The sequence below is a fragment of the Thalassobaculum sp. genome, from assembly GCF_040219215.1.
Taxonomy (GTDB): domain Bacteria; phylum Pseudomonadota; class Alphaproteobacteria; order Thalassobaculales; family Thalassobaculaceae; genus Thalassobaculum_A.
In genome coordinates, this window is record NZ_JAVJSX010000031.1 from 1 (window position 1) to 56,956 (window position 56,956).

The window sequence follows — 56,956 nt, forward strand, 5'->3', positions numbered from 1 at the left end:
TCAAAGCCTCGGCCTGACTGTCGCGCCACGACAATCAACCCCCTTGCGCCCCGCCAAACCCGCGACGATCATCACGTCGCTGCGACCGGCAAATCACCATCCTGATTGTCGCGCACCTCTCACCCAGATTGTCGCGCTACACCAGAGCATCCGAGATCACCTCGGACAGCATCAAGTTGTCCTCAACGACCAGTACGCGCAAGCCACTGAGATAGCTTGATTCTCTTGCCACGGGAAACTCCAGTTCTAAGGTCTTCTGAAGCAGGGCAACTTTAAATAGTGAAATACTTTCTTGGGCATCTACCAATGCGACCTATGTGCGCACACTTGAACTCACGACTGCAAACTGTTGAGCGCAAAAACCGGAGTCGCAGAACCGAGGAGGCCCCAAAGCGTTGAAACCGTAAGCCCCTGCCATCGGTACCTAACCCTCTTGGCTGATCTCACTGTCGGAGATTCAACGATGGAAGAACAGTCGATCGTCTCACAACTGCCGGCATTGCTTCGCTACGCGCGCAGTCTGACCCGATCAAGGTATGAAGGTGAAGCGCTGGTCGAAACGGTGCTGACGTCATTGTTGGCCGGACAGACGGCGTTGGAGCCGTCGCTGTCCGTCCGCTCCGGGCTGCTGTCCCTGGTTCACCGGCACTGGATCCCGATGGACGTCGCGCCATCGAGCCCTGGCGATCTCGACAACCCCCTGTTCGCGGAACTGTCCCGCGCCGAGGCCGAGGACCGCGCCGTCCTTCTGCTCATTCGGTTCGAGGGCTTGTCGGTCGCCGAGGCCGCGCGGATACTCGGCAAGAGTCAGGCCGAGGTTGCACGGCGGCTGGTAGACGCTGAGCGCCGGCTGTTTCGGCAGGCGTATCCCCGGGTCCTCATTGTCGCCGATCAGCCGGAAGACGGCCTGGATCTGGACGAATTGCTGGCCAACCTCAGCTGCGAAGTCGTGGGGCCGGTCGACATTTCCGACGCAGCCGCAGCGGCGGCATTGGAACAACCGGACCTCATCCTCACCTTTGTCTCCCGGCAGAACATCGAAGCGAGCGTCGCCGCCACCGACGGGATCGACAGTCATCGCGGGATCCCGGTGGTCGTGCTGACAACCACCAACGGCGAAACCGCTGGCCGGCACACGGCTGCCTCCGACCCACTGGAGCGCACGGTGATCATGACCCTGATCAACCGGGCACTGGGCCGAACGTGACGCGGCACGCCTGCCTGACGGCCGTCAGGATTCCTTTGAACGGCCGTTGCGCGGCGCATCCAGCGTGTCGTCGCCGGCGGCAGGCTCACCGTCCAGCCGCTCATAGGCGTCACCGATGCGGCGGGCCAGCTCCTTCAGATGATCAGGAACTTCATCCTCGGCCGCGTACAATTCGTGAAGGTCGCGTAGTTTCGAGAGCAAGTCGTCGGACTCAAGCGGTTGCCTTGTCCATTCCGGTAATCGTTTCTCCCGTCGCTGGTCGGCCGGTTTGCCAACCGGAGGCTTACGCGGCGTTCTATCGACCATAACATTCACCTCGTCCCGGCGGCGATCTGAACGGCGCACCCTACAATAGCTGCCCAACGTCGTGAGAGCGTATTTAGTTCCAACGCCGATGTCACTCGTTCGAACAGGACCCAGACCCAGCGCCGAGATGGCCGCTGGACCTATTCGCCCGTCTGTCGGAAGCGCGCAATCATCCCGGAGAGCAACTCGGCGGCATCGACTGGTTTGGACAAGCACCGCTCCGCCTGGAATTTCCTCGGAATGATCGAACGATCGTCGTAGCCCGTCAGAAAGATGAACGGAATACCCCGTTCCCTCAGAACCTCTGCGATCGGGAAGCACCGGGCTCCCCGCAGGTTGATGTCCAGCAACGCGCCGTGCAGTTGCGCTTGTCGTGCCAATCGCAGGCCGACGTCGATATTGGGGGCCATGCCGGCGATCTCGCAGCCCCAGGCGTTCAACGAGTCGGCCGTGGCCTCGGCCAGCAGCAGGTCATCCTCGACGATCAGCACCTTCATCCCGACAAGACGGTCCGCACTGGATGCCACCGAATGCCTCCCGTTTTCAGCGATCGCCGACGTCCTGGATGTTCCCGTCGAGCGGAAACTCCAGATGGCAACGAACTCCCGCTGGGCGCGGGTCCAACTCCGCTTTCCCGTCGAGCTCGTACTCCACGCTTCTGCCGATGAAGCCGGCGCCGAAGCCTCCGGACAGCGGGCGGTTGACCGGCGGGCCGTCTTCCTCGATCCAGCTCAGGCGAAGGCGCCCGGCGTCACGGTCGCATTGCCAGGTGATTCGAATGCGCCCTGCGCGATCGGACAGGGCGCCGTACTTCACCGCGTTCGTCGCCAGTTCGTATATCACCATCCCCATGGTGGACGCGGTGTTTGGGGTCAGCGAGATATCCGGTCCGTCGATAGTGACGCGCCCTTCGTGCGCCCCGACCATCGAGAGCAGAATGGTCCGCACCAGGGTCTGCAGATCGGCGCCGACCCATTGCTCGGCCGACAGCAGTTCGTGCACGCCGGCTATCGCTTTCAGCCGGCCTTGGAACGCCGGGGTGAAATCCTCGAGGGATCTCGTGGTCTTGAGCATCCGGTGTGCCAGTGCCCCGATGTTGCTGACCACGTTCTTCACCCGGTGCTGCAGCTCATGCAGGAGAAATTCCTTATGCGATTCCGAGGACTTGCGAGCTGAAATGTCGACGATGGCGGCAATCGCGCCGCGGGTGGCGCCGTGTTGATCGAACAGCGGCGTCGCGGAAATCAGGACGTGGACGATGCTGCCGTCCGCACGCTCTAGTCGAGCTTCGAGGGCCGGTGTCACAACGCCCGATTGCACCGCGGTCTGCAGCGGCATCTGGTCCGATGCCAATTCGCGATCGTCTTGGTACAGCTTCCAGCCGGAGGCCACCGGCCGCAGGGCGATGCCCTCGTCGCCTTGGCCGAGGAGCCGCGCACCAGCCCGGTTCACCAGTACCTGGCCCTGATTCTCGGTGAACAGAACGCCGACCGGCAGAAGGGTAACCAGAGTCTCCAGGCTGTCGAGACGGTTGCGCAGGTCGACCGTCAACCGGTCGATCTGCGCTTCGGCATGGGTGATCCGGGTAATGTCGGTGAAGGTGATGACGACCCCGCCGATGACATTGTCGATCGTTCGGTAGGGCAGCACCCGCATGACATAGCGCGCCTCGCGGTCGATGCTCTCCACATGCCGTTCAATGGTCGACAAGGTCCGGAGAACCTTGCCGGCATCCTCCTGCACGGTGTCGGCGGAGAACCGGGCGCGGACGTGATCGATGCGCCGTCCGGCATCGCTTTCGACGAGATGGAACAGGTCTCTGGCCGCGGGCGTGAAACTCTGGATGGCCAGATCCCGGTTCAGGAACACGGTTGCGATCTGCGTGCTCTCCAGGAGGTTGGATATGTCGTTGTTGGCTTTGCTCAACTCGTCGACCCGAAGGCTCAACTCCGAGTTCACGGTCTGCAGTTCCTCGTTGGTCGACTGCAGCTCCTCCTTGGAGGTTTCCAGTTCCTCGTTGGCGGATTGAAGCTCCTCGTTGATCGAGGCCAACTCCTCGTTGCTGGACTTCAGCTCTTCATTCGAGGATTCCAGCTCCTCCGTGACGGACTGAAGCCGGTCCTTGGTTGCGCGCAGTTCGGCTTCCAGCTGCCACATGCCGTCGTGCTCGCGGTCCTCGACCGGATGCTCCGGCGCCGGGGCGCCATCGGGGCTGACTGCGCCGGCATCGCGGAAGACGATCATGTAGGCCGGATCGCTGGCGCCGCCGCTGCGAAGTGGCTGGACGAACAGATCGATCACATTCCGTCCGCCGCCGGTGCCAACGACGATGCCGCTATGAGCTGTGGGCTGGCCCGAGTTGATTGCCTTGTAAAGGGTCGCCCGGAGATCGAACCCCAGGCCACGCCGGGCCATGCTGAAGATGTTGATCTGCGGGGTGCCCGCCGGTAGTTCCAGGTACTTGCCGGTCCGGCCCGATGTGTGAAGCACTTCGCCCTCGGCGTTCACGATGACATAGGCCGGCACGAATTGTTCCAGCATCTGCCGCTCGGCCGACGATTGCAGTGATTCCGGCTGGTTCGCCGTACGCGCGCTCGCCGCCGGCGTTGGGCGCTTGCTGTCGAGGGTCGCCAGGGGAAACTCCGGAAGCCGGCGCTCGGACGGCTCGCGGCGCTGGAAGATGCGGTACGCCTTGTCGATCGTCGCAAAGAGCCGACTGTGCCGCGTAACATTCTCCGACGAACCCAGGAACAGAAACCCCTTCTCGTTCAGCGCGTAGTGAAACAACGGGATCAGCCGGTTCTGCAGGTCGGCGCTGAGGTAGATCAGCAGATTGCGGCAGACGATCAGATCGAGTTTCGAAAAAGGCGCGTCCCGCAGCAGGTTGTGCGACGAGAACAGGCAGATCTCGCGCAGGTCGCCGGCGATCCGGTAGGTTCCATCCTCCCGTACGAGATGCCGGCCGAGCAGATCCTTCGGAATGTCCCGTGCCATCGCCGCGGGGTAGCGGGCCGCGCGCGCGGTCTGCAACGCGCGTTCGTCAATGTCGCTGGCGAAGATCTGGGGTTTCGGTGGATCGGACAGCGTCAGCGCGTGTTCGCGCAGCAACATGGCAATAGAATACGCTTCCTCGCCGGTGGCGCATCCCGGAGACCACACCCGCACCGTGTCATTGGGGCCCTTGCCGTCAAACAGCCGGGGAATGACGTGCCGGCCGAGCGCGGAGAAGGCCTCCGCGTCCCGAAAGAAACCGGTCACGCCGATCAGGAGATCCTGCAGCAGAATGTCCACTTCAAGTGGCTCCTTGCGCAGGCGGCGTATGAACGACCCCATGTCGGTGATCTGCAGAACCTGCATCCGCCGCTGCACCCGCCGAGCGATCGTCTTGTCCTTATAGCCACTGAAATCGTGGCCCGTCCGGTTGCGCAGCAACGCGTAGATGTCCGACAACTGGCCCGGTGCGGCCGGCTCGTTCTCTATGCGCTTGCCGGAGCGCAGCGCCGCGTCGAGATGCTGGAAGTGGTCGCACAGCATCTTCGGAATTGCCTCGGCCGAGAGCGCATGGTCGACCATTCCGGAGCGGACCGCGCTGCGCATCATCCCGTCGTACTCAGCGTCGCTTTGAACAATTGTCAGTCCGCCATGCTCCTTCACGGCGCGCAGCCCGATGGTCCCGTCATTGCCGGTGCCTGACAGGATCACGCAGGCGCCACGCTCGCCTTTGTCACGCGCCAGCGAGAGCAGGAAGCTGTCGATCGGCGCGCGCAGACCGTGAGGCTCCGTAGGAGCACTCAGGCGAAGGCGATCGCCATCGACGGTGAGCGTCTTGTCGGCCGGAATGACGTAGACGCGGTTGGCCTCGACCAGCATGCCGTTCTCGGCCGGTACGACGGGCAAGCGGCTTGAGCGTTCCAGCACTTGGGGCAGCATGCTCTCGCGCTGCGGGTCCAGGTGCTGAACCACCACGAACGCAATCCCGCAGCCCGTATCGATGGCCGGAAGCAGTTTCTGCAGCGCGGCAATTCCCCCAGCGGAGGCGCCGATGCCGACCACACCAACTGTTCCGGAGCGTGGCGGTGAGCCGGAACCCGATCCGCCGTCTTCCGCCTCAGGGTTCTGCCCCTTGGCTGTCGCTGGCTTGCTTCTCGCCATTCGGCCGTGAACCCCGCTCTCTTCTCGACCCCAGCGAGCCGCTCCGGGTGTGCGCTTGGCCGAACGGTCGTTGAGGCAACGCTCAAGTACAATGCAGGTGTGCCCACCGTTGCGGCGTGTTTTCAGTTACGCCAGCGGGTCCCGGAACCCGGCCTTGGCGGCCAGTGGATGCCACGCACGGCACCGATTGCGGAGAATGCCATTGCCGTCCGGTTCCGACAACGATCCGTAGCATTTGGCCCGGGTGCGTCGTCCGGTGTGGAAACGGGACTTATCCGTACAGCGACAACGCGATAAACCGACCAGCGTTCCCGACGATCGGAGATTAACCTCGTAACTCACTATCACTAAAGATATCTTGGATATCCATGAAGCAGGTGCGAGGCTCAGGGGGAACTTCCCCGACGGGGAGTGTGTCAATCATCTTGGCGTCTGGCATTGAAGGGGGCCCTTCATGGGAGAGAAATTAACACCCATCAATCGTGAGATACTCGAACTGCTACCGTCACTGCGGGCGTTTGCCCGGTCTCTGACACGGAGTCCAGCGGACGCCGACGACCTGGTGCAGGAAACCTTGACCAGGGCACTGACCAACATCCGGCAGTTCACCCCCGGAACGAATCTTCGCGCATGGCTGTTCACGATACAGCGCAACCGCTTTTACGCCATCTGCTCCAAGCGTTCGCGCGAACCCGCCGTCATGGTGGATGATATTCAGTGGGCGCGCGAGGCTCCCAGTCAGCTCTGGTCCGTCATGCTCAGCGATGTCGACCGCGGATTCAATCGGCTCCCCAGCGAACAACGCGAGGCCCTGATGCTGGTCGGCGGGAACGGTCTCAGCTATGAGGAAGCGGCGGAGATCTGCGGTTGCGCTGTCGGCACCATCAAGAGCCGGGTCAGTCGAGCCCGATCCGCCTTGCTTCAGCTTCTCGAAAGCAGCGACCACATCGAGTTCCTGTCGGACGCAGAGGCCCCCGTCCTGCCGGAATACGGCCCTCCCGGTGGTCGCGGCTGACTCCAGGAATACGCGCCTGCATGCATCCGTCCCGGTCGCCCCTCATCCCTCCCAGGAGAGCAGGCGGAGGGGTTCCCGTTGGATTCCGGTGTGAATCAGTTGGATCCGGCATTTGATCGGCTGGTCGCCGATTACCGCAAAGGCGCGGATCGGAAGCAGTTCCGGCTCTTCGCGGGACAGGGTGCGGACGCTTGGGTGTAAGCGGATGGCGTCGTCCATGCCGGAGCGTCCGCCGGTCACGACCGGCAGCAGCCAGGCCGTGGCCTCCGAATTGGCGCATAAGATGCGATCCAAACTGGCCGACGCCAGCACAGTGGGATCGGGGAGATGTTCCATGAGCTGCGCGATCAGGTTGCGCATCCAACGGCGCGTCGCAATCTCGCGCCGCCTCGCGGCTCCCATGGGCCGGCCGATACGCCGCTCTGGGAATATCGGGGAGAAGTCGCAGTCCAGGCTCATGTGATCCTCCATTTGCCTCAAGCGCCCGTCGCAAGCGCCGGAAGCGGCTCCTGGCTGGTGTTGCAGATCTGCAGACGAAGCGGTGACCGGGCCCCGGGCAGACAGGTCGGTCGAGACGCGCACTGGCCGGGGTCGATCGCGGGGTACGCGGGCAATTGTTTCCGGCAGTGCTCCAGAACCTTGGCATCGGCGGCCCCAAGGGCCTGGCCGATCGACGGATCCGGGGAGTTGCCGTTCTGAGCGGTAGGCTTCATGGCGAAGGGGCCAGGCTGACCAGTGCGGTCTCCTCCGCCTCCGCTTCCGCCGAACAGGCTGGCCAGACCCATTGCCGAAGCGGCGGGTCCGCAGCCAGCGAGACCGGCTGCCATCAGGGCAACGGCCAGGTTTCGAGCGAGAGGGGGGAGGGCGCGCATGGAGGTTCTCCGCGCCCTACTGCCGAAACGCCGGTGTGCGCATCCCGCGTCGCACCATCCAGATCTGCGCAGCCTCGCCGGCCGTGCCCACCGCATCGCCGCCCAGCTTCTGGGCAAGTTCGTTCAGCACTTTCTGGATCGCGACTTTCGCTTCGCCGTTCGCTGTGCTGGCGGCGATCATCATCCATTTCAGGCCATCGACGGGATCCTGCGGCACGCCTTCGCCACGAACCTTCAGAATGCCAAGGCTGTACTGGGACCGGGAGTAGCCGGCGTCCGCCGCCTTCTGGAACAGCGCTGCCGCGCGCTCGACGTCCTTCCGGGTGTGCACGCCCTCAGCCAGAGCAACGGCCAGTTCATGAACACCGGCAGGATCTTCGGTCGCCGCTGCCTTCTCGAGCAGCCTGAGGCCCGTCACCGGATCCTTCGCGTGGCCGACGCCAGCGAGATAGAGCTGTCCAAGATTGGTTGTCGCGGCGGTCAACCCGGCGTCGCTGGCTCGTTGGAGCAGCGCGATGGCGCCCTTGAAGTCCTGAGCCGTTCCGTCGCCGCGTATCATGTGCAGCGCCAGAGCGTTCATCGCTTTCAGGTGGCCTTGCCGGGCCGCTTCGCGATACAGCGCAGTCGCGCGTTTCGCGTCGTGCTTCACGATCTTGCCTTGGGCATGCAACGCGCCGAGGGCGAAGAGGGCGTCCGGCTGGCGAAGTTCCGCGGCCGCTCCAAGCATCTGGACCGCCCGGCGGCGCTCCGCCTGTGAGGACTTGGTTGCAAGGAGCTGAATTGCCTGGCGGGTCATCTCCGCCGCCTGCGTCTCGCTTTGATCGGGGCGGGACGAACTGGTGGTTCCAGCGCTTTGGGCCAATCCGCCGCTAGGCTGCACCGCCAGCGCCAGTGTGATCGCGATCGGCAATGCATTGAGGAGCCGTATCGTCATTGTCGTCTTACCTCCGACCATCGGACATTCACGGGAAAGAAGAAGCGGCGCCCGGCGGACCGGTGCCGCCTTCAAGTCATTGGCGAACCATCGATTCCAGAGCCTCAACCAGAGCCCGCGCCTGCGCGGTTTGATTCAGGTTGTTGATGTCGGTCTGGGTCGTCGAGCCGGCCGTCTGGCTGCCGGGGCTCGTCTGGTCGCCGTTTGAGGAGATCGTTCCAGTGGAACCGTCGGACAGGTTCTGGGTGATCTCGTTGAGGTTGCCGATCGAGGTGGAGTTCGACGTGTAGGTGGTCACGAACTGCTGGATCAGGCCTTCGTTACCTTCGTTCTGAAGACGCTGCATCCGCTCCGAGAACTGGAATTGCGCCGCCAGCGACGGGGTCCGATCGGATCTGTAGGGCTGGTGGCCCATCTGCTGGGCCTCCGCGACACCATTGCCGGCGACCAGCAGAAGCCCGGCCATAACGATGATGTTTCGCATCAGTCTTCTCCTAGTTCAGGCATGCCGGTTGCGAGGGAGATAGCGGGGAAAGCCGAAGCTTTCCCCGCGCTCCAGCAATCGATCGTCAGTTGCCTCCGACGCCCGGGACGTTGACCGTGATCGACTTGTTGTTGCCAACCGCTGTTGCCACGGAGCTCACGATCGGACGATCCAGGGCGCCAAGGTTGGTGTAGTTGTTGAGCGTGACCCGACGGACGTCGGATACCGCACGCACATCGGCGAACGACCACTGCTGGGCGTCCATGATGAGCACTGCGTCGTCCGGGGTCGCCGCGTTCAGCTCGACCGTCAGGTTGTTCGCGACCGCAGTCGCCGAGCTGTCGACGGTGGCGTTCAGGATGTTCGAGACATCCGACAGCGCCGAGATGTTGGCCTTCTGCAGCCCACCGAGGCCGAGGAAGCTGTCGCCGCCGATCGGTCCGTCCGCGAAGCCGACCGCAACCTGGGCTTCGTGGATCTGGGTCGAAACGCCAGACGTGATGCTGGTGTTGTTGGCAACCGCGGTCGCCGCGGACACCACCGATGGCAGCTCGGTGAGCGCGTCATACGACCCGCTCGGCGGAACCACCACCGTGCCGAGATCCACGACACCGCTGACGATATTGCCGTTCTCGTCGATCGAGCCTGCGACGACCTCCACCTCGCCACCGTTGTCGGCGGTGAACAGGTTGGTGTTGCCGTCATAGATGAACGAGAAGGTCGCCTGGCCCAGATCAACTTCCCCGCCATCGGCGTTCGGCTGGTTGTTCTGGATGTTGGTCACCCGGGAGACCGCCCGGATGTCGCCGATCGAGATCTGAAGGTCCTCGACCATCACGATTCCCGAAGGATCGACGTTCACATCGATGTCCGCGTCGAAGTCGACGTCGGTGTGGACCCTGGCATCCCAGCGCCACTGAACCCTTTCGAAGGCATCGGCCTGCATCGGCAGGATCGCGAGGCCAAACGCCAGGGCCGATACGCCGGCCAACAGTCCGGCTTTGTAACTGCGCTCCATGATCATTCTCCCTTGGTGCGCCCGAGGTGTGCTTGTTGAAATTCGACCTGCTCGACGCCACACCCTTCAACGGCGGGCAAGCCTAGAAAGTCCGTCATGATTTCGTAGACAGCCATTTCCACGACGGACCTGACGCCGAGCTGAAGCGGTTCGTTCTGAATGCGTCCCGCGTCAAACTCGACGAGCCGACTGCCGAAGAAACGAAAGACGTTTGCTTCGACCTCGTACCCAAAGATTTGCTTTTGCAGAGAACTGACGTGCGCGACCGAAAAGGTCTGCGAGTTGACCACGCGGACATCGAGACCGACGTTGATGATGACGGTTCGTCCGCTGGCTCCAATGCCGGATACGTAGAGTCCGGCACCTTCGCTGAGAATGTTGTAGTTGAGCTCGGTCAGCGCACCCATGACCACGAAGTTGCTGGCCCGGACTGGTGCGCGATTCTCCAACGACAGAGTCGTCAGCTTCTGCTGCACCATACGAGCCTCGGCCAGGGGAATGCGTAGATCATATCGCTCGACCAGATGGGCGCGCTGGGTCTTGGCGAACGCGCTGATCATCATTTCCGTCACGCCCTGGCTCAGGACCGTGCTGTTGGTCGTCCGGTCGATCTGTCCGGTCTTATCCGTCACGTCTCCGACGGCGAACACCGGCAGATTGGTGGCTGGAGTTTTGGAGAGACTGACCAGGCACTTGGAGTACGGCGTGTTGTTGCTTGTTACTGGAAAGCCAATGACCGGCTGTACGCCTTTATCGGGATATACTTGCTGGGCTGCGCAGGCCGACAACGTAGTCGCCAGAAACATAGCCACCAGGGGTTTCTTTGCCGACATTTCATGCCTCGCATGTTTGATTTGAACATCGAAGCGCCCGGTTCCGAAAACCCAGTCGCCTTCAACTTGATTGGTAAAGATTATCGGTTTTTATTAAGTTATAAAGAACGCAGAGTGGGTATTTCGCGAGAAAAATAAGTACTCAAAAGTATATGATTGGATGAATTTGGATAAATATAGTGGAAAACACTCCGTAAGGAGTATTGTTTGATCCAAAAGTATAACGTTCCGTATTTGGTATTTGTAAGTTGCGTGAGGCGAACCAGTTTAGTGAGTTCAGGTTGTTGTTGGTTGGTGGTTATGCGCTGCCGGGATGGAACATGGACACAAGCATGATGGAGAGTGAGGGACGTCCCGGTTCCGCAGGCTGGCCGACCCGGGTGCTGATCGCCGTGCGGGATCCGGACCTGGTCGGGGACATTCGCACCGCGCTCACTGCCGCCCCATATCGGTTTCACCTTCTCGGGGTCGTGGACCCCAAGATCGACCCGGCGCTCGTCGCGTGGTGCGCCCGTGGCGATGCGGTGTTGATCGGGAGCGAGGAATGGGGCGCCCTGGGGAGACGCCATCCGAACGAGTTTGCGGCGCTGAACGAACGGCATACGGTCGTCGTGATCTGCACCGACGAGCAGTTCGCCGATGTGCTGTTGATCAAACGCGGAACTCCGTCCGGTCTTGTGGTGCAGGACCGTCGCCACGCTTTGTCGGCCGAAATGATCGAGGTCGCGCTGCACGGCAACCTGGTGATCAGCGAAGCCCAGTTCGATCGGGTCCGCCGCAACGCTCATCGTCTTTCGATCGTGGGCCAGCTGGGACAGCGCGACAGGGCGGTCCTCAACTGGTTGGCGACCGGACTGTCGAACGAGGCCATCGCTGATGCGCTGAAGGTTTCGATCAGCGAGGTGAAAGTCTCCATCGCCTCGCTGATGCGACGGTTGAAGCTGAAAAAGCGTGTGGCGCTCGCAGTTTTCGCGGTCTCGGCCGGACTGTCGCCCAGCGGCGGTCGGGGCAGGTCGGCGGTCAACGCCCAGGACTAGCCGCCTGGCATCGCGATCCGGGGCGCGTCATCCCGCCGAACGCCGCGCCGCCGGCAGATCATCAATGCGGCAATTGCCCAATCCACGAATCGATCGCCGAGTAGGATATGCCGTCGCCGGCCGTGCCTGACCAGTTGGCCGCAACCGGTTGCGCATCGAGCATGGTGATCCATTCCCCGGGAAGTGCGGTGCCGCGCGAATAACCGATCCCGACCGACCCGGTGTACGATGCCAGCCGCCAACCGAGGCCGCTCAGTCCCAGGCCGCCCTGTCGACCGGCACCCGGCAAGAACGCGTCACTCGGGACCGAGACGAACGCGGGGGCACGTCCGCCAAAACGCGAGATCTCAAGTAACGCGCCACTCGCCGACCGAGCCAGGTTGTCGGGCCGCTGTCCGCGCAGTTTCTGGTTGAGCAGTGCTTGTCGGTAGGCCGTGCTCATGCCGAATCCGGCCCTTGCGGCAAAAGGCTGGTAAGGTTGGTTGTTCAACTGAGCGTGAGAGGGGCTCAATCCCCCTACCATTACTAACAAGAACGCAGCGAAAAAGACTGAGCGTTTCATGTCGCACCTTCGTGTCAATTATCGGTACCGCCGATACCGTGCGGCTACTCTACCGTTAGATGGGGATGCCAACGGGCCAATCTCCAGGGCAAAGTGACCGGGTCACTCTCCTTCGCTCGACTGTTCCGAACGCTCAGGGACATTCATTGATAAAAAGAGGGAGCCTTCTCCCGGAGACCGGTTGCGGCGCCCGCTCTACTCGGCCCCAAGGTCAGCAACGTCCCTGGTGTGTCCGTTCTCGACGGCCCAGATCGCCGCCTGGGTCCGGTTCTTGAGTCCGAGCTTCTTCAGCAGCGCCTTGATATGAGCCTTGACGGTGCCCTCGGTGATCTGGAGCTGATTGGCGATGAGCTTGTTGGAACCGCCATTCACCAAGCAGGCGACGATCTGCAGTTCGCGTTCCGTAAGCGGCGATCTCTGGGCGCGGGGGCTGAAACCGTCCAACGACCGCTGGAAGTGCATCGGATCCCGCACGCCGCGTGCCGAAGTCAGCACCGTTGCCAGATCCGTCGGGAACACCTTCTCGCCAAGCAGGACCAGTGTCAGCGATTGTAGCAACGCGTTGGCTGAGAGATCCTTGAGCAGATAACCGTCCGCGCCGGCTGTCAGCGCTGCGATCAACCGTGGCAGTTCGACGGTGTTCCCCAGGAAGATGGTCTTTGCCGCGGGTGCCAACTGCGAGATGTGACACAGCAGTTCGTCCAATTCACCGGCGCGGGACGAATCCTCGACCAGGACGATGTCCACGGCCTTGTGATCGACCATGCCGTCAAGCTGCTTATGCGACGCTGCATCCGCGACGATGTTGAACGCGCTGCCATTCAGAATATGCCGCATCCCCTCTCGAAAGAGCCGGCTGGTATCGATAATGACAATATTCTTCTCGTCCACTCTTCCCTCCCGCGAGCGTTGCAAGCAGGCTTCACCTCTTCACATTGCGATACTACAATGAGGGTGCGTAGACCTGGTCGCTTTTTTTAATCTATGCCGAAGTTCCTCTTTACCTACAAAAACATCAAACTGACGTTGAGATAATTAGTGTATCTATTTTTTCTTAATATCGTACCGCAATTATTGGGGTATATCGTATTCTCCATATTGGACATTTTTTGAGTATTAGAGTCTAAAGAGATATTTTGTCATACCTATTTGGATATCCTGATCGCTACTCGGGAGCCTCGGCCCGACGGCCGAGTGTTGGCGCGCGACTGTGAATAAACAGAACTGGGTGGCTGCCGGTATGTGTCGATAGTGCCGCACGGGTGATCGCGGTTCCGGCGCGGCGGGACTGTTTGGTGCGGAAGCAGGGGAGGGCCGTGCGGTGGCATCGGTCTGGACGGTCAAGGATTGCCATTCATCGCACCGTCAAATCCGAACGCCCGTCAGTCCGATGTTGACCATGGTGCGCCGGGTCACAGCGACCGGTACTCCATCGAGTCGGGAACGCCACAGGGTTTCCTCAGGGGAAGCCTTGCCATGGTGCTGGCGTGTGCCCGTTCCCGCCATAGGCCTAGTCCGGATGGAGACGGGGCCGTCGCCCGGGTCCTTGCCCAGACGGCGGCCTGGGTACGGTTGCTGAGGTTGAGCCGCCGGAGCAGCGTTTTGACCAGTACCTTGACCGTTGGGAGCGAGCGGCGCAGGTGTGCCGCGATTTCCTTGTTGGACAGGCCGCCGGCCAGCAATCCAATCAACTCGCGGTCCTGGACCGACAGCCGTGTCGCGCTGTCCGGAAGATGGATTGCGGCGCGGTTGGGGTCACCCAGGCCCGATAGCAGTCCCAGCAGGTTGCTGGGGAACACTCCGCCGCCGGCCATGACCACGTTCAGGGACTGTACGAAAGCGGCGGCGGAGACATTGTTGAGGAGGTATCCGTCGACGCCTTGCAAGAGGGCGCGAATGAATCGGTCTTTCTCCAACCGATCGGCTATGACAATGGCCTTTCGAGGCCGCCACGCCGACTTCGCCGCACCGATCTCCGCATCAGACCACTCCGAGCCGCAACAACTGATCAGCAGAACGAGGTCGATTTGCCCCACGTCGTCCGGCGGGGAGATCACATTCTCGGTGACAACAACCGAGTGGTACGCCGTTCCGCTCAGAACACTTCGAAGGCCCTCCTGGAACAGGCGTCCATGCCCCAAGATGGCAGTACGGTAGATCTCCTGCATCGCAATACCGTCGATTCCCGTGAACACAGAATATGTCCCGTTGCGACAAGAGGTTGAGCGACTGATTTGTTCCGCCAGTTCATTTCAAAAATGAAACAATTATGAATTGTCGAATATTATTATATATTCACCCTTTGATGATGTTTTTGGATCTCAGCCCGGTGTGGTTACTGCCATCGCTGCAAACTGCAGAAGGTGTGCGAGAGCACCCGTGGCTTCGGCACCGGACTTGGAGCGACGGCCTGCTACCGGTTCCGTGGGCTCGTGTCCAGGGGGTGCTGGTCATGCGGTGCGGACATAGCCGAGTGCGGCGACCCGCTTCTGATCCGGCGGATCGGCCGAGAACCGGAGGACGAGTCCCAACAAGGCCACCGATCACCGTGTCGTCGGCTCGACGGTCGCGTCGACCGGCATGAAAGCCCGGCCGTGAGGCACACAGCGTCTCTCACACCATACCGTCGGCCAGAACGATCGGTGCTTCGCGATGAATGCCGATGTCAAACCGCTTCCGTCCTGGTGAAGGCTATCCTTGTCGACGGTCTCAGAGGATGTTCCGTCACATGCCGGGACTAAGCGATCAATGGTCTGCGGCAGCGGAGGCGGATGCGCGTTCCCGGCCCACGATCATCAGTACAGCAGTACTCGGCAGGAAATCCGCGTCATTCTTGATCTTGAGAATATGAAGCAGAGTTTCCCGAGCTCGGTTGACGCGACTCTTGATCGTGCCAAGGGCGCAATTGCAGATTTCAGCGGCTTCCTCGTACGTAAGTCCGTTCCCGCCGACAAGCATCAGTGCTTCTCTCTGTTCACTCGACAGCTTGCCCAACGCGCGGTCCACCTCATTCAGCGCGACCGTCCATTCCTGTGAAGCCGCAGCCTGAATGCCCGGAAGTTCATCGACCGCCATGATCGGTTCGCGTACCCGCTTGTGGTAGGCTGTATAGAAGCAGTTCCGTTCAATCGTGAAGAGCCAGGCGCGCAGGCTGGTACCCGGAGTGAACTGACGAATGCTGGCGATCGCCTTCATCAGCGTGTCCTGAACGAGATCGTCGGCGTCAACGGAGTTGCTTGTCAGCGAGCGGGCATAGGCACGCAGGCTGGGGAGCAGATCGACCAACTCATCGTGCATCGCCGTCATGCGCTCATTCATGGTGAGGAACCTTCCGACCGCGCTTGGGCGGCCCGCTGGTGGGTATTGTCTCCCCCCTCACTGGGAATGACGCCTGAACGGTCAAAGAATTCCCCGTCACGACGGTCTCAACGGACATGCCGGTTCGCTGGCCAACCGAGATCACGGAGGTTCGCCGTCAACCTCGTCTGATCGGTGGAACAAGACGCGGCCGCAGTCGATTGGCGACACAGCACTTCGCGATCGACAAGGAGAAGCCCCTCATGTCCCAGACAACCGCCGACTATATGCTGTCCCGACTGTCCGAATGGGGAGTGCGGCGCATCTACGGCTATCCCGGTGACGGCATCAATGGGATCCTCGGTGCCCTTGACCGGGCTTTGGATAATTTCGAGTTCGTGCAGGTCCGCCACGAGGAGGAGGCGGCCTTCATGGCCTGCGCCCACTCCAAGTTCTCGGGGGAGGTGGGCGTCTGCATGGCGACCTCCGGTCCGGGCGCGGTGCATCTCTTGAACGGCCTGTATGACGCCAAGTTGGACCACCAATCCGTGGTGGCGATCATCGGCCAGAAGGAGCGGGGGACCATAGGAGGCAGCTATCAGCAGGAGATCGACCTGCTGTCATTGTTCAAGGATGTGGCGCACGAGTACGTCCATATGTGCTCAGCACCCGTCCAGATGCGCCACCTGATCGACCGGGCAATGCGGATAGCCAAGGCTGAACGCTGCGTGACCTGCGTCATCGTCCCGAACGATGTCCAAGATCTCCCTGCGGAGCAGCCAGCGCACGAGCATGGAACGTTGCACTCGGGGACCGGGTTCGTCCCCTTGCGGCTGGTTCCGCACCAGGATGACCTTGCCTGCGCGGCCAAGGTCCTGAATGCCGGCCAGAGGGTCGCGATACTGGTCGGTGCGGGTGCGCTCGGTGCGACCGACGAGGTGATCGAAATCGCCGAGGTCCTCGGGGCCGGCGTGGCGAAGGCGCTTCTCGGCCGAACGGCGGTTCCGGATGACCTGCCATTCGTTACCGGACAGATCGGCTTGCTTGGAACCCGCCCCTCCTGGGAGCTGATGCGGGACTGCGATACCCTGCTGATGGTTGGCTCGGGTTTCCCGTACTCCGAGTTTCTGCCGAAGGAAGGGCAGGCTAGGGGCGTGCAGATCGACGTTGATCCGAGGATGCTGTCGGTCCGCTATCCGATGGATGTAAATCTGGTCGGGGATGCAGCGGAGACCCTGCGTGCGCTGATCCCTCTGCTGACGCCCAAATCGGAACGAAGCTGGCGGAACGACATTGAGAAGAAGGTCGAGAACTGGTGGGAGGAGGAGCGCGACCGTGCGCACTTCGAGGCCGAGCCGATAAACCCCGAACGGTTGTTCTGGGAGGCATCGCCGCGTTTGCCGGATGGCGCCATCATCACGGCCGACTCTGGAACAGCCGCCAACTGGTTTGCTCGGGCCCTCAAGCTGCGGCGTGGAATGATGGCCTCGCTGTCAGGAACGCTCGCCACCATGTGCCCCGCCATTCCCTACGCGACGGCTGCCAAGTTCTGCCATTCGGACAGGGTCGCCGTTGCTTTCGTCGGGGACGGAGCCATGCAGATGCTTGGCCTGAACAGCCTGATCACCATCGCCAAGTACTGGAAACGCTGGCAGGACCCGCGGCTTGTGGTTGCTGTGCTGAACAACCGGGATCTCAACCAGGTAACATGGGAACTGCGCGCACTGGGCGGTTTCCCGAAGGTTGAGGAGACGCAGAACCTGCCCGATTTCGCATATGCCGAGTTCGCCAGGATGCTCGGCCTCGACGGGATCCGCGTCGAGTCGCCGGATGAAATTGGACCAGCCTGGGACCGCGCGTTGAACGCCGACCGTCCCTGTGTGATCGACGCGGTGGTTGACCCGAACGTCCCGGCGTTGCCTCCGCACATTACCTACGAACAGGCCAAGAACTACCTGACGGCCGTAATCAAAGGCGACCCGGAGGCTGCCAAGATCGTGCGCCAATCGTTCAAGCAGGCCTTTGCATGAACGGCCGATCAGGACAGGAGGGATTCAACACGGATCGGCAGGTCGCGAACGCGCCTGCCGGTCGCGTGATAGATTGCGTTTGCGATCGCGGCCGGCGTGCCGACATTCCCGAGTTCGCCCAGCCCTTTGACGCCGACCGGATTGACGTCACTGTCGTGCTCGGGAACCAGGATTACCTCCACCTGATCGACGTCGGCATTCACCGGAACCAGATAATCCTGCAGGTCTCTGTTGAGATAGCGCGCCGTATGGCGATCGATCTCGGTCGCCTCGTGCAGCGCACATCCGAGACCCCAGATCATTCCGCCCATGAGTTGACTGCGCGCCGTGCGGGGATTCATGATCCGCCCGCCGGCGAATGCTCCGACCATTCGCGGCACCCGAACTTCGCGCGTGCGGCGATGGACGCGCACCTCCACGAATTCGGCGCCGAATGCGCATTTGATCCGGGGGCCGCTCATCCCGCCATGCATTGGCGTTTGTCCGGCGTAGAGCTTCCTGATGGAGTCCGCATTCATCCCTTCCGGGACGAACTCCGCGTACTCCTCGAGAACACCCTCGTTCGTCCTGGCGAGCGCGTCACCGAGGTCCATGACCACCGGCCCGGGCCCCAGGATCTTTCCCTCCTTGATCTCCAGAGTGCTAGGTTCGAATCCGGAGAACGGCCCGCCATCAGCGGCGACGACGGCGCGAAACAGCCGAGCGCGGACGCTGTTGCACGCTTTGAGAATCGCCGAACAGACGCTGGCCGTCGAGTTCGAGCCGCCGGACACGGGAGCCGGCGGAAGCGTGCTGTCGCCCGTCTCGACATCAACCGCATCGACCGGGATGCCGAGGCACTCGGCTGCGAGTTGAGCCGAGACCGTGCGGATACCGGTTCCGATCTCGTGCGAAGCCGTCTGCACCGTTGCGTGACCGTTGGGATGCAAGCAGACCCTGGCGGTCGCGGCGCCGATGTTTGAGGGATACATGGCGGTTGCGCATCCATAGCCGACGATCCAATCACCATCCCGCATGGAGCCGACTTCCGGATCGCGGTCGGACCATCCGAACGCTTCCGCCGCTTCCTCGTAGCAGCGCATCAACGAGCGGCTGGTGTATGCGGCGCCGTTGATCGGCTCCTTCATCGTGTCGTTGATCCTCCGGAACTCGATCGGGTCCATCCCGAGTGCCTCTGCCATCTCGTCCATCGCGCTTTCGAGCGCGAACATGTATGGCGTTTCGGGTGGAGAGCGCATGTAGCCAGGAGTGTTCCGGTCTGAGCGAACCAGATGCACCTTGGTTGCGACCGACCCGAAACCATACAGCTTCGCAGTCGTGTCGGTACCAGCGACGAGATAGTCGTCGGGCCGGGATGTCACTTCCCAGCCATCGTGACCGTATGCGGTGATCCGGCCGTCGGCGTCGGCACCCAGGCGAATGCGATGTCGGGTTTCGGCGCGGAAGGTGGCAGTGGTGTATCCCTGGTCTCGCCTGACAACACACCGCACCGGCCGGCCGATCCGCCGGGCGGCCAGGGCGACGATGGCGGTACGGGGCGTCATCGGCCCTTTGGAGCCGAACGCCCCGCCGATGAAACGACTAACGATGCGAACCCGCGCCGGATCCATCTTCAACTCGGCTGCAAGCGCGTTACGCCAACCGTGGACGTTCTGACTCGGCTCATAAACCGTGAGGCGTCCGTCCTCCCAGACCGCTGTGGTCGAGAACAGTTCAAGCGGGTTGTGGTGCTGGGTCGGCGTCGAGTAGGAGGAGTCGATCGTTATCGGAGCCTTGGCATACGCATGGTCGAAGTCTCCAACAGCGGGATCCTCGCGTCCCGCAACCTCGGAGGCGTCGACGGTTTCGGCACCGTCTGAGTCGAAACCGGCAGATGGGGCCACCGTGCCGACATAGTCTACGGCGATCAGGCGGGCGGCCTCTTCGGCGGCTTCCGGAGCGTCAGCGACTACCAAAGCGACGATCTGACCATCGTGCCAGATCCGGGGTTCGTGCAGTGGTCCGATGGAGGTGCTGCTCACCCCGAAACGTGGCTTCCCGAGCTGTCCATTGATGCTGGTGTAGGACAACACTTCGATAACACCCGGAACGGCCCATGCTTCGTGATCGTGGATCTTGGCAATCCGGCCGCAAGCAATAGTACTGGTGACCAGCACACTGTGAGCCAGATTCGCGATCGGAACGTCGGCCGGATACCGGGCCTCGCCGGTCACCTTCAGCCGGCCGTCGACCCGGGGAGCAGGCAGCCCCATGTTGATCATTTCCGGTGCCTGATCGGACATCTCACACCTGCATCGCCTTGGTTTCCATCAGCGCCTGGACAATGGTTGCCTTGCCGAGATCCAGCTTGAACGCGTTGTGGCGCCCGGGATGGGCATCGGAGAATGCGGCTTCAGCCGCCAACTCTGCCGACTGTTCGTCGAGTGCTTGGCCGCGCAGGGTGTCTTCGGCTAGGCGAGCTCGCCATGGGACTGTTGCCACGCCGCCGATCGCGATCCTGACATCGCGTACCTTCTCCCCGTCGAGTTCGAGCGCGACTGCCGCAGAGGCCAGCGCGAATGCATACGAGGTCCGGTCCCGAACCTTCACGAAGTGTGAACGCTCTGCCCATGGACCCGCCGGAACAGTGATCGCTGTAATCACGTCGGCCGGTTGCAGGCTTGTGTCGATATGCGGTGTGTCGCCAGGCAGTTGATGCAGTTCCACTACCGGGATCTTGCGAAGGCCGTTCTTACCTTCGATCTCGACCATCGCGTCGAGTGCGACCAACGCCTGCGCGAAATCGCCGGGGTAGGTCGCGATGCACTTTTGGCTGGTTCCAAGGATGGCATGCTGGCGGTCGACTCCTCCGATCGCTGCGCAGCCGCTTCCCGGTTCCCGCTTGTTGCAACCCCAACTGGTCTCCCGAAAGTATTCGCAACGCGTCCGCTGGAGAAGGTTACCAGCCAAAGTGGCCATGTTGCGGATCTGGCGAGTGGCGGTCAGGCCGAGGCTCTCGGCGATCACCGGATAGCGCTGACGGATCAAGTTGTGATCCTCGACCTCGCTCATGCGGACGAGGGCTCCCAGTCGGATTCCGGTGTCCTGGATGTTGATGCGCCGCAGCGCGCTGTCATCCAAAGAGTTTAAGTCGATCACGGTGTCGGGGCGTGCAACGTCGAGCTTCATGTAGTCGACGAGATTGGTCCCACCGGCGATGAACTGAGCGCCGGCCCTGGTCGGCGGCTCACGGCGCGCGCCGGCGGATTCTATGAGGGCGATGTCGGACAGGCTGCCGACGCGTTCAAACCGAAATGGGTGCATGGTCGCCCTCGCTCCTGTCGCGGGCGCTGCGCACGGCCGCGACGATGTTGGGATAGGCGGCGCAGCGGCACAGGTTGCCGCTCATATACTCCCGGATCGCGGCATCGCTGCCGGCGTGCCCTTCCTGGATGCAGGCGATCGCCGATAGGATCTGCCCTGGGGTGCAGTAACCGCACTGGAACGCGTCGCAGTCGATGAAGGCTTGCTGCACCGGGTGTAGTCCTCCGTCTCGCGACGAAAGTCCCTCGATCGTCACTATGCTTGCTCCGTCCACCAGTACACCCAGCGTCAGGCAGCTGAGAATCCGTCGGCCATCGACCATGAGGGTGCAGGCGCCGCACTGACCGTGGTCGCATCCCTTCTTGGCGCCAGTGAGCCCGAGATGATCGCGCAGGGCATCCAGTAGGGTGGTGCGCGGGTCGATGCTGAGGCGCCGTATCTGTCCGTTGACGTGGAGCGCGATCTCCGTTCGGGACCGCAGCGGTGTCTCTGGCATGGTATGACTCCGCGCTGGTTGTGCGTCGGCGGTTGCCGGTTCATGGGCAATCGGCTGAACCCAGATTTGGTTCCGGATGGCGTCTGTTGGGGCTGCGCGTTGAACGCTGCGCGTGTCAGGATCCGACGATCTGTCCACCGTTTGGGTGCAACACCTGGCCGCTCATGTACGACGCTTCGTCGCTGGCAAGGAAGGTGTAGCAGGAAGCGACCTCGGCTGGTTGGCCGGGTCGTCCCATCGGCGAGCTGGTGCCATGTCTGGCGACCTTCTCGGCGTCGAATGAGGCTGGGATCAGGGGCGTCCAGATTGGTCCGGGAGCCACCGCGTTGACGCGGATTCCGCGGTCGGCCAGCGCTGTCGCGAGCGACCGTGTGAAGGCAACGATTGCCCCCCGTGTCGCGCTGTAGTCGAGCATCGTTGGATAACCGTGGTAGGCGGTCACCGACGTGGTGTTGACGATCGTTCCGATGTTGGTCGGTAGATGGGGCAGGGCAGCCTTGGTCATGTAGAAGTAGCCGAATACGTTGGTCCGGAAAGTTCGCTGGAGTTGGTCTGCGCTAAGGTCCGTAATGCTGTCGACCTCGTGTTGCTCGGCGGCGTTGTTCACCAGGACGTCAAGCCGGCCAAACACCTTAACCGTCCGGCGCACCGCCTGTTGGCAGAAGCCCTCGTCGCCGATGTCGCCGGCGATCATTTCGGCGCGCTGTCCCTCGGTGCTAACGAGCTTTGCGGTCTCCTCGGCATCGGCGTGCTCCTCCAGGTAGACGATCGCAATGTCTGCGCCTTCCCGCGCAAAGGCCACCGCAACGGCTCGGCCGATCCCGCTGTCTCCGCCGGTGATCAACGCCACGCGCCCTGCAAGCCTGCCGACGCCCGGGTGTCGCGGAAGGAAAGCGGGCCTCGGAGACATCTCGTGCTCACGTCCAGGCTGTACCGCTTGCGTCTGCGGCGGGAGAACTCGTTCGGACACAGCACTCTCCTCGTTTGGTGCTCTGAGCTGGTTCGTGATGGCAATTGAAACCTCGTCGCCGCGAAGTTTGTTCCGGCGCGACTGCTCTAGGGGAGAGCGTAGGCGATGATCGAGTCACCCTCCGCAGTCCCGAGGGAGCCGTGACCGCCAGCGACGACCACGATGTACTGCTTCCCGTTCTTTGCCCGGTAGGTCATCGGGGTTGCCTGTCCCCCGACGGGCAGTCGTTCTTCCCAGAGTCGTTCCCCGGTCGCCATATCGTAGGCGCGGACGTAGTAATCGAGGGACCCACTCATGAACGCAACACCCCCGGCGGTGATGATCGGACCGCCGAGATCGGGAACGCCCACCTCGAAGGGCAGAGGCACCGGCGCCAGATCTTCAACCGTGCCGTTCCGATGCATCCAGGTGATTTGCCCGGTCGTCAGGTCTGCGCCCGCAACATAGCCCCAGGGCGGTGCCTGGCAAGGCAGGCCGATCGGAGACACGAATGGCAGCATCTTTACCGCGAATGGGGCACCGTGGTTCTCGTTCAGACCGGACTCTCCGCTCGACATATCCTTGATCTCCTGGCCATCGCGTGGAATCAGCCGGACCACGAAAGCCAGATAGGACGGTGTCGCGAACAGGGTTTGGTGCACCGGGTCGACGGCAACGGCCCCCCAGTTGAAGACGCCAAAATTTCCCGGATAGACAATCGTTCCCTGTAGTGACGGCGGGGTGTAGCGGCCCTCGTAGCGGTAGGAATGGAACTGGATGCGGCAAGCGAGTTGGTCGAACATTGTCACGCCCCACATGTCCTTGCCCTCCAAGGGCTCGGGCTCAAACGAGAGGGCAGAGGCCGGTTGAGAAGGTGCCGTATAGTCGCCCTCGGCGGCCCCCTGTGGCGCCTTCCTTTCAAACACCGGCAGGACGGGCGCACCGTTGCGGCGATCTAGAACAAAGATGTCGCCTTGCTTGGTCGGTTGGACCAGGGCAGGGACCGTATCGCCGCCAATCGTCAGGTCAAGCAGGCTCGGTTGCGCCGGGACGTCCATATCCCACAGGTCGTGGCGGACTGTTTGGAACACCCAGCGAACCGCCCCTGTCTGAAGATCGAGGGCGACGACCGCGGACGAGAACCGCTCAACCGTCGCATCGCGATCACCGCCCCACTGGTCCGGCGACTGGTTACCCATGGGCACGTAGACCATGCCGAGCTCTTCGTCGACGCTGGAGACCGACCAGCTGTTCGGTGAGTTCGGGGTATAGGTTTGTCCGTCGGAAATCGGTTCCGTCGCATCGGGATTTCCGGAGTCCCAGTTCCAGACAAGCTCGCCGGTGTAAACGTCGTAGGCCCGGATCACGCCGGACGGTTCAGTCGTGGAGACGTTATCGTTGACCGCGCCGCCGACGATAACCAATCCCGAAGTCACCGCCGGCGGCGAGGTCGAGTAATAAAATCCTTCCTGCACGTGCGGCATGTTTCGCCACAGGTCCACGGTGCCGTCACCGCCGCCAAAGGCTCGGCAGACATCGCCGGAGTCGGCATCCAGAGCGATCAGCCGGGCATCTGCCGTCGGCAGGAAAAGCCGTTTCGCGCATTGGACATCGGCAAGAGCGTCGGGGCTACGATGGTACGAGATACCTCGACAGGTCCGGTGCTGGAGACCGGAGAGCTTTCGGACTTTCGGATCGAAGCGCCAGCGCTCCTCCCCCGTCGCCGGATCCAGAGCAATGACAAGGTTGTGCGGCGTACAGAGGTATAGCGTGTCGCCGATCTTGATTGGCGTAACTTCGTAGGTGGTCTCGGTTGGATCGCCAGGGGCGCGGATGTCGCCGGTGTGATAGGTCCATGCGACTTGCAGTTTATCGACGTTGCGGACCGTGATCTGGTTGAGCGGTGAGTATCGCAATCCGGCCCCTGTCCGGCCGTACGCATGCCAGTCGTCGGCCGGAACAGGCGCGTCAACCGACGCTTCGCTCGTCCTCGCCTTTGGTGTCGGCGATGAAGCGGGTCGATCAAACGGATCGCGAAACTGCGAGACAACAGCGGTCGAGACACAAAGCATCAACGAGATCGTCAACGGCAGGCCCGCGCCCCGCCATAGCGGCGGAACCGCGGTATCGGGACTGGAACCGCTTGGCCGCATTCCGCGCATCACGCCGGGAATCAAAAGCCATAAGCCCAGGAGAACCACCACAGCTCCGCGTGGCGCCAACTGCCACCAATCGAAGCCAACCTCCCATAGTGCCCAGGCCAGGGTCGCGGCCACTACCGCCGCGTAGCTCCAGAGCGCTAAGCGACGACGGGTAAGCAGCAGCAATCCGGTCAGCAGGAACCCGGCACCAGCGAGGAGGTAATACCAACTGCCGCCAATGGCGATCAGCCACGCACCGCCTGAACCGATCACGAGTCCGATAGCTGTGAAGAGCGCTCCTGTGGCGATCATGAGCATCATCAACTCCTTCGCGCGGCAATCGTCTCCACACGGCAAAGTGCCGTGTCAGAAGCGGCCGGGGACGAGCCTCTGAATGAGCGATCACGGCGTAGCGAGTTGGGCATTGGCCAGCATGACCGCAGATACAGTCCCGCGCTGGGCGGGCTGCTGAAGCTGCATGATGCTCCCTGGCTCAACCACCGTGTTCAGGTGGATGGACGTGCCGCTGCGAGATGAAGCCTTGCCCGGCGTCGAGGGCCGCCCGCTCGTAGATCAAGACACCGGCAGCGGCCAGGACAACCATGATGGCGATGCCGGCCAGGAATGCCCTCATGTGTCTCTCTCATTCCGCGGGTTGGGTGCTTTTCTGCTCGTCTGCATCGGCTGTCTCCGATAGGCGGCCGTACCAGATGCTGTGATGTTCCTTGGCCCAGTTGCGATCCACATTGCCACTCCATATGGCATCAAACGCACCCACCATCCCGATGGTGCCGATGTAGATGTGGCCAAAGATGATGCCGATCATGATCAGTGCCGCGATGGCATGAGTGCTCTGGGCGAGTTGCATTCCGTCATATCCCGCCCATAGGAATGGAAACATCATCGCCAAGCCGGTTCCGATCAGTACGATGCTGCCGAGAATCACGGCCCAGAAGATCAGCTTCTGCCCGGCGTTGAAGCGGTCTGCAGGGGGATTCGGAGCGTTGTCCCGCATGAATCCGCCACCTTGCTTCAGCCATTTCCAGTCGAGTGCTGTGGGAAGGTTCTGCCAGCTCCAACTGGCGATCATGACGGCAACACCGACGGCGAGCGGCGCAACCAGCGCCATATGCAGCCACGCACTGCCCTCCGCCAGATCGCCGAAGAGGTCGGGCCCCAACCACGGACGGATCACGTCCTTGCCGAACAGGATCACCAGGCCGGTGAGCGCCAGCACTATGAAACTGCCTGCGGTCAGCCAATGGTTGGCCCGCTCGAAAGCGCTGAAACGCGAGACCGTTTGGCCGCTAAGGCCCTCCTTGATCGGCACACGCCCGCGGACTGACAGAAATACGGCCAGGATTGCCGCAACGCCGATCAGGTAGAACGCTCCACCGAATGCGATCGGTCCGTTGCGCGCACTACGCCACTGTCGGCCTTGCGGCTGCACGAAGGTTTCTTTCGCGGGACCTGGCAGGGACGACCGACCTGAGACGTTCTGCGGCTCCCGCAGCATCTTGGACTCGCCGTCGCGGTTGCTCAGCCAGTCGTTCACCACAGCCCGCCCCTCAGAGTATGGGATGTTGGGAGCGTCAGGTGATTTCAGAGCGCCGTCTGCGGGGCGGCCGGCAGCGGGTCGCGGTTGCTCCGGACTCGGCCCCGATGCCGCCCGCCAACGCTGGAGCTCGGTACGTGCGATGATCGACTGCCGACCCGCGGCGTTGTTCGAGGGATTGTCGACGGCCTTCCGTCCGGCCACCTCGTTCGTGGGCACGATCAGGTCATCGGTCACGCTGCCGAGATAGACTGTGTACCCGAGCAGAATGACGAGGGCGGAGGCGACGATGGCGGCGATGACGCGAACCATGACATTTCGCTCCTGTCAGCTCTCCTGGGGCGGACCGTAGTACGCTGTCGACCAACCCCAGGCACCGCTGCCGTAGCCGCGGCGAATGACGCGCTCCTTGTAGATGTCGATGACAACGTCACCATCTCCTCCGAGCAGGGCACGGGTCGAACAGACCTCAGCGCACAACGGCAATTTTCCCTCGGCGATCCTGTTGCGGCCGTACTTCTTGAACTCCATCTCGGACCCGTCGGCCTCGGGGCCGCCGGCGCAGAACGTGCACTTGTCCATCTTGCCGCGAGACCCGAAGTTCGAGGTCTGCGGAAACTGCGGGGCGCCGAACGGACAGGCGTAGAAGCAGTATCCGCAGCCGATGCAGATGTCCTTGTCGTGCAGCACGATACCGATATCCGTCTGGTAGATGCAGGAGACCGGACACACCGCGATGCACGGCGCGTCGGTACAGTGCATGCACGACACCGAGAGCGAGAACTCGCCGGGCACGCCATCATTGACGGTTACCAGGCGGCGACGCTGCATGCCCCACGGAACCTCGTGCTCGTTCTTGCAGACGGTGGTGCAGGCATTGCACTCGATGCACCGCTCGGCATCACAGAGAAACTTCATCCTGGCCATCGCATTCGCCTCCTCAGGCCCGCTCGATGCGACACAGCGTGCCCTTGGTCTCCTGCATGAAGGTCACGACGTCGTACCCGTAGGTCATGACGGTGTTCGCGGCTTCTCCGACTACATACGGTACGGTGCCCTGGGGGTATTTCTCGGAGAGATCGCGGCCCTGATAGAGTCCGCCGAAGTGAAACGGCATGAAGACTGTGCCTCGTCCGACGCGTCTGGTGCTCATCGCGGCGACCTTGATCCGTGCGCCCTCCGGCGTGTGCAGCCAGATCAGGTCTCCGTCGGCGATCTTGAGGGCACGAGCATCGTCCGGATGGACCTCTGCGAACATCTCCTGCTGCAGCTCAGCCAGCCACATGTTCGAGCGAGTCTCGTCGCCCCCGCCTTCATACTCGACCAACCGCCCGGTTGTGAGGATCAACGGATAATCCCTGCTGAAGTCCTGCTGCTGGATCGACCAGTAGAGCGTCGGCAGCCGGTATTTCCGCCGGTCGTCGTAGGTGCGGTACTTTTCGACGAGATCGCGCCGGGGGGTATAAAGCGGCTCTCGATGGACCGGCACGGGATCGGGGAAATTCCAGACCAGGGCCCGGGCCTTGCCGTTGCCGAACGGCGCGCAGCCATGCGCGATCGCGACCCGCTGAATGCCTCCCGACAGATCGGTCTTCCAGTTCACCCGGAGAAGTTTGCCGGCGAAGTTCTCGCCGTCGCTCATCTTCTGGTCGCCATCTTCGCCGCCACCGCCCAGATCGGCCTTCCCGGTGCCGGTGTCTTTCGGTTCTTTCTTCTGCTCGCGGCTCTCCGGCGTATAGTCCTCATAGGTTTTGGCCGCCTGACGTGCCTGCGGATCGTTCTGCTCGATCGAGCTTGGGCCTGGTGTTCTATCAGTCGATCTCGTCTCATCGACCGACTTGCCTGCCAGGAGTTCCTCCAACCGCTCATGGGCGGCTTGCTCAGACAACGTCAGGATCGACGGTTCAAAGCTCCCATCGGCCACGGTTGCGATCGCGAGGCGTTCCACACTGGTAAGCTCGGTGTGCCAGCCGAGCTTCTCCAGGACCGCGTAGGTGAACTCGGGGTATCCGTCCGCGATCTCCGAACCAACCGGATAAGACCCCTCGGCCAACAGATTGGATCCATCGTGCTCCACTCCCCAGCGGGCGCGGAACGGTAGGCCGCCCTCCGCGACGGGAAGTGACTGGTCCCAAAGGCTTCGGGTTCCCGGGTGCTTCATCTTGGAGGTGCCCCAGCAGGGCCACGGCAGGCCGTAGTACTCGCCCTTCACCGGCCCGCTCATGCCAAGCAAGGTTGTGCTGTCGAACTTGTCTTGATGACGCATGTGGAGCTTCAGTCGCTCCGGGGATTGTCCGGTATACCCGATGGTCCAGGAGCCCCGGTTGATCTCGCGAAGAATGTCTTCGGCGACCGGTTCGTCGTTCTCAACGGCGATGTGGCGGCAGAGCTCGTTATCGAAGCCGAACTTGCGGGCGAAGCGATAAATGATCTCGTAGTCGGACTTGGCCTCGAACAGCGGCTCGATGACCTTCTCGCGCCACTGCAAGGCGCGCTGTGAGTTCGTAACCGAGCCGGAACTCTCCATGGTCGAGCCGGCGGGCAGAAGATAAACGCCATTCTTCCGGTCAGCCAGCGCTGCCGAAAGTGTCGGCACCAGATCAACGATCACCAGCAGGTCGACCTTTTCCAGACCGGCCTTCACGTCCGGGCCGCGTGAATGGGAGTTTGGAGCGTGCCCCCAGAACACCATCGCGCGGATATTGTCCGACTGTTCAATGTTGTCCTTCGCTTCGAGCGCACCGTCGAACCAGCGCGATTCCGGGATGCCGTCGGCCTCCATAAGCTCCTTCGAAGCGAACCGCCCTTGGAGCCAGTCGTAGTCGACGTCCCAGACCCGAGCCCAATGCTTCCACGCTGCGGTGGTGAGGCCGTAATACGCAGGAAGGGTATGGCACAGCACGCCAAGGTCGGTCGCTCCCTGGACGTTGTCATGGCCCCGGAAGATGTTGGTGCCCCCCCGGACTTGCCGACGTTGCCGAGCGCGAGTTGGAAAATTGAGGCGGCACGGGTGTTGCCGTTGCCGATCGTCGATTGTGTCAGCCCCATGCACCAGATCAGCGTGCCGGGGCGGTTCTCAGCAACGATGCGAGCCACCCGCTCGATCTGGTCGCGCGGTACGCCCGTGATGTTCTCGACCTCGTCTGGCGGGTATTTGGCCACTTCATTGCGGACCTGCTCAAAGCCGAAGACGCGCTGCTTGAGGTAGTCCTTATCCTCCCACCCGTTCCGAAGGATGTGCCAGAGCACGCCCCACAGGAAAGCGACGTCCGTGCCGGTCCGGATCCGAACGAACTCGTCGGCATGGGCGGCCGTGCGTGTGAAGCGCGGATCAACGACGATCAGAGTGGCGCCGTTCTCCTTGGCCCGTAGCAGGTGGAGCATCGATACCGGGTGGGCCTCGGCGGGATTGCCGCCGAGCAGGAAGATCGACTTGGAATTGTGGATGTCATTGAAAGAATTGGTCATCGCACCGTAGCCAAAGGTGTTGGCCACGCCGGCGACCGTGGTCGAGTGGCAGATGCGGGCTTGGTGATCGACGTTGTTGGTCCCCCACATCGCCGCAAACTTGCGGAACAGATATCCCGCCTCGTTGGAGAATTTCGCGGACCCGAGCCAATACACTGAATCCGGCCCGGATTTCTGCCGGATGTTCAGCATCTGGTCGCCTATCTCTTCGAGTGCCTGCTCCCAGGAAACGCGTTTCCAGCGACCGTTTTCGAGTTTTGTCGGATATTTCAAGCGGCGATGGCCGATAGCCAACTCTCGGGTCGCGGCCCCCTTCGCGCAGTGGGTTCCCATGTTGACGGGGCTTTCGAAGACCGGCTCCTGGCCAATCCACACGCCATTCTCGATCTCCGCGGAGATCGAACATCCGACGGCACAGAATGGGCAGATCGTCTTGCGGTGCTGGATCGATGGCGACTGGCCGGTTTGGGCGCTGGCCTTGCTCACCGAGCCGGACTGGGCCGTAGCGAAGGCGGTAAGACCACCGGCTGCCAGACCTGCGCTCATCAGGAAGCGCCGACGGTCGACCGAGGTGTCTGTGCCCCCCGCGTTGACCGCGATACGGTCCCGGGCCCGGCAGACAGATGATAGCTTCTTTCGGAGCATCGTACTCCTCCAGCAACGTTTGGAGCGGCGCTCAGAAGCGCATCCGCCGGTAGGCGGCCAGAACGTGCTCGGTCTCTTCGTAGACGTCGGCGCGGTTGGGTTTCGGTTGCACAGCGGATGCAGCCGCAACAGCCTCGCCCGCATTCGACAAACCATGCACTCCGCCAGTCAGAGCCAGTGTGGCAAGGCCGAGGACCGTCCGTCGGTCGGTCTCTTCATTCCCTGCTTTGGTCGGCATGACTGCTCCTTCTGGCTTCCAGCATCAGACGGACAACAATCAGCTCATGTGATTGTTCCCGTTCGGCCGGAGGCGGCTATGCTGCCGCCTCCGGCACGCCGTCGGTTATCCGGGCAGGGCTTTCAACAGCGGTCCGGCGTCGTCTGCCGACATGTTGCCAACCAGGGCTGAGGCTGGTGTCACCTCGGTGCCGTAGAATTGCCGGTTGTGGTCGGCGTTCCATCTGACGTCCGAAACTCCAACGCCCGCGCCGGCGAAAATACCCTGGGTGTCGGCCCACGTAACGACATCGCCCTTGCCCCAGGAGGTGCCCGCGTTTGCTGTGTAGTTCAGGACTTTGATCCCGGCATCAACGCTCAGCGAGAACGAGTTCCGCTGCTTGAAGTTGTCGACGGCCCGATCGGTCATGAGGATGAATGCGATCCGTCCGCCGGAGACGCCGGCCTCAAGACCGGCGGTGAGACCGCCAACGTCATAGAATCCCGGTCCGGTCCAACTGCCGTCCTCATGGGCCGCCATCACTCCGCTTCCGCCTTCGCCACCGATTCCAAGCGCTACGCGGCCGTAGTCCGGCACCAGATAGACGCCCTTCGCGTCGCGCAGAAGTTTCGCCACCTCTGGATCGGACCGCATGGCTTCGACCATGTCTGTTGCCTCGTCGATCAGATCGCTCACTGCGACCTGATCGGCCTTCATGGCGGTGGGTGTATTCTGGTTCGCTTCCTGCTCGGTGGGTGTCGGCGTAACGCCCGGTGTCGGTTCGTTGTCCAGGCCAACGGCGAGCGTGGGTGCGGCTGCGAGCGTGCAGCCAACCAGCCACGCGGCCGCGCAACGGCATACGCTGTTGTGCAATTGCATTACGAGTCTCCGTTCTGTGGAACGTGCCTTGGTCAGGCCCCTTGCTCTGAGGGTTGTTGATCCGCCAGAAGTTGCGGAAATCACCGCAATCGTCAGCGGATGGCGTCTCGACCGTGGACCTCCGCAGGCGGCGCGGTCGCTTCCACGGCGGTAAATGGTTCGATGATGCGGTAGGCGTGCTCCGCACCTTTTGGCACGAGCCAGGAGTCACCTGGCTCGAGCTTGATGGTCTGGTCTTCGACGGTCAGTTCGGCGAGGCCGGAGAGGACGTAGCCGACGGTTTCATAGTCCCGGCGTACTGGGTCTTTCGTGTCCGGCTGCTCGCTGCTCCACAGGCGCATCGAAACCTGCTTTCCGGAAACCAGATATCTCTGACCCATCGCGCCTCTCGGAGAGGTCTCGCTGGAGACCTTCTTGACGGTGGTGTCCGCTGTCATGTGCGTCTCCTCACAGTCTCTTCGCCGGATTGGATCGCCTGGGCGATCCAATAGGACGAACTTCTCTCAGTGAGTTTGGGAGTGCTTGCCGCCCGGCTGCGAGATACCGGAGAGAGCGGCGCCGGAAGAACTGCCGCGGTCAAAGGTCGCAACGTCAGCCAATGAGAGGATGCCGACCAAGCGCTTGTCCCTGTTGACCACCGGCAGCCTTCGGACCTGCTGTTCGGCCATATTCCCGCAGACCGTTTCGACGTCATCATCGTCAAAGCAGTACTTGACCTCGGCGCTCATGATCTCCCGAACCAGCGTCTGCGGAGACTTCCCCGCAGCGACGCCGCGTACCGCGATGTCACGGTCGGACAACATGCCGACGAGGCGATCGTTCTCGCCGACCGGTACAAGTCCGGCGTCGATCTCCGCCATGATCTGAGCGGCGGCCTGAATGGATTGGTCCGGGCTGGCGATCTGAACATTGCTCGTCATCGCGTCGCGTACCTTCATCTGTCCAACTCCTCGTGCAGAGTGTCCATCCCCACCGGGTTCGGCTGATGGCCTTGGCAACCCAATCCGTTCGGTTCGGATACTGTTCCAGACGAAATCCAAGAATCCCGTTCCCGTGATCGGACTGCCTCGGGCTTGCCCCTCAAATCCAGGATGGCTGACGCATTCGAGGGGGCTGATGGCCGCTGCTCTGCGTGCGCGTTTGCGACGGCAAGTCGTCCATGGGAGTGCAACCCATGGCAGGTGCGTCTAACGAGTCAGCGTCGAGAGGACCGATTGTGTTGCTTCGGTCAGCGTCGGATGGATGAACACGGCGTCCCGGATCACGTCGATCGGTGCGCCGGCATTCATCACATTGACATAGCCATGCACGAGCTCCGCAGCATCCGCCGACAGCACCGCGGCCCCTAACAGGGTGTTGCTCCGCTCATCGACCAGCACCTTGATAAGCCCGGATTCCTCGCCGGTCTCCTGGGCCTTGCCGTTGGACGCCATGTCGAAGCGACCCACCTTGAATGACTTTCCGGCTGCGCGCGCTTCCCGTTCTGTGAGGCCGACACGACCCAGCTGAGGGTCGGTGAACACGGCATAAGGTACGGTCCTGAGGGTGGTGTCGCTCCCATCGTCGAGAAGTTGCGCCTGCAGGATTCGGCCGTCATCCCAGGCTGTATGGGTGAACATCGGCCCCCCTCGAATGTCGCCGGCCGCCCAGACTCCATCGACACTGGTTCGCAGCTTTTCGTCCACCACCACAAAGCCGTGGTCGTCCGTCTGGACCCCGATGGTGTCAAGACCAAGGTCGTCGGTATTGGGCTGGCGACCCGTGGCGATGAACACATGCGATGCGTCAAGCGTTCCGGGAAGCAGTGCAGGATCGTTGCGGTCGAATGACAGCCGGACCCCGCCGTTGTGGTTCTGGACGCGCGTAACGGTGGTCGCGAGGCTGAACGCCACCCCTTCCGCCTCCAGAGTTTTGAACAGTGCCGTCGAGACGTCTTCATCCTCGTTGTGGAGGATTTGGTCCCCCGTGTCGAAAACGGTGACCCGGCACCCCATCCGACGGTAAAATTGCGCCATCTCCATTCCGATGTAGCCGGCTCCGAGGATCGCCACATGCGATGGTCGATCCTGGTGTTCAAGCCAGTTGCTTGCATCGAGGAAACTGATGTCCGAAAGCCCATCAATCGGCGGGAGGGCCGAACGGGTTCCGGTATCGAGGATGACCGACGAGCAGGACACCTCGTCCTCAGCCACGAGCATCCGGAATCCGCGATCGTCCCGCCCGATGAAGCGGGCGTGGCCGTGGATCAGTCGAGGATTGTCCGGAGGGCCGAGCGTGTCGGCAAGGGAGGCGCGCATCCGATCACGGATGCGCTGTGCACGGCCAATGACAGCTCCAAAGTCGACGTCGACTTGCTCGATGCTGATGCCGTACTCGCTCGCGCGCCGGGCTTGGTGGGCAATGCGCGCCGACGCGATTGCGGCCTTTGTAGGTGTGCAGCCAAAATTAACGCAGGAACCGCCAAGCTGCCGCCGCTCGGCAACAGCAACGGACCTGCCGGCTTTCGCGAGTGCCGTGGCGAGCGGCGTCGCTGCTTGGCCGTCGCCGACAATCAGGACTTCTGTTTGGATGGTCATCTCGACCTCCTAGTGGGGAACCCGGATGCGCCAGCTCCGGGCAGTTAAGGGCGCCTCAACGCAACCGTCCCGCCAGGGGTACTGTTCCATCGGTCCGCGGCCGGGTGAGGTGATCGCCAAACGCTTATGCCCGATGCGAACGGTGATATCGGCACGGATGGGCCGGCGACCACCTGCTGGTCCAAAGAAGGGCATCCCAATGTGTTTGGAACACAATCGCGGACAAACAGGTTCCTCGACGACCCGGTCCCAGGCGCTGGTGCAAACGCGTTCGCGTCGCCGCGCGCGCCGATGAGATCGGACCCGACGAATGTGGAGAGGATCATGGCACAACACCGACCGACATCGACGCGTCCGGGCGCGCGCACCGGCGAGCAGACATTGAGGCGCGGCACCGGCGGGGAACTGCATCAGTATGCGGACCGCGACACGCCGACGCTGACAACGGCCCAGGGCATCCCGGTGGCAGACGACCAGAACTCGCTCAAGGTCGGCGCGCGCGGGCCGACGGCCCTCGAAGATTTTCACTTCCGGGAGAAGCTCTTCCATTTCGACCACGAAAGGATCCCCGAGCGGGTCGTGCATGCGCGCGGAGTAGGAGCACACGGGTACTTCGAGGCCTACGAGTCCCTTTCGGGCGTCACCCGGGCCGATCCGTTCCAGGAGAAGGGCCGAAAGACGGAGGTGTTTGTCCGCTTCTCGACCGTTGCCGGCAATAAGGGATCGCCCGACTTGGCTCGCGATGTCCGCGGGTTCGCTGTAAAATTCTATACTCGGGAAGGTAACTGGGACCTCGTGGGCAACAACATTCCCGTCTTCTTCATCCAGGACGCGGTCAAGTTCCCCGACCTGATCCATGCAGCAAAACAGGAGCCCGACCGAGGCTTTCCACAAGCCCAGACCGCGCATGACAACTTCTGGGACTTCGTTTCACTGACGCCCGAGAGCATGCACATGATCATGTGGATCATGTCTGACCGCGCGATTCCACGATCGTTGCGCTTCATGGAAGGATTCGGCGTCCACACCTTCCGTCTGGTCAACGCCGATGGAAAAGCCACCTTCGTGAAGTTCCACTGGAAGCCAAAGCTCGGCTTGCAGTCGTTGGCCTGGAACGAGGCGCTGAAACTGAATGGTGCCGATCCCGACTTTCACCGGCGCGACCTCTGGGATTCAATCCGCTCCGGCAACTTCCCTGAGTGGGAACTCGGGTTGCAACTGTTCGACGAGGATTTCGCTGCGACATTCGAATTCGATGTCCTCGACCCTACCAAGCTCGTTCCGGAGGAACTGGTGCCGGTCCGTCGGGTCGGTCGCCTGGTCCTGGATCGGGTGGTCGATAACTTCTTTGCCGAGACTGAACAGGTGGCGTTCTGCACCCAGAACATCGTTCCGGGCATCGATTTCACCAACGACCCGCTGCTCCAGGGACGCAACTTCTCGTATCTCGACACCCAGCTGAAGCGTCTCGGCGGCCCGAACTTCACCGAGATTCCCGTGAACCGGGCGCGCTGCCCGATTCACACCTTCCAATTCGACGGGCATATGCAGACAACGGTGCCCAAGGGACGGGCGAACTACCAGCCAAACTCCTGGGGCGAGGGCCCGCGCCCGGATCTAAAGCGCGGCTTCACCACGTACCCCCGGGCTGAGCAGGGCGAGGTCCAGAGGGTGCGCTCCGAGAGTTTCGCCGACCATTATAGCCAAGCAAGGCAGTTCTACTGCAGCCAGACTGGGCCGGAGCGGGGCCACATCGCTGGCGCTCTGATTTTTGAACTCAGCAAGGTTGAGACGCCGGCAATCCGAGCGCGCATGGTGTCGCATTTGCTGAACATCGATGAAAATCTGGCGAAGGAGGTCGCCGATGGACTGCGGCTTGACGACATGCCTTCGCCAGCCGATGCCGCGCTGCCGACGCGGCGGGACCTTCCGGAATCGGTAGCGCTTAGCATCGTCCGAAACGGTCCGAGATCCTTCGCTGGCCGAAAGGTCGGTGTATTGGTGACCGACGGTGCTGATTCCTCAGTGCTGGAGGCGTTGCGTGCCGAACTCGAGAACGAGGGGGCCTCGCTTGAGGTCGTGGCTGCGCACATCGGGGGTGTCGATGGAAGCGATGGCATCCGCATCGTCGCAGACCACGAGATTGACGGCGGCCCTTCGTTGTTGTTCGACGCGGTGGCCTTGATCACTTCGGACCAGGGAGCGGAGAGGCTGTCACGAAAGCCTGCAGCGCGTGACTTTGTGGCCGATGCGTATGCGCATCTCAAGTTTATCGGCTTCGTTGCTGCCGCGGCACCGCTGCTCCGAAATGCAGGAGTTTTGGACGGTCAGGATCGGGCGTTTATGGCGCTCAACACAGTGGAAGAAGTGGGTGCGTTTGTGGCTGCCTGTCGCGATCTCCGGTTCTGGGAGCGTGAACCAAGTATTGGATCGATGGTTTAGCCAACCTTCGGTACCCCGTCGGCGGGATGCGTTCGATAAGAGCTGACGAGAGGTCAGCCCGAGCGACAGACGCAATCGGCAACAGCGGCCATTGTACCCCTGTGAGAGCCGGAGGGTGAGAGGAGGTCGAGATGACCTTTGGAGTTGGTCCGCAGGTGCCATGAAACGTGGCCAAGGCCGGTTCAGGATCACCGTTTGAATCCATTTCGGTACCGGTAGCGTAGAATCTCCGCCTCCTGGCGCAGGTCGGCGTCGTTCAGCGTGGCGGCCAGATCGGCGACCTTGCCGGCGTAGATGTCGGCGATCCCCGGGTGCAGGGCCGGCATCGGCTCGGCCGGGGCGGACAGATCAGTCTTGAGCCCGGCCTTGCGGGCCTCCAGCGCGGTCAGGCTGTCCTGGATCTCGGCTGAACGCAGGCCCGTCAGAACCGCGTCCGACCGCGCGGTCGAGGTCCTTCTGGACCCGCGCCAGTTCCTGCTCCCGTGCGGCGCGCCCGGCACCCTTGGCGGTCCACAGCCGGGTGAGCTCGGCGTTGAACTCGGTGACGAACGCCTTGACCGCGCCGGGCTGCATCAGGTTGCGGCGCAGGCCGTCGAGCACGCGCTGTTCGAGAGACGCGTCATGTAGCTTGACCGCGTATCCACGGAACCGGCAGCAGGCCAGAAGCTGGCAACCGAAGCCTGGATGAACGCGAACAGCATCTCGTGGGCGTGCTAGGCCGCTGAGTCAAAAGCGATCGAAAGCCAGCGCCAAGGACCGCGGGTACCGCCCACGGCCGGTATCGGGGGACGCCTCCGGCAGCACTGCTCATGACACGCCAACGGAACAGTCACGCGGCACAGCGTCGCTCCGCAACCCGAACTCGCCGCGAGCCCTCAAGGGCGATGACACCGGCTTCCTGGAGACGGGTCATGGTCCGAGACACCGTTTCAATGGTCAGACCCAGATGGTCCGCGATGTCCTGACGTGACATTGGGATGTCGACAAGGCTTGGGGTTTGCATGCGATCGGCGGTGCTGTGCAGAAAATCCAGCAAGCGCTCGGTGGCGCATTTGCGACCCAGCAGAACCATGTGCTCGTTGACGCGCTGCAGGTCGTGGGCCGTGGTCATCCACAGGGCGCTGGCCAAGGCAGCGTCGTGTGCCGCCGCCGCTTCCAGCGCTGACCGCTTTACAACGAGGACCTTGCACGAGGTGACGGCCTCGGCCGAGAAGCCGTGCGTCTCCAACGGTGCCAAGCCAAAGATGTCGCCGGGATAGTGGAACGCGCTGACCTGCCGTCGGCCGTCCTCCAGGAGCTTGCTGGTCCGGGCCGTTCCGCGGATGACCTGGTAGACATATTCGGCTGGTTCTTCGTCCGCAAAGACCTCTGCGTTGCGCTCAAAGGATACGACGGTTCCCAGCTTGGACAGCGCCGCCTGGATCGGATCCTCGACACGGATGGATGACGCAACGGCGCTGACGCCGACGGACTGGAGATGGGCAGAAGCGCTGGAGAACTTGGACTGCAACATGGCCTTACCCCTTTCAAGATCTTGTTAAGAGGTATGCCCATCCATTCCTGGTCGAAATTCCGATGATCCCCTTAAGCGATACTCCCTAGGGAAAATCACGTAGTTGCTGTCTGACCGCGTGTGGCTTGACTGGCGGAACCGGCACGGTTGTTTGCATCAGGCGCCGCCAGTCGTAATTGACCCCGATCAAGATCCACGTGCGATCGGCTCTTAGTTGCGCCAAGCGGGGGCGACCGCGGTGCTGCATCAGTCGCTCTTGATATGGATCATAGGCGCGGTTGGCCGATCAACGATCATGACTGCTAGCCGTCAGACCGGGATCGTGGCCTTGAAGCGGACATTGCTGATTGTGGAGGATGACCAAGCGGTTCGCGACTCGATGCGAATGGTGCTGGAGATATACGGGTACAGCGTCGAGGTGTTCGGAACCGGCGAAGACTTCATGGCCCAGGCGGATTTGAGCGCGGACTGCTGTGTGATCCTGGACGTCAACCTGCCCGGCGCCAGCGGCTTGGGAGTGCTGGAGCAGTTGCGCAGCCGAGGCTGTCTGGTGCCGGCGGTAATCGTATCGGCGCTCAGCACCGATGAGATACGCGCTCGAGCCAAGCGGCTGAACGCCCTGGCGTTCTTCGACAAGCCGGTCAACGTTGACTGCCTGATAAGCGCCATAAACGCTGTCGAGAACTGAATGGACGGGTGACCGTGTAAGGTCGAGGGTTGAGGCTGAATGCAGACTCAGATGGACCCGGTAGCCGCATCGATATCGGCGACAAACCCGATGCGCACGACCTCGGACAAGCTGGACGCATTCAGTTTCGTCATGACGTTCGCGCGATAGATCTCCACCGTCCGCGGGCTGATGCCCAGATCGTGCGCGATGATCTTGTTCGGGCGTCCGGCAACCAGTCCGTCGAATACCTGCCGCTCTCGGGCGGTCAGGGTCTCCAGGCGGGACAGCACCGCCGTTCGCCCCTCCTCGTCATGCCGGGCCTTGGTGTGCGTATCCATCGCGGCACGGACGGCCGAGATGATTCGGTCGTCCTCGAACGGCTTCTCGATGAAATCGAACGCGCCGGCCTTCAACGCTTCGACCGCCAGAGGAACGTCCGAGTGGCCGGTGATCACGATCACCGGGATCAGCTTGTCGGTCTGTTGAAGACGACGAAGCAGATCGATGCCGTTCATGCCAGGCATTCTGACATCGGTAACGATGCACGAGCACTTGTCAGGCGACAACTCCGTGATCAGCGACTCCGCCGACTCATGCGGTATCGCCACGATCGATGCGGTGCTCAGCAGAAAAACGAGCGAGTCGCGCATGGCGTCGTCGTCATCGACAACATGCACCGGCCCGATCTCATTCATTGACGGTGTCTCCTTTGATGCGCGTCAGAGTAAAGCGGAAGACCGTTCCTCCACCAGCGTTCGGCTCTACCCAGATCCGTCCGCCGTGCGCCTCAACAATGGTCCGGCAAATGGACAGGCCGACCCCCATGCCATGCGGCTTCGACGTCACGAAGGGCTGAAAGAGCTTGGTTGCGACCTCATCGTCAAGCCCCGCCCCAGTGTCGGCGACGGCGATCTCGATCATCTCGTCCTGAGCCAATGTGGACACCGTGAGTTCCCGTTGCGGGCAGGCCTCCATGGCTTCGATCGCGTTGCGCATCAGGTTCAACAGAACCTGCTGGACCTGGATCTTGTCTGCCAGGACCAGATCGGCGGCCGGGTCGAGGCGAAACCGAACCTTGATTGCCTGCTCCTTGGCGCCCACCAAGGCAAGAGCGCCGGCCTCCTCGATGATCTTCGTCACACTGCCAATCGTGCGTTCGCTCTCGCCACGGGATACGAACTCCCGCAATCGGGTAATGATCCGCCCCGCCCGGATTGCCTGCTCTGCCGCACGTTCGATGGCCTGAACCAGTGTCGCCTTGACCGTCGGCGTGTCACTCTCCAGCAGGCGCTGGCAGCCTTTCAGGTAGTTGGTGATGGCAGCCAGTGGCTGATTCAACTCGTGGGCAAGATTGGAGGCCATTTCTCCCAGCGCCGTGAGGCGAGATACATGGACAAGTTCGGTCTGCAACTCCTGAAGCCTGGCCTCGGTTTGCTGTCGTTCGGTCAGATCACGCACGAAGCCGGTAAAGAAGCGCTGTTCGCCGCTCTTCATCTCGCCGATGTTGAGTTCCATCGGAAAGGTTGAGCCGTCGGCCCGCTCGCCCACCACCACTCGGCCGATCCCGATGATCCGCCTCTCGCCCGTCGTCAGGTATCGAGCCAGGTATGAGTCGTGCGCCTCGCGGTACGGAGGCGGCATCAGCAGGGCAACGTTTCGCCCGACCACCGTGGCGGCACCGTATCCGAACAACTGTTCGGCCGCCGCCGAGAACGACTGGATGATCCCGCGTTCGTCGATCACCACCATGGCGTCCGGCACGGTAGCCAGAATCGACGTCAGATGTGCTTCCCGCGCACGAAGGGCCTGAACGGTCGCTTCGGCTTCGGCCATGTCCCGGGTAACTTCCACAAAGCCGCACAACTGTCCGGCGGAGTCCTTCCGCTGTGTGGTGACGACGTTCGCAACGAATGTTGAGCCGTCCTTGCGGACGCGGACGCAGTGTTCCTCGCATCGGCCCGTCCGGGCCGTCAGCGCCAGCTGCTGCTGGCACTTCTCGGCCGCGGCATCGGCGGGGGAATAGCAGGTGGATAGGTGCTTACCCACGACTTCAGCGCGGGGCCATCCGAGAACTCGCTCGGCACCGGTGTTCCAGCCGAGGATCGTTCCGTCGGGGGAGAGGCTGACGATCCCGTAGTCCGTGATTGCATCGGCAAGACCGTCGCCGCTTGCAACGCTGTCGGCTGGCACGCCGTCGCTGGCGGTTGGTCTCGTCACCACGCTTCTCCCCAATAGCCTCTCCGCACTTTGCGCGTCAGCGCCGTCACTGTGAATAGGACCGAAAGGCGCGCTTGTCAGACTCCACCGTGCATATCCCGCGTTGGTCCATGGAACGGCGTTCAGCGGCCTCTCCTTCGCCGGAGAATGCGGAAACACTGATCCAGATCAAGGAACGGCCGGACCGATCATGGTTCATCGAACCGGGGGCTGATCGGAGCGGGATCTCGACCACGGTCACTCCTCAAGAGAAGCGTGACGTGATCGGCAGGTGATTGCATGAACCCAACCGTTGGATCGATCGCACGGCTGACGTCGTCGGAGCGACAGATCGGCTTGCTGCTTTGTGTGCTGGTCGGCCTTGCCGGCGCCGCGCTTGGGCTCGCCGGACGCGACGACGTCCTCGGCTACCATGGCCTGCTGATCGCGCTGTTCGCAGCACTGGTCGGAATCAAGATCTGGTCCGAACTCGACGCGCCCGAACCGGCAGCGTCGAGGTTCCATGAGTACAACGACGACCCGATCCGGCTCGGCGTCATACTGTCCATGGCCTGGGCGGTCTTCGGGCTGTTCATCGGAGTCTGGGTCGCCGCTCTGCTGGCTTGGCCGGAACTGACGTTCGACGCCGCATGGGCGAGCTTCGGGCGGCTGCGGCCGGCACATACGACAAGCGTCATCTTCGGCTTCGGCGGCAATGCGCTGATCGCCACCTCGTTCCATGTCCTGCAGCGCACCTCTCGCGCGCGACTGGCGGACCCTGTCAGCCCCTGGTTCGTGCTGCTGGGCTACAACCTGTTCTGCCTGATTGCCGTCTCTGGCTACTTCCTGGGGATCACCCAGTCGAAGGAGTACGCCGAGCCGGAATGGTATGCCGACATCTGGCTGGTCATCGTCTGGGTGACCTACTTCGCGCTCTACATCCGCACTCTCGCCCGCCGCAGGGAGCCGCATATCTATGTGGCGAACTGGTACTACATGGCCTTCATCCTGGTCGTCGCGATCCTGCACATCGTCAACAACCTGGCGGTCCCGATCTCCTTCGGAAGCGCGAAGGCCTACTCAGCGTTCGCGGGTGTTCAGGATGCGATGACCCAGTGGTGGTACGGCCACAACGCGGTGGCGTTCTTCCTGACCGCCGGCTTCCTGGGGATGATGTACTACTACCTGCCCAAGCGGGCTGAGCGGCCGATCTATTCGTACCGGCTGTCGATCATCAGCTTCTGGGGCATCACCTTCATGTACATGTGGGCGGGCTCGCACCACCTCCACTACACGGCCCTGCCGCAGTGGGTGCAGACCCTCGGCATGACCTTCTCGGTGGTGCTGCTGGTGCCGTCCTGGGCATCCGCCGGCAACGCGCTGGCGACCCTGAACGGTGCCTGGCACAAGGTCCGCGACGACGCGACGCTGCGCTTCATGATGGTCGCGGCGGTGTTCTACGGGATCTCGACCTTCGAGGGTTCTTTCCTGGCGATCCGGCCGGTGAACTCCCTCTCCCACTACACCGACTGGACCATCGGACACGTCCACGCCGGAGCACTCGGCTGGGTCGCGATGATCACGTTCGGCGCGATCTACACGCTGGTGCCGACCCTCTGGAAGCGCGAGCGCATGTATTCCTCTGGACTGGTCGAGGTTCACTTCTGGTGCGCGTTGATCGGGACGCTGATCTACGTGTTCGCGATGTGGAACTCCGGAATAATCCAGGGTCTGATGTGGCGAACCTACAACGAGAGCGGGACCCTTACCTACTCGTTCCTAGAGTCGCTTGTCGCCATGCACCCCTATTACATCGTCCGAACGATTGGCGGGCTGTTCTTCCTGGTCGGCGCGGTCGTGGGGAGCTGGAACATCTACCAGACCATTCGCCGCGTACCGGGACTGACCACTGACGACGCGCCGGCCACGGCCGACAAACCCCTCGTGCCGGGAGAGTAATCATGGCCGAAGTTCATCGGAAACTTGAGCGATCGGCCATCGGTTTCGTGCTGGCCATCATCGGAGTCGCCAGCATCGGGGGCTTCGTCGAGATCGCCCCGCTGTTCACCATCGACGAGACGGTGGAGCAGGCTCCGGACATGCGGGTGTACACCCCGCTTGAGCTCGCCGGCCGCAACATCTACGTCCGGGAAGGCTGCTACGCCTGCCATTCACAGATGATCCGGACGTTGCGCGACGAAGTGGAGCGCTACGGCCCGTACTCGCTGGCCGTGGAATCTCAGTACGACCACCCCATGCTGTGGGGCTCAAAGCGTACCGGTCCGGATCTGGCCCGGATCGGCGAGAAGTACTCGGACGAGTGGCATGTCGCCCACCTGACCGACCCGCGCGCCGTGGTGCCGGAGTCCAAGATGCCGGCCTATGCCTGGCTCGGGCGCAACGAGCTCAGGACCGACGATCTGCCCAATCACCTGGCGGCCATGCGCAGGGTCGGTGTGCCCTACACCGACGCGATGATCGAAAACGCGAGCCTTGACGCTGTCGGCCAAGCCCATCCGGACAGCAATGTCGCGGAAGGCGTTGTCCAGCGCTACGGCGAAGCAACGACCGTCAGGGACTTCGACGGCGGAAGCGGCGTGTTGACCGAGATGGACGCACTCGTCGCGTACCTGCAGGTGCTCGGTCGCCTGACCGACGCGGCGCATCAACAGCCGGCGGGTGAAAAGAAATGATCGACGTTTCCCATGGGGCACTGGTCGGTTTCGCCAAGAGCTGGGGGTTGCTTTACCTCATCGTCTTGGCGTTGGGAGTGTTGATCTACACCTTCCTGCCCGCCAACAAGCCGCGCTTCGATCACGCGAAGAACAGCATTCTCGACAAGGATGACCGGCCATGGTGACTGGCGAGAGAGACCCGGTAACCGGTCAGCACACCACCGGGCACGAGTGGAACGGAATCAAGGAACTCGACAACCGGGTCCCGCGGATCGTGCTGTTCTTCCTGGCCGCCACGACGCTGTTCGCCATCGGATACTGGATCCTGATGCCGGCCTGGCCGTTGGGAGTGACCTATACACGCGGGCTCCTGGGCGTCGACCAGCGCGACACCGTGCAACGATCGCTTCAGCAGGCGACAGTCGATCGCGCGGTGTGGACTGACCAGTTCGGCAGCCTTTCGTTCGGCGAGATCCGAGCCCGACCGGACCTGATGAAAATCGTCGATGAAGCCGGCCAAACCCTGTTCGGGGACAACTGCGCGGTCTGCCACGGAACCGACGCTCAGGGCGGCCGTGGCTTTCCGGACCTGACGGCCGGGGCCTGGCTGTGGGGTGGGTCGCCCGAAGCGATCTACGAGACACTGCGGGTCGGCATCAACTCGACCCATCCCGACACCCGCTTCGGACAGATGCCCGCCTTCGGCGACGGTGTCCTGCAACGAGCGGATATCTCGGCGATCGTCTCGTTCATCCGCTCCAGCGCCGACGGCATCGGTGACATCGCCGGGGTCGATGCGGAGCGCGTCGACGAGGGTGGGCGGCTCTTCACCGAGAACTGCGCGGCATGCCACGGCTTAGAAGGCCGCGGAAACCCCGAAGTCGGCGCCCCCGACCTGATGGATCAATCCTGGATCCACGGGAACGATCGGCAGGTGTTGTTCGAGACGATTGCAAAGGGCCGCCAGGGACACATGCCGCAATGGGCCGGCCGGCTGAGCGACATCGAGCGGCGGATCCTGGCTCTGTATGTGACGGAACTCAGCGAAGGTCGGCAAAGCACGATGGTGAAGCCGTGATGGCCGATGCAAATCGCAGTGCTCAAAGCCTTCGGTGGCGTGTCGGCCTGCTGGTCGCCTTGAGCTTGACGGTGTTCATCGGTGCAAACGCGCACCTGCTGTACGTGGCATTCACGGCCTCGCCCGAATGCGTTGAACACCTCAAAGAGGCGAGCAGCGCCCCTTCAGGCGGGATGTACCGCGCGGCGAAACCGTCATGCTGAACCCTTTCGTAACCACCCGGCGTCCAAGACCAGACGGGCAATGTGGGAGCGGGACACAATGATTGCAGCCCAAAGCCAGCAGACCGCGCCGGGCGTCGAGCAGCCGCGCGCCCGAGCCCGCAATCTGCCGATGTCGGCGGCCTTCGGGTGGCTTGTCGCCGGCTGGCGGGACCTGCTTTGCCGACCGGGGCTGAGCCTCGCCTATGGCGTCGGTCTGCTGCTGATCTCCGCCGCCGTGATCGCCGCGATGTTTCAGGCCGGCTGGGACCACATACTGTTTCCGGCACTGGCCGGGTTCATGATCGTGGGACCATTGGCTGCCGTCGGCCTCTACGAGAAAAGCCGCCGCCTGCAGGCGGGCGAGCCGCTCTCGCTCCGAAACATGCTATGGGTTGCTCCGCGGTCCGGCGGGCAGGTGGCGTTCATCGGGGTCATCCTGGCGCTGCTGATGGTCAGCTGGATGCGCGCAGCGGTGATCATCTACGCACTGTTCTTCGGGTTGCGGCCGTTCCCGGGACTGGATGACGTGACGGCCATGCTGCTGACCACGCCGGTCGGCTGGGCCATGCTGGTCACCGGTACTGTCGTCGGCGGTCTGTTCGCCGCGTTCTCCTTCGCCATCAGCGTCTTCTCGGTGCCGATGCTGCTCGACCAGCGCACTGACGCCTTCACCGCCATGGGGACAAGCATCTCGCGGGTCTGGAACAACATTCCGGTAATGGTGATGTGGGGCGCGATCGTCCTGTGCCTGTTTCTGGTCGCGGTCGTCACCGGGCTGGTCGGGTTGATCGTCGTCTTCCCATTGCTCGGGCACGCAACATGGCATGCCTACGTGGCGATGCGTTGAACATCCAGCGGCCACCCGCCGCTGAGGAGGCGCGCGTATGAGCTGCTGCGTATCGGAGATGGCGCAATTGAATTTCGAAGGCCCGGGCGTCATCCATCAAGCAAGCGAAGAAGCCCTTCTGGCCAGCCGACCCATCGGAAATGGGTTGCGGCAAACCGATCTTTCGGTTCCGGGCGTCCACTGTGCCGGATGCATTCGAACAGTCGAGAACGGACTAAGTGCTCTGCCCGGCGTCGTCCATGCGCGCCTCAACCTGTCGACCCGGCGAGTCGCGATCCAGTGGGACGACAGCCGGCCACCACCGCCAGCCATCGAGCGCCTGAAGGAGCTCGGATACGATGCCGTCACATTCTCATTGGATGACGGGAAACAGGACCATGCGTTCTCCGCCCTGGTCAGGGCGACGGCGGTTGCGGGATTTTCGGCCGGCAACGTGATGCTGCTGTCGGTCGCCGTCTGGTCCGGGGCCGAGCCGGCGACCCGCGAGGTGTTCCATTGGATCTCCGCCGCGATCGCTCTCCCGACTCTCGTCTACTCGGGTCAGGTCTTCTATCGGTCAGCCTGGCAGGCGTTCCGGCACCGCCGGCTGAACATGGATGTCCCGATCACGTTGGGGATCGGGCTCGCCTACCTTCTCAGTCTCTATGAAACGGTGACCGGCGGCACCCACGCATACTTCGATGCCGCTGTGACGCTGATCTTCTTCCTGCTGGTTGGCCGTACCCTCGACCACCTGATGCGCGCCCGGGCACGGGTCGCGGTCGAGGGGCTCGCACGGATGGTGCCGCGAGGCGCCTCGGTTCTGGGCGATGACGGCGGGCAGCGTTACATCCCGCTGTCAGAGATTGCACCCGGCATGCGGCTCATGATTCCGGCCGGCGCGCGGGTTCCCGTAGACGTGCAGGTCGAGATCGGGTCATCGGACGTCGATCGATCGGTGGTAACCGGAGAAAGCCGGCCGCAACCGACCGGGCCCGGGGCGACGCTGCAGGCCGGCACGCTCAACCTGACCGGGCCGCTCACGGTGCTGGCGCGCTCCGGCGCCGAGACCTCCTTCCTGTCCGACATGATCCGCATGATGGAGCAAGCGGAAACCGGTCGATTGCGCTACCGGCGGATCGCCGATCGCGTGTCGGGATACTATGCACCGGTCGTTCATCTGGCGGCCTTGCTGACCTTCGCCGCCTGGATGTGGGCGTCCGGCGATATCCACCAGGCGATCACGACCGCCGTCGCCGTGCTGATCATCACCTGTCCGTGCGCTCTTGGTCTGGCTGTGCCGATCGTGCAGGTGATGGCGGCGCGGCGACTGTTCGAGGCGGGCATCATGGTCAAGGACGGCACGGCGCTCGAAAAGCTCGAACAGATCGACACCGTCGTCTTCGACAAGACCGGCACCCTGACTGAACCGGCAACCCGACCATCCAACCTCGCCACCATCGATCCGGCGATCGTGCAACTGGCGGCCCGGCTTGCCGCTGGCTCGACTCACCCTCTGTCCCGCGCGCTGGCTCTTCTTCACGAGAACAACACGCTCGACACGGTGGCTCTAGAGCAAGTGATTGAGCATCCCGGCCTGGGTGTCAGCGCGGTCTCGAAGGCTGGTGAATACCGTCTTGGTCGAGCGGACTGGGCGCTGTGCGGCGCAACCGGTCAGGGCCAGCACTTGGACGGGACGGTCCTGTCTCTGAACGGGAAGCTGCTCGCGGCGTTTTGTTTCGACGAGGCGCTGCGTCCCGGCGCCGCCGCTGCCGTCCGCCGGTTGCTGGACCGGAACATGGTGGTCGAGATGGTATCGGGCGACACCGCAGAACGGGCAAAGGCTATTGGTAGCGCGCTTGGGATTGCCGCAATCCGATCGTCGACCGATCCGCATGGGAAAGTCGAGCGGCTGCGGAACCTTGATGCGGCGGGCCATCGTGCCTTGATGGTCGGCGACGGACTGAACGATGCGCCGGCGCTAACGGCGGCCCACGTCTCGATGGCCCCGTCGACGGCAGCCGACATCGGCCGCAACGCGGCGGACTTCGTCTTCCTGCGCGGCGACCTTTCGGCAGTGCCGTATGCCTTGGACATCGCGGCACGTGCCGGGCGTCTTCTCCGCCAGAATCTGGCGCTCGCCATCGGCTACAACATGATCGCCGTGCCGATTGCCATGCTCGGGTACGCAACGCCCCTGATTGCCGCCGTCGCCATGTCGACGTCGTCGATTCTGGTGATTGGCAACGCGCTTCGCCTGCGAGCTTCAGCGGGGAAGGTGGAACGGCTGGACGTGCCGCAAGGAGCGCTGGGGCATGGATAGCCTCGGACTGCTCATCCCGATCGCGCTCGCCATGGGTGTTGCCGGCCTCGGGGCGTTCCTGTGGTCGCTGAGGCACGGCCAGTATGACGACCTGGAGGGTGCGGGCGCTCGAATTCTGCTTGATGATCCCGAGCAGAACGGGGATGGCAATCGGACGGACCGGTCGATTGCCCGGCGCGCGCCCGGCCAGATCATCAAGCCGTAGAGTATTCCTCAGTCCGGTCCGGGAGTGCCGCCGACCGGCGCTTCGGACAGCGATTCCAGGAAGGCGACAAGGTCGGCAGTTTCTCGTTCCGTCAGACGAAGGGGAACCAGAATGGCCTCGCTGTCAGCGTGCAGACGGTCCGGATCGATGCTGGGGTAGTGGTCGATCACGTCGTGCAGCATCGGGAGGCCGCATACACGGGGCGGTCTGTCTGAGTCCCTCAAGAGGGCTGCGGCCTGGAAGGGCGGGCCAGAGCAGTGGTCTTGGCAAACTATAATCCGCCCAGAAAATGAGACATCCTGCCCATGGTCACAACCTGAAACCCGTTCGGTATAGCGGGCAACGAGTCTGCGCAAACACCGTTGCCGAACTTGTGAACGATCCAAGAACGCCCGCCTCTCCTGATGCGGGCGTCTTGCTGTGCGACGCCTCGATCATCCCGGTGACCGCACCGATCAGTTCGACCGGGCGCGATCCGTCCGCGGCCTTGGGACCGATGTCCATACGCTCGATCAGGCGGCGCAGGATGTCCAGGGCTTCGGTGCGCAGATCTTCAGCCTCAAGGGCGCGCGCAGGTCGGCGACCGGGGCGGCGTAGAGCTTGGACAGGTTTCGGTGCAGGACCGGAGCGGGAGCAGGCCAATCGGCTTCATGATGCGAGGCGGTCGGTCATGCCAAGTGTTCGCCATCCGACGATGTGTCAGAATCGTCCAGAGCGAACGCCGCCATCGAGCGGGCCAGAACTGTAGCGCCGCGCTCGATGTGCTCCAGACCGGTCCACTCGTCGGGCGAGTGGCTGATCCCGCCGCGCGACGGGATGAAGATCAGGCCGGCCGGGACGTGCCGGGCGAAGGTCTGGGCGTCGTGTCCGGCACCCGACGGCATGATCCTGGCACCGCCGGCGACGGCCGACAGTCGGGCGGCGACCGCCGGGTCGAGCGGTGTCGGCGGCAGCCAGCTCTGCTCGGCGATCCCGACGCCAAGGCCGTGGGCCGCCGCGGCGCGATGGATTGCCTCGCGGCAGGCCGACGCCACCGTGCGCATTACCGCCTCATCGACGTCGCGTCCGATCAACGAGAACGTCGCCCGGCCGGCGACGCTGTGGGGGAAGTTCGGCTCCAGTGCGACCTTGCCGACCGTCAGCCGTGTGTCAGGCCCGCCGGCCCGAGCCAGGATGCCGTCGATCGCCGCGCCGAATGAGGCAAGGCCGCGGAAGGCATCGCGGCGCAAGGTCATCGGCGTGGTGCCGGCATGGTTGGCCTCGCCGGTCAGGGTGACGGTCCAGTTGAACACGCCCGATACCGCGCCGGCCACACCGATCGGTTCGCCTGTCGCCTCCAGGACCGGGCCTTGCTCGACATGCAACTCAAGGAACACCGCGATCTCGTCGGGGCAGCGGGCGACCTCGGCTGCGGGATCCAGGCCCTGGGCACGCATGGCGTCGGCGAGTCCGGCGCCGGTGTCGTCGACCGCCGAGGCGATCCACTCTGGCCCGACCTCGCCGCAGATCGCCTGGCTGCCGAGCATGCCGCCGAAACGGCCTTCCTCGTCGGCGGTCGCCACCACCTCGACCGGGCGGGCCGGCCGCAGGCCGGAAGCCCGCATCGCCCGCACGGCCTCCAGCGCGGCGCAAACGCCGAGTGTGCCGTCGAGCGGTCCGCCCCGGGGCACGGTGTCGAGATGAGAGCCCGCCAGCACCGCTGGACCGGACCCGATCTCCCATCGGCCGAAGACGTTGCCGACCGCATCCATCCGTGCCACCAGCCCCGCGTCCTCGATCCGGGCGAGCAGCCAGCGCCGCCCCGCCATGTCGGCATCGGAGAAACTGATGCGGTTGATGCCGGGAACGCCGTCGATACGGCCGATGGCGTTAACGGCCTCGATGTCGGCGTGCAGCCGGCCGGCATCGATCGTGAGCATGTCGGCGGCGATTCCCGCCATGGTTTCAGCCATCTAACCCCATTGCCACGGCTGACGGCTCCTTCCAATTTCATTTATAATGATCAATTTTTGACCGATTGATATTTATCATGAATAATTGATCAAAGTCCAATCGGGCCGATCTTCATAGGAGGAATGCCGATGCTCGCTCCACTTCGCCGGATTGCCGCCGCCTCGGCGGTCGCCCTCGCAGCGCTCGGCAGTCTCGCCGCTGCCCAGACTCCGCCGGGCGTCCTGGTTGTCGCCCAGATCGCCGAGCCGAAATCGCTGGATCCGCACGCGGTCACGGCGGTCAACGATTTCCGGATCCTGATGAACGTCTATGACGGGCTGGTGCGCTACAAGCCCGGTGCCCTGGCGGTCGAGCCGGCGCTGGCGACTGCCTGGACGATCGGTGATGACGGAAAAACCTACACCTTCGCTCTGCGCGACGGCGTGACCTTTCACGACGGCACTCCGTTTGACGCGGCGGCGGTGAAGTTCAACTTCGATCGCATGCTGGACGAGAAGAACCCGTACCACGACACCGGGCCGTTTCCGCTCAGCTTCTTCTTCGGCGCGGTCGATAGGGTCGAGGCTCCGGACCCGAAGACCGTCGTCTTTCACCTGAAGGAGCCTTATGCGCCGTTCCTGTCGAACCTCGCCTATCCGACCGGGCTGATGGTTTCGCCGGCGGCGGTGAAGAAGCACAAGAAGGATTTCGGGCGGCACCCTGTCGGCACCGGGCCGTTCCGGTTCGCTGGGTGGGAAACCAACTCCAAGGTCGTGGTTGAGGCCAATCGCGACTACTGGGACGGCGCGCCGAAGCTTAAGGCCGTGGTGTTCCGGCCGATCACCGACGCCAACACTCGGGTCGCCGAGATGCTGTCCGGAGGCGTCGACGTAATGGTGGAGGTCCCGCCGGACAACCTCGCGACCTTCGAGGGTGACGCCAGCTTCAAGGTCAGCGAGGAGGCCGGGCCGCATCTTTGGTTCCTGATCCTCAACACCAGGAGCGGTCCGATGGCCGACAAGCGAGTCCGGCAGGCGGTCAACTACGCCATCGACAAGAAAGCGCTGGTCGACAACGTGCTGCAGGGCACCGCCGAGGTGGCGGCCGGGCCGACCCCGCCGGCTTTCGGTTGGGCCTATGACGACACGCTGCAGCCCTATCCCTACGACCCCGAGAAGGCCAAAGCGCTGCTCTCGGCCGCAGGGGCCGATGGCGCGGAACTGACCTTCTACGTGACCGAGGGCGGTTCCGGCATGCTCGACCCGGTCGCCATGGGCGCGGCGATCCAGGCCGACCTCGCGAAGGTCGGGCTGAAGGTCAAGATCGAGACCTACGAGTGGAACACCTTCCTCGGTAAGGTGAACCCGGGACTCGAGGGCAAGGCCGATATGGCCGAGATGGCCTGGATGACCAACGACCCGGACACGCTGCCCTATCTCGCACTGCGCACCGGCGCCTTTCCGGACAAGGGTGGCTTCAACTCGGGCTACTACTCCAACCCAAAGGTCGACGGATTGCTGGAGCAGGCCCGGCGCGAGACCGACCAGACGAAACGCGCGGCCCTGTACCGGCAGATGCAGGCGATTGTGCACGACGACGCGCCCTGGGCGTTCATCGCCAATTGGAAGCAGAACGCGGTGACGATCGCCCAGGTCGAGGGCTTTGAGCTGCAGCCGTCGTTCTTCCTGCTGCTGCATGACGTCTGGAAAGGGTGAGGAGGCGGCCGATGGCGTGTCGGAATCGCCGACGAGCAGATCCCGGATCTCTGCAGCTTGGCCGTTGCGGAGAGGATAAGGGTCGGAGAGGGGTTCACCTCCTGCGGCCTCGTCTCGGACCGGCACGCCGGATGCGGGACGGGTCCGGGACCCACGCACCGTGCCGTCACGTCGCGCGGAGATAGCCGCCGATGTGGGGCTATGTCGGCAGACGCTTGGTCGCCGCCGTCCCGATCCTTCTCGGGCTTTCGGTCGTCGTCTTCGCGATGATGGCCCTGATCCCTGGGGATCCGGCGACGGCGATTCTCGGCAGCTATGCCACCCCGGAGAACGTCGCCCGGCTGAACCGTCAGCTCGACCTCGACCAGCCGCTTGTCCAGCAGTACTTCACCTGGCTCGGCAACCTTCTGCACGGTGACATGGGGCGCAGCTACGCTCTCAATCGGCCGGTCGCCGACGAGGTGTTCGAACGGTTCAGCGCGACCTTGCTGCTGGCTGGAACGTCGCTGCTTCTCTGTTCCGTGCTCGGCGTGGTTGCCGGAATCGCGGCGGCCGTCAGGCAGTTCGGCTGGACCGACCGGATCGTCACTTTTCTCGTGCTGATCGGCATCTCGACCCCGTCCTTCTGGCTCGGCCTGCTGTTGATCATGCTGTTCGCGGTGCAACTGCGTTGGCTTCCCGCTTCGGGGATGCAGGCGATCTACGGCGGTGGCGACCTGCCAGACCTGCTGGCCCATCTCGTCATGCCGTCTGTCACGCTGGCGGTAGTGGCGACGGCGGTGATCGCGCGGCTGACCAGGGCGGCGATGCTGGAGGTACTGCGCCAGGACTACATCCGCACCGCCCGCGCCAAGGGCGTGTCGGAGCGTCGCGTCATCTACCGCCACGCCTTCAAGGCCGCCCTGGTTGCGGTGATCCCGGTCATCGGCATCCAGGCCGGCTTCGTGCTCGGCGGTGCGGTATACATCGAGACGGTTTTCCAGTGGCCGGGGATTGGCCGGATGCTGGTGAACGCGATCGCCACCCGCGACCTGCTGCTGGTCCAGGGTGGCGTTCTGGTGGTCGCCGCGAGCTATGTCCTGTTCAACCTGCTGGCTGACGTCGCCCAGACGCTGGTCGATCCAAGGCTGCGCTGATGGTGTCGCTGGCGCTCTGGTGGAATCGCGCCGATACCGGGAGCGGACGGCCGTCGCCGTTCCGGCTGCTGGTTGCTAACCGGCTCTCCGCCGCCGGCCTGGTCATCCTGGTCGTGGTCACCGTTCTGGCTCTCGCGACGCCGTTCCTGCCGCTGCGCGATCCGGACGTCACGGATCTTGCTCAGCGGCTGCTTCGGCCCGGCAGCGAGGGCAATCTGCTCGGCACCGATCACCTTGGCCGCGACATCCTCTCGCGGCTGCTGTGGGGCACCCGCATCTCGATCCTGGTGGGATTGTCGGCAACGGCGATCGCTGCGCTTGCCGGATCGCTGATCGGCCTGGTCGCCGGCTATGCGGGCGGTAGGACGGACAGCGCGCTGATGCGCGGCATCGACTTGGTGATGGCGTTCCCCTACATCCTGCTGGCCCTCGGCATCGTCGCGGTGCTCGGCCCCGGACTGCTGAACGCGCTCTATGCGATTGCGATCGTCAACGTCCCGTTTTTCGCCCGCAACATCCGCGGCATCACGCTCGGCCTGTCGCGCCGCGAGTTCGTCGATGCCGCCCGGCTGTCCGGCGCGTCCCATGCAGCGGTGCTGTTCGGAGAAGTACTGCCGAACGTGCTGCCGACGATCGTGGTGACCATGTCGACCACGGTTGGCTGGATGATCCTGGAGACCGCCGGCCTGTCGTTCCTCGGACTCGGTGCCCAGCCGCCACAGGCGGATCTCGGCTCGATGTTGGGCGAGGGCCGCAAGCTGCTGTTCACGGCACCCCATGTCTCGGTGATTCCGGGGTTGATGATCTTCGTGCTGGTGATGAGTATCAACCTGGTCGGCGACGGCATCCGAGACGTGCTCGACCCGAGGCTGAAATCCGGCGCCCTGGCAGCTCCGGGAGCGGCAACGGCAGTTCGGCGAGACGCCGTGCCAGACGCGCCAGTGCCCGGTTCGGTGCTCGCCGTCGACGGCCTGCGGACGGAGTTCCGCACGGGTAACCGGATCTACCGTGCGGTCGGCGGCGTCGACCTGACACTGGCACCGGGAGAGCGGGTCGGCCTGGTCGGCGAATCAGGGTCCGGCAAGTCCGTGACCGCCCTTTCGCTGCTGCGCCTGGTGCCGAGCCCGCCTGGTACGATCACCGGCGGCCGGGTCACGATCGACGGCGCCGACCAACTGGCCGCGTCGATCGAGGATCTCCGGCGGTTGCGCGGCGGGCGGGTCGCCTATGTGTTCCAGGATCCGCAAACCACGCTGCATCCGCTGTTCACGGTCGGCGACCAGGTGATGGAGGCGGTGCGTGCGCATCAGCCGCTGTCGTCGCGGGAGGCCCGGGGGCGGGCGACCGAACTGCTGGAGCGGGTGCAGATCCCGTCGGCTGCGAGCCGTTTCGACGCCTATCCGCACGAGCTGTCGGGCGGGATGCGCCAACGCGTCTGCATCGCTATGGCATTGGCCAACGATCCTGAGCTGATCATCGCCGACGAGCCGACCACGGCTCTCGACGTGACGGTCCAGGCCCAGGTGCTGAAGCTGCTGCGCGGCCTGTCGGAGGAGCGCGGATCGGCGGTGCTGTTCATCACCCATGATTTCGGCGTGGTATCCGAGCTCTGCGACCGGGTGGCGGTGATGTATGCCGGCCGGATCGTCGAGATCGGCGCGACGCCGGACGTGCTGGCCACGCCGGCGCATCCCTACACCCGCAAGCTGATCGACTGCGTCCCGGTCCTCGGCCAGCCGGAGCGGCGTCTGGACGCGATCGAGGGACTGCCGCCGGCGGTCGATCGCCTGCCGGATGGCTGCGCCTTCGCTGAGCGCTGCGAGTATGTCGAAGCGCGCTGCCGGATCGGCGACGTCGCTCTTCACCCTCTGTCCGACGGCCGGGCAGCGCGCTGCATCAAGCCGCTGCGGGGGGTGTCATGAGCGTCGCTCTCGAGGCCGAGGGCCTGATTCGGGTGTTCGGAGGCGGTCGGACGTTGCTGGGGGGACGCCGTGCCGCGGTACATGCCGTCCAGGGCGTCGACCTCGTCGTCCAGGAAGGCGAGACCTTGGGTGTGGTCGGAGAGTCCGGGTGCGGCAAGTCCACCCTGGCCCGGATGCTGGTCGGCCTCGACCGCCCGACTTTCGGAACCATCAAGCTCGACGGCCGGGATGCCGGGGCTTTAGCCGGCCGCGACCCGCGGGCGCTGGCCCGCCAGGTCCAGTATGTCTTCCAGGATCCGGTCGCCTCCCTGAATCCGCGCAAGACGATCCGCCAAACCCTTGAGACGCCCATGCGCCGGCTGCTGGGGCTGGACGCGGCGGCGCGGCGGGCCCAACTCGCGCAGTTGATGCAGGCCGTCAGCCTGCGCGAGGAGTTCCTCGACCGCTACCCGCACGAGTTCTCTGGCGGTCAGGCCCAGCGCATCGGCATCGCCCGGGCGCTGGCTGCCGATGCCCGCATTATCGTGCTCGACGAGCCGGTCTCCGCCCTCGATGTGTCGGTGCAGGCGCAGGTGTTGAACTTGCTCGACCGGTTGAAGCGCGAATTCGGCTTGACCTACGTCTTCATCAGCCACGATCTGAGCGTGATTGAAAGTGTCTGTGACCGGGTGGCGGTGATGTATTTCGGGCGGATCGTCGAACTCGGCACGGCGCGCGAGCTGTTCTCCCGTCCACGGCATCCCTATACCGCGCTGCTGATGCGCTCGGCGCCGACGCCGGGCGGCCGGCGGATCGAGGCTGAGAGCGAACCGGCCGAGCTGCCCGATCCGTTCAACCCGCCGGCCGGCTGTGCCTTCGCGTCTCGCTGCCCGCGTGCCGACGAGTTCTGTCGCATGCAGCGACCGGCGTTGGAAGCCGCCGGAGGAAGTGCCGCCGCCTGCTGGCATCCCCTTGGTGGACCGGCTCTGGACGGAACCGGCGCCGATGACTGACCAGGTCGTGCCGAAGTCCTCGGCCGGCCTGCCCCGTCAGCGCCGCCGCGAGACCATTAGCGAGCAGATCAAGGACATGATCTACGAGCGCGGCCTGCGGCCGGGCGAGCGGTTGCCGGCCGAGCGTGAACTGATGGAGCAGTTCCAGGCGTCCAAGGGTTCGATCCGTGAAGCGCTGAGCGCGCTGCGGTCCCAGGGCCTGATCCGCACCCGGACCGGTCCGGGCGGCGGGGTGTTCCTGACCGAGATCGGGCCGCAGCGGGCGATGGCGCTGCTGTCCAGCTACTTCCTGTTCCGCACGCCGACCGTCACCGACATCTACGACGTGCGTTGCGAGATGGAGCCTGAACTGGCGGCGTCGGTGGCTGGGCGGCTTTCAGAGGCCGATCTCGCGCGGCTGGAGCGGACCATGCGGGTCTACGACGCGCCGTCATCGACCGGCGAGGAGGAGTACGCCCAGCGCATGGCCGAGCTCGACTTCCATACCGTGCTGGCCGAGTTGTGCCCGAACCCCGTGCTGGGGCTGTTCTGCGGCTTCCTGCAGACCTTGTTGCGGGAGATGGCGGTGTGCCGCAGCATCTATGACGACCCGCACCCGGTCCTGCGCGACACGGCGCTGCACTACCAGATCCAGCTGATGCGGGCACTGAAGGCAGGCGACGCTGACGCTGCGCGCGCAGTAATGGCCGAGCACATGGCGGCGGCGCGCGACTACATGGTTCGCATGGAGGCAAGCATCGCCGGCCGATTCCTGCGGGCCGATGATCGCGGCTAGGCCGATATCTGCGTCAGTGGTGCCGTCAATGTCGTGGAGCGGTGCTGTCACTGGAACCCATGGCTGAGGCCCGGTACGGCTGATGACGTCGCGTCATGAACCTGATCGACGCTGTCACGAACTCGGAGCCGGTACGAACGAGTCAAACGAATCCCCTGACAGTCACGTTGTCTCGGCCGCGGACGGCTATTGAGCAAATGCTTCGCTGCGCAAGGTTGGAAGGTTTCGGCGCGAGATCAGACGTTGATGGTGTTGTCGTCGGCGGCGCTCATGAGATCAGCACACGCAGACAGCCCGCGATGCTGACCAAGACCCGGAACCTCTAGCCCCAGCCGTCTGCACGTTCGGGAGCACTGCAATCGATCCCGGACTCTGCC

Annotated in this window: 53 protein-coding genes and 1 pseudogene; 20 read left to right on the forward strand and 34 right to left on the reverse strand. The window is 63.3% G+C overall.

Annotated elements, in window-relative coordinates; translation table 11 throughout:
• Positions 1-463 precede the first annotated feature (463 nt).
• Positions 464-1,207, forward strand: a complete 744-nt coding sequence (locus RIC54_RS19820; protein WP_350084613.1) for a sigma factor-like helix-turn-helix DNA-binding protein — start codon at positions 464-466, stop codon at positions 1,205-1,207.
• Positions 1,208-1,231: 24 nt separating this feature from the next.
• Here RIC54_RS19820 and RIC54_RS19825 read toward each other — a convergent pair whose 3' ends face one another.
• The 3 genes from RIC54_RS19825 to RIC54_RS19835 form a co-directional block, all read right to left on the reverse strand.
• Positions 1,232-1,513, reverse strand: coding sequence for a hypothetical protein (locus RIC54_RS19825; protein WP_350084614.1), 282 nt, complete (start codon positions 1,511-1,513; stop codon positions 1,232-1,234).
• Positions 1,514-1,653: 140 nt separating this feature from the next.
• Positions 1,654-2,010, reverse strand: coding sequence for a response regulator (locus RIC54_RS19830; RefSeq protein ID WP_350084615.1), 357 nt, complete (start codon positions 2,008-2,010; stop codon positions 1,654-1,656).
• Positions 2,011-2,056: 46 nt separating this feature from the next.
• A complete protein-coding gene (locus RIC54_RS19835; protein ID WP_350084616.1) occupies positions 2,057-5,665 on the reverse strand; it encodes a chemotaxis protein CheB in 3,609 nt (1,202 codons plus the stop codon).
• Between the two features lie 454 nt (positions 5,666-6,119).
• Between RIC54_RS19835 and RIC54_RS19840 the strand changes: the two genes are divergently transcribed.
• Positions 6,120-6,680: a sigma-70 family RNA polymerase sigma factor gene (locus RIC54_RS19840; RefSeq protein WP_350084617.1), complete on the forward strand. Its 561-nt coding sequence runs from the start codon at positions 6,120-6,122 to the stop codon at positions 6,678-6,680.
• A gap of 42 nt (positions 6,681-6,722) precedes the next feature.
• Here the strand turns inward: RIC54_RS19840 and RIC54_RS19845 are convergent, their stop codons facing one another.
• From RIC54_RS19845 to RIC54_RS19865, 5 genes are all read right to left on the reverse strand, one after another.
• Positions 6,723-7,139, reverse strand: a complete 417-nt coding sequence (locus RIC54_RS19845; RefSeq protein ID WP_350084618.1) for a hypothetical protein — start codon at positions 7,137-7,139, stop codon at positions 6,723-6,725.
• A 429-nt stretch (positions 7,140-7,568) separates the two neighbouring features.
• Positions 7,569-8,561: a tetratricopeptide repeat protein gene (locus RIC54_RS19850; RefSeq protein WP_350151359.1), complete on the reverse strand. Its 993-nt coding sequence runs from the start codon at positions 8,559-8,561 to the stop codon at positions 7,569-7,571.
• A gap of 1 nt (position 8,562) precedes the next feature.
• Positions 8,563-8,970 carry a hypothetical protein gene (locus RIC54_RS19855; RefSeq protein WP_350084621.1) on the reverse strand — a complete coding sequence of 136 codons (408 nt, stop codon included), beginning with the start codon at positions 8,968-8,970 and terminating at the stop codon, positions 8,563-8,565.
• An 85-nt stretch (positions 8,971-9,055) separates the two neighbouring features.
• Positions 9,056-9,988, reverse strand: coding sequence for a hypothetical protein (locus tag RIC54_RS19860; protein WP_350084622.1), 933 nt, complete (start codon positions 9,986-9,988; stop codon positions 9,056-9,058).
• Positions 9,989-9,990: 2 nt separating this feature from the next.
• On the reverse strand, positions 9,991-10,821 hold the full coding sequence (locus RIC54_RS19865; RefSeq protein ID WP_350084623.1) for a CsgG/HfaB family protein: 831 nt from the start codon (positions 10,819-10,821) through the stop codon (positions 9,991-9,993).
• A 320-nt stretch (positions 10,822-11,141) separates the two neighbouring features.
• Here RIC54_RS19865 and RIC54_RS19870 point away from each other — a divergent pair, with 320 nt between their 5' ends.
• A complete protein-coding gene (locus tag RIC54_RS19870; protein ID WP_350084624.1) occupies positions 11,142-11,858 on the forward strand; it encodes a response regulator transcription factor in 717 nt (238 codons plus the stop codon).
• 61 nt (positions 11,859-11,919) lie between these two features.
• Here RIC54_RS19870 and RIC54_RS19875 read toward each other — a convergent pair whose 3' ends face one another.
• The 4 genes from RIC54_RS19875 to RIC54_RS19890 all read right to left on the reverse strand — a co-directional run bounded on the left by RIC54_RS19875 (position 11,920) and on the right by RIC54_RS19890 (position 15,738).
• Positions 11,920-12,420: a hypothetical protein gene (locus RIC54_RS19875; protein WP_350084625.1), complete on the reverse strand. Its 501-nt coding sequence runs from the start codon at positions 12,418-12,420 to the stop codon at positions 11,920-11,922.
• A 195-nt stretch (positions 12,421-12,615) separates the two neighbouring features.
• Positions 12,616-13,311 (reverse strand): LuxR C-terminal-related transcriptional regulator, encoded by a 696-nt coding sequence (locus RIC54_RS19880; protein ID WP_350084626.1) that lies wholly within the window; start codon positions 13,309-13,311, stop codon positions 12,616-12,618.
• 521 nt (positions 13,312-13,832) lie between these two features.
• Complete coding sequence (locus RIC54_RS19885) at positions 13,833-14,615, reverse strand: LuxR C-terminal-related transcriptional regulator (RefSeq protein WP_350084627.1); 783 nt, start codon at positions 14,613-14,615, stop codon at positions 13,833-13,835.
• 550 nt (positions 14,616-15,165) lie between these two features.
• Entirely contained in the window at positions 15,166-15,738 is a 573-nt protein-coding gene (locus RIC54_RS19890; RefSeq protein ID WP_350084628.1) for a sigma-70 family RNA polymerase sigma factor, read from the reverse strand.
• Between the two features lie 242 nt (positions 15,739-15,980).
• Here RIC54_RS19890 and RIC54_RS19895 point away from each other — a divergent pair, with 242 nt between their 5' ends.
• The gene (locus RIC54_RS19895; RefSeq protein ID WP_350084629.1) at positions 15,981-17,747 is read left to right on the forward strand and encodes a thiamine pyrophosphate-requiring protein; all 1,767 of its coding nucleotides are present in this window, start codon (positions 15,981-15,983) and stop codon (positions 17,745-17,747) included.
• An 8-nt stretch (positions 17,748-17,755) separates the two neighbouring features.
• Here the strand turns inward: RIC54_RS19895 and RIC54_RS19900 are convergent, their stop codons facing one another.
• The 15 genes and pseudogenes from RIC54_RS19900 to RIC54_RS19975 form a co-directional block, all read right to left on the reverse strand.
• Positions 17,756-20,029 carry a xanthine dehydrogenase family protein molybdopterin-binding subunit gene (locus RIC54_RS19900; RefSeq protein ID WP_350084630.1) on the reverse strand — a complete coding sequence of 758 codons (2,274 nt, stop codon included), beginning with the start codon at positions 20,027-20,029 and terminating at the stop codon, positions 17,756-17,758.
• Position 20,030: 1 nt separating this feature from the next.
• Entirely contained in the window at positions 20,031-21,050 is a 1,020-nt protein-coding gene (locus RIC54_RS19905) for an FAD binding domain-containing protein (RefSeq protein WP_502989640.1), read from the reverse strand.
• A complete protein-coding gene (locus tag RIC54_RS19910; RefSeq protein WP_350084631.1) occupies positions 21,031-21,546 on the reverse strand; it encodes a (2Fe-2S)-binding protein in 516 nt (171 codons plus the stop codon). The genes RIC54_RS19905 and RIC54_RS19910 overlap by 20 nt, the downstream gene beginning before the upstream one ends.
• A gap of 115 nt (positions 21,547-21,661) precedes the next feature.
• On the reverse strand, positions 21,662-22,456 hold the full coding sequence (locus RIC54_RS19915; protein WP_350084632.1) for a glucose 1-dehydrogenase: 795 nt from the start codon (positions 22,454-22,456) through the stop codon (positions 21,662-21,664).
• Positions 22,457-22,602: 146 nt separating this feature from the next.
• Positions 22,603-24,954: a glucose/quinate/shikimate family membrane-bound PQQ-dependent dehydrogenase gene (locus tag RIC54_RS19920; protein WP_350084633.1), complete on the reverse strand. Its 2,352-nt coding sequence runs from the start codon at positions 24,952-24,954 to the stop codon at positions 22,603-22,605.
• A gap of 175 nt (positions 24,955-25,129) precedes the next feature.
• Positions 25,130-25,270, reverse strand: coding sequence for a hypothetical protein (locus tag RIC54_RS19925; protein ID WP_350084634.1), 141 nt, complete (start codon positions 25,268-25,270; stop codon positions 25,130-25,132).
• A 9-nt stretch (positions 25,271-25,279) separates the two neighbouring features.
• Positions 25,280-26,503 (reverse strand): formate dehydrogenase subunit gamma, encoded by a 1,224-nt coding sequence (locus RIC54_RS19930; protein WP_350084635.1) that lies wholly within the window; start codon positions 26,501-26,503, stop codon positions 25,280-25,282.
• Between the two features lie 15 nt (positions 26,504-26,518).
• Positions 26,519-27,118 carry a formate dehydrogenase FDH3 subunit beta gene (gene fdh3B / locus RIC54_RS19935; RefSeq protein WP_350084636.1) on the reverse strand — a complete coding sequence of 200 codons (600 nt, stop codon included), beginning with the start codon at positions 27,116-27,118 and terminating at the stop codon, positions 26,519-26,521.
• Positions 27,119-27,131: 13 nt separating this feature from the next.
• Complete coding sequence (locus tag RIC54_RS27080) at positions 27,132-28,973, reverse strand: formate dehydrogenase subunit alpha (RefSeq protein ID WP_502989641.1); 1,842 nt, start codon at positions 28,971-28,973, stop codon at positions 27,132-27,134.
• Between the two features lie 224 nt (positions 28,974-29,197).
• Positions 29,198-30,304, reverse strand: a pseudogene (locus RIC54_RS19950) (molybdopterin-dependent oxidoreductase); the annotation flags it as partial.
• Positions 30,305-30,335: 31 nt separating this feature from the next.
• Positions 30,336-30,542 (reverse strand): hypothetical protein, encoded by a 207-nt coding sequence (locus RIC54_RS19955; protein ID WP_350084638.1) that lies wholly within the window; start codon positions 30,540-30,542, stop codon positions 30,336-30,338.
• Positions 30,543-30,647: 105 nt separating this feature from the next.
• Positions 30,648-31,400, reverse strand: coding sequence for a lipid-binding SYLF domain-containing protein (locus RIC54_RS19960; protein ID WP_350084639.1), 753 nt, complete (start codon positions 31,398-31,400; stop codon positions 30,648-30,650).
• A gap of 92 nt (positions 31,401-31,492) precedes the next feature.
• Positions 31,493-31,837 (reverse strand): cupin domain-containing protein, encoded by a 345-nt coding sequence (locus RIC54_RS19965; protein WP_350084640.1) that lies wholly within the window; start codon positions 31,835-31,837, stop codon positions 31,493-31,495.
• Positions 31,838-31,903: 66 nt separating this feature from the next.
• Positions 31,904-32,440, reverse strand: coding sequence for a CBS domain-containing protein (locus tag RIC54_RS19970; RefSeq protein WP_350084641.1), 537 nt, complete (start codon positions 32,438-32,440; stop codon positions 31,904-31,906).
• Positions 32,441-32,587: 147 nt separating this feature from the next.
• Positions 32,588-33,976: an FAD-dependent oxidoreductase gene (locus tag RIC54_RS19975; protein WP_350084642.1), complete on the reverse strand. Its 1,389-nt coding sequence runs from the start codon at positions 33,974-33,976 to the stop codon at positions 32,588-32,590.
• 126 nt (positions 33,977-34,102) lie between these two features.
• On the opposite strand from RIC54_RS19975, the gene RIC54_RS19980 reads away from it, so the two are divergent.
• Positions 34,103-36,418, forward strand: a complete 2,316-nt coding sequence (locus tag RIC54_RS19980; RefSeq protein ID WP_502990181.1) for a catalase — start codon at positions 34,103-34,105, stop codon at positions 36,416-36,418.
• 188 nt (positions 36,419-36,606) lie between these two features.
• Here RIC54_RS19980 and RIC54_RS19985 read toward each other — a convergent pair whose 3' ends face one another.
• The 3 genes from RIC54_RS19985 to RIC54_RS19995 all read right to left on the reverse strand — a co-directional run bounded on the left by RIC54_RS19985 (position 36,607) and on the right by RIC54_RS19995 (position 37,931).
• Positions 36,607-36,744, reverse strand: coding sequence for a hypothetical protein (locus RIC54_RS19985; RefSeq protein WP_350084644.1), 138 nt, complete (start codon positions 36,742-36,744; stop codon positions 36,607-36,609).
• 22 nt (positions 36,745-36,766) lie between these two features.
• A complete protein-coding gene (locus RIC54_RS19990; RefSeq protein ID WP_350084645.1) occupies positions 36,767-37,018 on the reverse strand; it encodes a hypothetical protein in 252 nt (83 codons plus the stop codon).
• Between the two features lie 229 nt (positions 37,019-37,247).
• Positions 37,248-37,931, reverse strand: a complete 684-nt coding sequence (locus RIC54_RS19995; protein ID WP_350084646.1) for a helix-turn-helix domain-containing protein — start codon at positions 37,929-37,931, stop codon at positions 37,248-37,250.
• Positions 37,932-38,226: 295 nt separating this feature from the next.
• On the opposite strand from RIC54_RS19995, the gene RIC54_RS20000 reads away from it, so the two are divergent.
• Positions 38,227-38,619, forward strand: coding sequence for a response regulator transcription factor (locus RIC54_RS20000; RefSeq protein ID WP_350084647.1), 393 nt, complete (start codon positions 38,227-38,229; stop codon positions 38,617-38,619).
• Positions 38,620-38,666: 47 nt separating this feature from the next.
• Here RIC54_RS20000 and fixJ read toward each other — a convergent pair whose 3' ends face one another.
• Both fixJ and RIC54_RS20010 read right to left on the reverse strand, forming a co-directional pair.
• Complete coding sequence (gene fixJ / locus RIC54_RS20005) at positions 38,667-39,296, reverse strand: response regulator FixJ (protein ID WP_350084648.1); 630 nt, start codon at positions 39,294-39,296, stop codon at positions 38,667-38,669.
• A complete protein-coding gene (locus tag RIC54_RS20010) occupies positions 39,289-40,791 on the reverse strand; it encodes a PAS domain S-box protein (protein WP_350151362.1) in 1,503 nt (500 codons plus the stop codon). Before RIC54_RS20010 ends, fixJ begins: the two co-directional genes overlap by 8 nt.
• 306 nt (positions 40,792-41,097) lie before the next feature.
• Here RIC54_RS20010 and ccoN point away from each other — a divergent pair, with 306 nt between their 5' ends.
• Genes ccoN through ccoS form a run of 8 tightly spaced genes read left to right on the forward strand, consistent with a single transcriptional unit; the run spans position 41,098 to position 48,107 of the window.
• On the forward strand, positions 41,098-42,756 hold the full coding sequence (gene ccoN, locus RIC54_RS20015) for a cytochrome-c oxidase, cbb3-type subunit I (RefSeq protein ID WP_350151364.1): 1,659 nt from the start codon (positions 41,098-41,100) through the stop codon (positions 42,754-42,756).
• Positions 42,757-42,758: 2 nt separating this feature from the next.
• Entirely contained in the window at positions 42,759-43,490 is a 732-nt protein-coding gene (ccoO, locus tag RIC54_RS20020) for a cytochrome-c oxidase, cbb3-type subunit II (protein ID WP_350091493.1), read from the forward strand.
• Entirely contained in the window at positions 43,487-43,657 is a 171-nt protein-coding gene (locus tag RIC54_RS20025; RefSeq protein WP_350091490.1) for a cbb3-type cytochrome c oxidase subunit 3, read from the forward strand. Before ccoO ends, RIC54_RS20025 begins: the two co-directional genes overlap by 4 nt.
• Complete coding sequence (ccoP, locus tag RIC54_RS20030) at positions 43,651-44,550, forward strand: cytochrome-c oxidase, cbb3-type subunit III (protein ID WP_350091487.1); 900 nt, start codon at positions 43,651-43,653, stop codon at positions 44,548-44,550. The genes RIC54_RS20025 and ccoP overlap by 7 nt, the downstream gene beginning before the upstream one ends.
• Entirely contained in the window at positions 44,550-44,753 is a 204-nt protein-coding gene (locus RIC54_RS20035; protein ID WP_350091484.1) for a hypothetical protein, read from the forward strand. Before ccoP ends, RIC54_RS20035 begins: the two co-directional genes overlap by 1 nt.
• A gap of 58 nt (positions 44,754-44,811) precedes the next feature.
• Positions 44,812-45,600, forward strand: a complete 789-nt coding sequence (locus RIC54_RS20040) for a DUF2189 domain-containing protein (RefSeq protein WP_350091481.1) — start codon at positions 44,812-44,814, stop codon at positions 45,598-45,600.
• A gap of 37 nt (positions 45,601-45,637) precedes the next feature.
• Positions 45,638-47,902, forward strand: a complete 2,265-nt coding sequence (locus RIC54_RS20045; RefSeq protein WP_350091478.1) for a heavy metal translocating P-type ATPase — start codon at positions 45,638-45,640, stop codon at positions 47,900-47,902.
• Positions 47,895-48,107, forward strand: coding sequence for a cbb3-type cytochrome oxidase assembly protein CcoS (gene ccoS, locus RIC54_RS20050; RefSeq protein ID WP_350091475.1), 213 nt, complete (start codon positions 47,895-47,897; stop codon positions 48,105-48,107). The genes RIC54_RS20045 and ccoS overlap by 8 nt, the downstream gene beginning before the upstream one ends.
• Before the next feature lie 8 nt (positions 48,108-48,115).
• On the opposite strand, the gene RIC54_RS20055 is transcribed toward ccoS, so the two are convergent.
• Entirely contained in the window at positions 48,116-48,289 is a 174-nt protein-coding gene (locus RIC54_RS20055) for a hypothetical protein (protein WP_350091472.1), read from the reverse strand.
• A gap of 238 nt (positions 48,290-48,527) precedes the next feature.
• Between RIC54_RS20055 and RIC54_RS20060 the strand changes: the two genes are divergently transcribed.
• Positions 48,528-48,704 carry a hypothetical protein gene (locus RIC54_RS20060; RefSeq protein WP_350091469.1) on the forward strand — a complete coding sequence of 59 codons (177 nt, stop codon included), beginning with the start codon at positions 48,528-48,530 and terminating at the stop codon, positions 48,702-48,704.
• 71 nt (positions 48,705-48,775) lie between these two features.
• Here RIC54_RS20060 and RIC54_RS20065 read toward each other — a convergent pair whose 3' ends face one another.
• Positions 48,776-50,059 carry a Zn-dependent hydrolase gene (locus tag RIC54_RS20065; RefSeq protein WP_350091466.1) on the reverse strand — a complete coding sequence of 428 codons (1,284 nt, stop codon included), beginning with the start codon at positions 50,057-50,059 and terminating at the stop codon, positions 48,776-48,778.
• A 129-nt stretch (positions 50,060-50,188) separates the two neighbouring features.
• Here RIC54_RS20065 and RIC54_RS20070 point away from each other — a divergent pair, with 129 nt between their 5' ends.
• The 5 genes from RIC54_RS20070 to RIC54_RS20090 all read left to right on the forward strand — a co-directional run bounded on the left by RIC54_RS20070 (position 50,189) and on the right by RIC54_RS20090 (position 56,579).
• A complete protein-coding gene (locus RIC54_RS20070) occupies positions 50,189-51,754 on the forward strand; it encodes an ABC transporter substrate-binding protein (protein ID WP_350091463.1) in 1,566 nt (521 codons plus the stop codon).
• Between the two features lie 191 nt (positions 51,755-51,945).
• Entirely contained in the window at positions 51,946-52,890 is a 945-nt protein-coding gene (locus RIC54_RS20075) for an ABC transporter permease (protein WP_350091460.1), read from the forward strand.
• Positions 52,890-54,812 (forward strand): dipeptide/oligopeptide/nickel ABC transporter permease/ATP-binding protein, encoded by a 1,923-nt coding sequence (locus RIC54_RS20080; protein ID WP_350091457.1) that lies wholly within the window; start codon positions 52,890-52,892, stop codon positions 54,810-54,812. The genes RIC54_RS20075 and RIC54_RS20080 overlap by 1 nt, the downstream gene beginning before the upstream one ends.
• Positions 54,809-55,804, forward strand: coding sequence for an ABC transporter ATP-binding protein (locus RIC54_RS20085; RefSeq protein ID WP_350091454.1), 996 nt, complete (start codon positions 54,809-54,811; stop codon positions 55,802-55,804). Before RIC54_RS20080 ends, RIC54_RS20085 begins: the two co-directional genes overlap by 4 nt.
• Positions 55,797-56,579: a FadR/GntR family transcriptional regulator gene (locus tag RIC54_RS20090; RefSeq protein WP_350091451.1), complete on the forward strand. Its 783-nt coding sequence runs from the start codon at positions 55,797-55,799 to the stop codon at positions 56,577-56,579. Before RIC54_RS20085 ends, RIC54_RS20090 begins: the two co-directional genes overlap by 8 nt.
• Positions 56,580-56,956 lie beyond the last annotated feature (377 nt).

Bases quoted from the DNA above. Each gene is read 5' to 3' on its own strand.
- RIC54_RS19820 (WP_350084613.1), top strand. From the start codon at position 464: ATGGAAGAACAGTCGATCGTCTCACAACTGCCGGCATTGCTTCGCTAC.
- RIC54_RS19825 (WP_350084614.1), bottom strand. From the start codon at position 1,513: ATGGTCGATAGAACGCCGCGTAAGCCTCCGGTTGGCAAACCGGCCGAC.
- RIC54_RS19830 (WP_350084615.1), bottom strand. From the start codon at position 2,010: ATGAAGGTGCTGATCGTCGAGGATGACCTGCTGCTGGCCGAGGCCACG.
- RIC54_RS19835 (WP_350084616.1), bottom strand. From the start codon at position 5,665: ATGGCGAGAAGCAAGCCAGCGACAGCCAAGGGGCAGAACCCTGAGGCG.
- RIC54_RS19840 (WP_350084617.1), top strand. From the start codon at position 6,120: ATGGGAGAGAAATTAACACCCATCAATCGTGAGATACTCGAACTGCTA.
- RIC54_RS19845 (WP_350084618.1), bottom strand. From the start codon at position 7,139: ATGAGCCTGGACTGCGACTTCTCCCCGATATTCCCAGAGCGGCGTATC.
- RIC54_RS19855 (WP_350084621.1), bottom strand. From the start codon at position 8,970: ATGCGAAACATCATCGTTATGGCCGGGCTTCTGCTGGTCGCCGGCAAT.
- RIC54_RS19860 (WP_350084622.1), bottom strand. From the start codon at position 9,988: ATGGAGCGCAGTTACAAAGCCGGACTGTTGGCCGGCGTATCGGCCCTG.
- RIC54_RS19865 (WP_350084623.1), bottom strand. From the start codon at position 10,821: ATGTCGGCAAAGAAACCCCTGGTGGCTATGTTTCTGGCGACTACGTTG.
- RIC54_RS19870 (WP_350084624.1), top strand. From the start codon at position 11,142: ATGGACACAAGCATGATGGAGAGTGAGGGACGTCCCGGTTCCGCAGGC.
- RIC54_RS19875 (WP_350084625.1), bottom strand. From the start codon at position 12,420: ATGAAACGCTCAGTCTTTTTCGCTGCGTTCTTGTTAGTAATGGTAGGG.
- RIC54_RS19890 (WP_350084628.1), bottom strand. From the start codon at position 15,738: ATGAATGAGCGCATGACGGCGATGCACGATGAGTTGGTCGATCTGCTC.
- RIC54_RS19895 (WP_350084629.1), top strand. From the start codon at position 15,981: ATGTCCCAGACAACCGCCGACTATATGCTGTCCCGACTGTCCGAATGG.
- RIC54_RS19900 (WP_350084630.1), bottom strand. From the start codon at position 20,029: ATGTCCGATCAGGCACCGGAAATGATCAACATGGGGCTGCCTGCTCCC.
- RIC54_RS19905 (WP_502989640.1), bottom strand. From the start codon at position 21,050: ATGCACCCATTTCGGTTTGAACGCGTCGGCAGCCTGTCCGACATCGCC.
- RIC54_RS19910 (WP_350084631.1), bottom strand. From the start codon at position 21,546: ATGCCAGAGACACCGCTGCGGTCCCGAACGGAGATCGCGCTCCACGTC.
- RIC54_RS19915 (WP_350084632.1), bottom strand. From the start codon at position 22,456: ATGTCTCCGAGGCCCGCTTTCCTTCCGCGACACCCGGGCGTCGGCAGG.
- RIC54_RS19920 (WP_350084633.1), bottom strand. From the start codon at position 24,954: ATGCTCATGATCGCCACAGGAGCGCTCTTCACAGCTATCGGACTCGTG.
- RIC54_RS19925 (WP_350084634.1), bottom strand. From the start codon at position 25,270: ATGAGGGCATTCCTGGCCGGCATCGCCATCATGGTTGTCCTGGCCGCT.
- RIC54_RS19930 (WP_350084635.1), bottom strand. From the start codon at position 26,503: ATGGTTCGCGTCATCGCCGCCATCGTCGCCTCCGCCCTCGTCATTCTG.
- fdh3B (WP_350084636.1), bottom strand. From the start codon at position 27,118: ATGGCCAGGATGAAGTTTCTCTGTGATGCCGAGCGGTGCATCGAGTGC.
- RIC54_RS27080 (WP_502989641.1), bottom strand. From the start codon at position 28,973: ATGGAGGCCGACGGCATCCCGGAATCGCGCTGGTTCGACGGTGCGCTC.
- RIC54_RS19955 (WP_350084638.1), bottom strand. From the start codon at position 30,542: ATGCCGACCAAAGCAGGGAATGAAGAGACCGACCGACGGACGGTCCTC.
- RIC54_RS19960 (WP_350084639.1), bottom strand. From the start codon at position 31,400: ATGCAATTGCACAACAGCGTATGCCGTTGCGCGGCCGCGTGGCTGGTT.
- RIC54_RS19965 (WP_350084640.1), bottom strand. From the start codon at position 31,837: ATGACAGCGGACACCACCGTCAAGAAGGTCTCCAGCGAGACCTCTCCG.
- RIC54_RS19975 (WP_350084642.1), bottom strand. From the start codon at position 33,976: ATGACCATCCAAACAGAAGTCCTGATTGTCGGCGACGGCCAAGCAGCG.
- RIC54_RS19980 (WP_502990181.1), top strand. From the start codon at position 34,103: ATGCCCGATGCGAACGGTGATATCGGCACGGATGGGCCGGCGACCACC.
- RIC54_RS19985 (WP_350084644.1), bottom strand. From the start codon at position 36,744: ATGCCGGCCCTGCACCCGGGGATCGCCGACATCTACGCCGGCAAGGTC.
- RIC54_RS19995 (WP_350084646.1), bottom strand. From the start codon at position 37,931: ATGTTGCAGTCCAAGTTCTCCAGCGCTTCTGCCCATCTCCAGTCCGTC.
- RIC54_RS20000 (WP_350084647.1), top strand. From the start codon at position 38,227: ATGACTGCTAGCCGTCAGACCGGGATCGTGGCCTTGAAGCGGACATTG.
- fixJ (WP_350084648.1), bottom strand. From the start codon at position 39,296: ATGAATGAGATCGGGCCGGTGCATGTTGTCGATGACGACGACGCCATG.
- ccoN (WP_350151364.1), top strand. From the start codon at position 41,098: ATGAACCCAACCGTTGGATCGATCGCACGGCTGACGTCGTCGGAGCGA.
- ccoO (WP_350091493.1), top strand. From the start codon at position 42,759: ATGGCCGAAGTTCATCGGAAACTTGAGCGATCGGCCATCGGTTTCGTG.
- RIC54_RS20025 (WP_350091490.1), top strand. From the start codon at position 43,487: ATGATCGACGTTTCCCATGGGGCACTGGTCGGTTTCGCCAAGAGCTGG.
- ccoP (WP_350091487.1), top strand. From the start codon at position 43,651: ATGGTGACTGGCGAGAGAGACCCGGTAACCGGTCAGCACACCACCGGG.
- RIC54_RS20035 (WP_350091484.1), top strand. From the start codon at position 44,550: ATGGCCGATGCAAATCGCAGTGCTCAAAGCCTTCGGTGGCGTGTCGGC.
- RIC54_RS20040 (WP_350091481.1), top strand. From the start codon at position 44,812: ATGATTGCAGCCCAAAGCCAGCAGACCGCGCCGGGCGTCGAGCAGCCG.
- RIC54_RS20045 (WP_350091478.1), top strand. From the start codon at position 45,638: ATGAGCTGCTGCGTATCGGAGATGGCGCAATTGAATTTCGAAGGCCCG.
- ccoS (WP_350091475.1), top strand. From the start codon at position 47,895: ATGGATAGCCTCGGACTGCTCATCCCGATCGCGCTCGCCATGGGTGTT.
- RIC54_RS20055 (WP_350091472.1), bottom strand. From the start codon at position 48,289: ATGCTGCACGACGTGATCGACCACTACCCCAGCATCGATCCGGACCGT.
- RIC54_RS20065 (WP_350091466.1), bottom strand. From the start codon at position 50,059: ATGGCTGAAACCATGGCGGGAATCGCCGCCGACATGCTCACGATCGAT.
- RIC54_RS20070 (WP_350091463.1), top strand. From the start codon at position 50,189: ATGCTCGCTCCACTTCGCCGGATTGCCGCCGCCTCGGCGGTCGCCCTC.
- RIC54_RS20075 (WP_350091460.1), top strand. From the start codon at position 51,946: ATGTGGGGCTATGTCGGCAGACGCTTGGTCGCCGCCGTCCCGATCCTT.
- RIC54_RS20080 (WP_350091457.1), top strand. From the start codon at position 52,890: ATGGTGTCGCTGGCGCTCTGGTGGAATCGCGCCGATACCGGGAGCGGA.
- RIC54_RS20085 (WP_350091454.1), top strand. From the start codon at position 54,809: ATGAGCGTCGCTCTCGAGGCCGAGGGCCTGATTCGGGTGTTCGGAGGC.
- RIC54_RS20090 (WP_350091451.1), top strand. From the start codon at position 55,797: ATGACTGACCAGGTCGTGCCGAAGTCCTCGGCCGGCCTGCCCCGTCAG.